This is a genomic window from Burkholderia guangdongensis, assembly GCF_013403875.1.
Lineage (GTDB): Bacteria > Pseudomonadota > Gammaproteobacteria > Burkholderiales > Burkholderiaceae > Burkholderia > Burkholderia guangdongensis.
Genome location: NZ_JACBNX010000012.1, coordinates 109,160 through 165,198, shown reverse-complemented (window position 1 = coordinate 165,198; position 56,039 = coordinate 109,160). Strand labels below are relative to the sequence as shown.

Sequence of the window (56,039 nt, the reverse complement as noted above, 5' to 3'; positions counted from 1 at the left end):
GCGTTCGCCGTAGCGCGAAAGAGGCGTGATTCTAAGCAGGCATCCGAAGATGCGCAAGCATTATTTGCATCGACTCAACGATGCTTGAATACCGGCTTCCGCTTTTCGACGAACGCCGCCATCCCCTCCTTCTGATCTTCGGTCGCAAACAGCGAGTGGAACAACCTGCGCTCGAATTGAACGCCCTCGGCCAGCGTCGTTTCGTATGCACGATTGACCGCCTCCTTCGCCATCATGACCGCCGGCAACGAGAACTCGGCAATCGTCGTCGCGGCGGCAAGCGCTTCGTCGAGTAGCTTGTCGGCCGGCAGCACGCGCGAAACCAGCCCGGCGCGTTCCGCTTCCTCCGCACCCATGAAGCGCGCGGTCAGACACATGTCCATGGCCTTCGCCTTCGATACCGCGCGCGCCAGGCGCTGCGTTCCGCCCGCCCCCGGTATCACGCCCAGCTTGATCTCCGGTTGGCCGAACTTCGCCGTGTCCGCCGCGAAAATGATGTCGCACATCATCGCCAGCTCACAGCCGCCGCCGAGCGCAAAACCCGCGACCGCCGCGATGACCGGCTTGCGGATCCGGCGGATCACCTCCCAGTTGCGCGTGATGTAGTCACCCATGAACGCATCCATGTACGAGTAGCCCGCCATCATCGCGATGTCGGCCCCCGCCGCGAACGCCTTTTCGCTGCCCGTCAGCACGATCGCGCCGATACCTTCGTCCGCATCGAATGCTTTCAGCGCAGCGCCCAGCTCATCCATCAGCGCGTCGTTCAGCGCGTTGAGCGCCTTCGGCCGGTTCAGCGTCACGAGGCCGACGCGGCCGCGGGTCTCCACCAGGATGTTCTCGTAAGTCATCTGCTCCTCCTCGATCAAAGAAATACGAAACGCTTCGCACATGCGAATTGTTTGATGCTACCATTCTCCGACCAACCGGTCGGTTAATTAATCCGATCTTCTTCAACGCTCATCAGGCCGCCGTCATGCCCCATCCTCTGTTCACGAAGCACGAAGCCACGCTGCAGCACGCCCTCGCCGCCATCGAGAGCCGCGACTACTGGAGCCCGTTCGCCGAAATGCCGAGCCCCAAAGTGTACGGGGAAAGCGCCAGCGCCGACGGCGAAGCCGCATTCAAATCGCACCTCGATAAGACGTTCGCGCTCGACCAGCCTGCGTCCGGCGAGACGGTCGGCGCCGAGCGGTCTCCGTACGGCCTCGGGCTCGGTGTTCGCTACCCGAAATCGACGCCCGACGCGCTGATCGCCGCGGCCGCAGCCGCCCAGCGCAGCTGGCGCGAGGCCGGGCCGTCGGCATGGGTCGGCGTGAGCCTCGAAATCCTGGCCCGCCTGAACCGCGCGAGCTTCGAAATCGCCCACAGCGTGATGCACACCACCGGGCAGGCCTTCATGATGGCGTTCCAGGCCGGTGGGCCGCATGCGCAGGATCGCGCGCTCGAAGCCGTCACCTATGCGTGGGACGCGCTGCGCCGCATCCCGAGCGACGCGCACTGGGAAAAGCCGCAAGGCAAGAATCCGCCGCTCGCGATGCACAAGCGCTACACGATCGTCCCGCGCGGCACCGGGCTCGTGCTCGGCTGCTGCACGTTCCCGACCTGGAACGGCTACCCGGGCCTCTTCGCCGATCTCGCCACGGGCAACACCGTGATCGTCAAGCCCCATCCGGGCGCGATCCTGCCGCTAGCGATCACCGTGCGAATCGCACGCGACGTGCTGCGCGACGCAGGCTTCGACCCGAACGTCGTGACGCTGCTCGCCACCGAACCGAACGACGGCGCCCTCGTGCAGGCGCTCGCGCTTCGCCCCGAAATCAAGCTGATCGACTTCACCGGCAGCACGCCCAACGGCACCTGGCTCGAGCGCAACGCCCATCAGGCGCAGGTCTATACCGAGAAGGCCGGCGTCAACCAGATCGTGATCGACTCGACCGACGACCTGAAGGCGGCGGCGAAGAACATCGCGTTCTCGTTGTCCCTGTATTCGGGCCAGATGTGCACGGCTCCGCAAAACATCTATGTGCCGCGCACCGGCATCCGGACCGCCGACGGGCATGCGAGCTTCGACGACGTCGCGCACGTGATCGCGGACGCGGTTCGGAAACTCACCGGCGACCCGGCACGCTCGGTCGAGCTGATCGGCGCGATCCAGAACGACGGCGTCGCCGCGCGGATCGACGATGCGCGCAAGCTCGGCCGCGTGCTGGCCGACAGTCAGACGCTGCAGCATCCGACGTTCCCCGACGCCCGCGTCCGGACGCCGCTCGTGCTTCAACTCGACGTGGCCGACCGCGCGAAATTCACGCAGGAGTGGTTCGGCCCGATCTCGTTCGTGATCGCCACCGATTCGACCGCCCAGTCGCTCGATCTCGCCGGCGGCATCGCCGCCGAGCACGGCGCGCTCACGCTCTCGGTCTACAGCACGGACGACGCGGTGCTCGACGCCGCCCACGAAGCGGCCGTACGCGGCGGCGTCGCGCTGTCGATCAATCTGACGGGCGGCGTGTTCGTCAATCAGTCCGCCGCGTTCTCGGATTTCCACGGCACCGGCGCGAACCCCGCGGCCAACGCGGCGCTCGCAGACGCCGCATTCGTCGCCAACCGGTTCCGCGTGGTGCAGAGTCGGGTTCATGTTGCGCCGAAGCCGGCGCTCGCGGAAGTCGGCCAGACGGCATAACCCATTCAGCCGAAGTGCAATTCTTCGGCAGCCCTCTAACATGAACGAATCCGCCGCAGTGCGTCGCGTCCGAAGGCAAGCGCGCCGGACCGACCGCACCGCGGACCCGAAAACGGAGTCATCGAGGAGTCAAGAATGTCCTATCAAGCCATCCAGCTCGACATTGATCAAACCGCCCGCGTGGCGACGCTCACCCTCAGCCGCCCGGACAAGCTGAACAGCTTCACGCGGGCGATGCATCGCGAGCTTCAATCGGCGCTCGACGCGGTCGAAGCCGCCGGTGTGCGTGCGCTGATTCTGACGGGCGCCGGGCGCGGCTTCTGTGCCGGCCAGGATCTCGCCGATCTGGATTTCACGCCCGGTGCGTCCACCGATCTCGGCACGCTGATCGACGAGCACTTCAACCCGCTGATCCGGCGCCTGCAGCAGTTGCCGATGCCGGTGATCGCGGCCGTCAACGGCACCGCCGCGGGCGCGGGCGCGAATCTCGCGTTCGCCTGCGACCTCGTGCTGGCCGCCCGCTCGAGCAGTTTCATCCAGGCGTTCGTGAAGATCGGCCTCGTGCCCGATTCGGGCGGCACGTGGTTCCTGCCGCAGCGCGTCGGCATGGCCCGCGCGCTCGGCCTCGCGCTGACCGGCGACAAGCTCGGCGCCGAGCAGGCCGAGCAATGGGGCCTGATCTGGCGCGCGATCGACGACGATGCGCTGATGTCGACGGCCCGGCAACTCGCCGCCCAGCTCGCCCAGCAGCCGACGCTCGCGATCGCCGCGATCAAGCACGCGATGCGCGAAGGCTTCACGCAGACGCTCGATCAGCAACTCGACCTCGAGCGCGACCTGCAGCGCAAGATGGGGCAATCGCACGACTACGCGGAAGGCGTCCGGGCCTTCATCGAGAAGCGCGCGCCGCGCTTCGAAGGACGTTGACATGTCCCACGCCAACGCCCCCCTGAATCCCGACGCGCTCGCGCGAGCTACCGCGCACGCAATGTACGAAGCCGACGCGTGCAGCCGCTCGCTCGGCATGGAACTCCTCGAGGTCCGCCCTGGCTATGCGCGCCTGCGCATGCCGGTGCGCCCCGACTTCCTGAACGGACACCAGATCTGCCACGGTGGACTCATCTTCACGCTCGCCGACTCGACCTTCGCGTTCGCGTGCAACTCGTACAACGCGAGCACGGTCGCCGCGGGCTGCTCGATCGAATACCTTCGCCCGGTTCAGGGCGACGACGTGCTCACCGCCGAAGCCGTCGAGCAGACGCTCGTCGGCCGGCAAGGCATCTACGACATCCGCGTCACGAATCAGGCAGGCGAGACGGTCGCGATGTTTCGCGGCAAATCCGCCCGGATCAAGGGCACGGTGATTCCGGAATAAACGGCAGACACCGGCAGAAACCGGCCGCCCCCGACTTGGACACAAAACAGGAGACACGCATGACTACCCCGTTACCGCTCGAACCGATCGAGACAGCCAGCCGCGACGAACTGGCCGCGCTGCAACTCGAGCGTCTCAAATGGTCGCTCGCGCACGCGTACGAGCATTCGCCGGTCTATCGCCGCAAGTTCGACGAGGCGGGCGTGCATCCCGGCGACCTGAAAACGCTCGCGGACCTGTCGCGCTTCCCGTTCACGACGAAGAGCGACCTGCGCGACAACTATCCGTTCGGCATGTTCGCGGTGCCGCAGGAGCGAATTTCACGTATTCATGCGTCGTCGGGCACGACCGGCAAGCCGACCGTCGTCGGCTATACCGCGCGCGACATCGACACCTGGGCCAACCTCGTCGCGCGCTCGGTCCGGGCGGCCGGCGCGCGCGCCGGCGACAAGGTGCACATCAGCTACGGCTACGGGCTCTTCACCGGCGGGCTCGGCGCGCACTACGGCGCGGAACGCGCCGGGCTGACCGTGATCCCGTTCGGCGGCGGCCAGACCGAGAAGCAGGTCCAGCTGATTCAGGACTTCCGCCCGGACATCATCATGGTGACGCCAAGCTACATGCTGTCGATCGCCGACGAATTCGAGCGGCAAGGCCTCGATCCCGCCGGCTGCTCGCTGCGCATCGGCATCTTCGGCGCGGAGCCCTGGACCAACGACATGCGAGCCGCGATCGAACAGCGGATGGGCATCGACGCGGTCGACATCTACGGGCTGTCCGAAGTGATGGGCCCGGGCGTCGCGTCCGAATGCGTCGAGACGAAGGACGGCCCGACGATCTGGGAAGACCATTTCTATCCCGAAATCATCGACCCCGACACCGGCGAAGTGCTTCCCGACGGCGAACTCGGCGAGCTCGTATTCACGTCGCTGACGAAGGAGGCGCTGCCGATCGTCCGCTACCGGACACGCGACCTGACGCGGCTCCTGCCCGGCACCGCGCGCACGATGCGGCGGATGGAGAAGATCACCGGCCGCTCGGACGACATGCTGATCGTGCGAGGCGTGAACGTGTTCCCGACGCAGATCGAAGAGCAACTGCTCAAGCAGCACGCGCTCGCGCCGCACTATCAGATCGTGCTGACGAAGGAAGGGCCGCTCGACGTCCTCACGCTCAACGTCGAGCCGTGCCCCGACGCCGAATTCGACACCGCGGCGCTCGAGGCCGCGCAGAAAGCGCTCGCGTACGACATCAAGGCGCTGATCGGCGTGACGGCGGCCGTCTGCGTGCTGCCCGTCAACGGCATCGAGCGCTCGGTCGGCAAGGCGCGCCGCGTGATCGACAAGCGCAAGGGCTGACCCCAAAACCAAGAAGCCCGGCCGGTATCATCACCGGCCGGGCTTCTCTCTGTCAGCCATGCATCACGAATTCGGAAACAGCAGCCACATCCGGCCGACCTGCTTCATCCGGCCCGCCTGGTCGCCGGCGTCGTCCCCGAGCCCCCAGAAATAGTCGGCCCGCACACCGCCCTTGATCGCCGTGCCCGTGTCCTGCGCAAACACGAGGCGATTCATCGGCGTGTTCGTGAGCGGGCGCGTCGTCTGCAGGAAAACCGGCGTGCCGAGCGGAATCGACGACGGATCCACCGCGATCGACCGCTCGGGCGTCAGCGGCACGCCAAGCGCGCCGATCGGGCCGTCCGCGCCGCCGCCCGGCATCCCCTCCTCCTTCGCGGGCATGTCCCGGAAGAACACGAAACGCGGATTCGTGTCGAGCAGCGCGTCGACGCGTGTCGGGTTCGCGCGCGCCCACGCCTTGATCCCCTGCATCGTCGCCTGCGCCGGCGTCAATTCGCCGCGATCGAGCAGCCATTTGCCGATCGACCGGTACGGCTGATTGTTCGTGCCGCCGAACCCGACGCGCATCACCGAGCCGTCGTCGAGCACGACCCGCCCCGAGCCCTGCACCTGCAGGAAGAACGCCTCGATCGGATCGTCGACCCACACGAGCTCGTTGCCGTTCAGGATCCCCGCGCGCTCGAGCTGCGCGCGCGGCGGCAGCGGCGCGCCGGCGCGATAGCCGGACGGCCAGCGGTATAGCGCATATTGATAAGGCCCGCGCCGCACCCTCGAGCCATGCAGCAGCGGCTCGTAGTAACCGGTGACGAGCCCGTCGAGCGTGCCGTCGCTGTTCGCGAACTGGAACGGCGTGAAATACGTCTCGAAGAACCGGCGCGCGCCGCCGACGTCGAGATCGTCGAGTTGCGCCGCGGCCGCGCACGCGCGCTGCCATGCCGGCTGGCGGCCGAGCCGCGCGCAATTCTCGCGCAGCGCGATCGTCGCGCCGATCAGCGCGTCGTCCTGCCAGCCCGGCACCTGCTGCCACGCGACCGGCGAGAGCCGCGCCGCGGCGATCTGCCCCGGCACGATCGCAGCACCCGTCGGCGGATTCAGCGACGTGCGCACCGGCGCGCCGCCGCACGCGGCCAACAGCGCCGCCGCCGCGAGCGATGCCGCCCAGCCGGCCAGACGCGACCCAAACCACATACAATGTTCGTTCTTGATGGAAACCGCCATGTCAGATCTTCTCGACCAATATCCGATGCTCGCGTTCGGGCTCGAAGCATTCCTCGCGCTCGCACTGCTCGCCTTCATCGTCATCTGGACCAACTCCGGCAAAAAGAAGCGCCCCCGCGACGACCGGCCACCGCGCTGAACACGAACCCGCGACGCTCAATGCAGCGTGCGCGGCATGTGCAGCGCGAACTCGTCGATCGGCGCGTCGAAACGCTCGCCGTCCTCGGCCACGCAGAAGTACGCCCCGCGCATCGTGCCGACCGGCGTTTCGATCACCGCCCAGCTCGTGTATTCGAACTGCTCGCCCGGCTGCAGCAGCGGTTGATGGCCGACGACGCCGAGCCCCTTCACTTCCTGCACGTGGCTCTCGCTGTCCGTGATGATCCAGTGCCGTGCGATCAATTGCGCGGCGACCTGCCCGGCATTGCGGATCGTAATCGTGTACGCGAATGCATATTGACGGCGTTCGGGGTCCGATTGTTCCGGCAAATAACTGGTCTTTACCGAAACGCTGAATTGATACTGACTCATGGTGATTCCGCTCGTGAGTAGCCGGCCCGGGCCGACGGCGCCGGGCCGCGGACGCGCCGCACTGGTTCGGCATTCTGCTTGATGCGGCACCGGCCCGCAACCGCGCGCGCGGTCGCCGGGCGGTAGAATGGCGGTTTTGCGCCGCAGCGTCCCCCGCTCCTCATCATGACTCAGTTCCGCATCGCCCCCAGCATCCTGTCGGCCGACTTCGCGCGGCTCGGCGAAGAAGTCCGCAACGTCGTCGCCGCCGGCGCCGACTGGATCCACTTCGACGTGATGGACAACCATTATGTGCCGAACCTGACGATCGGCCCGCTCGTCTGCGAGGCGATCCGCCCGCACGTGCAGGTGCCGATCGACGTGCATCTGATGGTGCGCCCCGTCGACCGGATCGTGCCCGATTTCGCGAAGGCGGGCGCGAACCTGATCAGCTTCCATCCGGAAGGCTCGGATCACGTCGACCGCACGCTGTCGCTGATCCGCGATCACGGCTGCAAGGCCGGCCTCGTGTTCAACCCGGCAACGTCGCTCAACTATCTCGATCATGTGATGGATCGCGTCGATCTCATTCTGATCATGTCGGTGAACCCGGGCTTCGGCGGCCAGTCGTTCATCCCCGAGGCGCTGAACAAGCTGCGCGACGCGCGCGCGCGGATCGACGCGTACACCGCGCGCACCGGCCGCGAGATCGTGCTCGAGGTCGACGGCGGCGTGAAGGCCGACAACATCGCCGAGATCGCGGCGGCCGGCGCGGACACGTTCGTCGCCGGCTCGGCGATCTTCGGCAAGCCGGACTACCGGAAGGTGATCGACGACATGCGCGGCGCGCTCGCGACCGTCGCAACCCCCGCGACCGTCCAGCAGGGGTGATGCCGTGACCTCGCCCATGTCGACGACCGTGCCCGAGCCAGCCGCCCCCACGCCGGCTGCCGCGCTCCGCTTCTCGTCGCCGCGCATCGACGCGGCGCTGATCGATCTCGACGGCACGATGGTCGACACCGCCGACGACTTCACGGCCGGACTGAACGCGATGCTCGCACGGCTCGGCGCACGCGAAACGTCGCGCGACGAGGTGATCGGCTACGTCGGCAAGGGCTCCGAACATCTGATCGAGAGCGTGCTGAAGCCGCGCTTCGCGGCCGGTGAAGCGCAGTCGCGCTTCGGCGACGCGCTCGCGATCTACCAGACCGAATACGCGAAGATCAACGGCCGCCACACGCAGCTCTATCCGGACGTCGCGGCCGGCCTCGACGCGATGCGCGCGGCGGGCCTGAAGCTCGCGTGCGTGACGAACAAGCCGCATCGCTTCGCGATCGAGCTGCTGCGCCAGTACGGGCTCGCCGATCATTTCGGCGCCGTGCTCGGCGGCGACAGTGTGCCGCGCAAGAAGCCCGACCCGCTGCCGATGCTCGCCGCGTGCGACGCGCTCGGCGTCGCGCCAGGCGCGGCAGTCGCGATCGGCGATTCGGAGAACGATGCGCTCGCGGGCCGCGCGGCCGGGATGGCGACACTGACGGTGCCGTACGGCTACAACCACGGCAAGGCTATACAAACGATAAATTCGGATGGTATAGTCGGCTCGCTGTTGGCTGCGGCCCGCGCAATCATCGCGCACAACGCCGCCCAATGAACCCGCTGATTTTTCTTCCATCCGCATGTTTCTGAATAAAAAACGGAGTCTGAGCAGCATCGACCGGGGAGCCTGGCCCTGGCGTCGCTGGTCGCGCTGACCTCAATGATGAGGTACGCTGAAGCCCGTCTTCAGCGCCGTTTTTTATCTCGCTGCGCACCCGCGCGCCAATCGCCGCTTCTATTCGATGCTTCATCCGATGCTTGGATCGGCCGCCCCGTTGTCCGGGCGCGGCTGCAAGCGGCGACGCACGCCCGGGGCCACGCCCATCGGCAGGCATACCGACGATCGACCGCCCTTCGCCGACGGCAGCACGCGCAGCGCCACGTGATCCCCGGCGCATTCCGCCGCTCGTCCCGAACAGGACCGGAACATGACTGAACTCGAATTCCAATCGCTCGCGAACGAAGGCTACAACCGCATCCCGCTGATCGCCGAGGCCCTCGCCGATCTCGAAACGCCGCTGTCCCTCTACCTGAAGCTCGCGCAGCCCGAACGCGCGGGCGCCAATTCCTTCCTGCTCGAATCGGTCGTCGGCGGCGAACGCTTCGGCCGCTACTCGTTCATCGGCCTGCCCGCGCGCACGCTGCTGCGGACCTCCAACGGCGTGTCCGAAGTCGTGCGCGACGGCAAGGTCGTCGAGACGCACGAAGGCGATCCGTTCGACTTCATCGACACGTTCCAGGCCCGCTTCAAGGTCGCGCAGCGCCCCGGCCTGCCGCGCTTCTGCGGCGGCCTCGCCGGCTACTTCGGCTACGACGCGGTGCGCTACATCGAGAAGAAGCTCGCGCACACCGCGCCGCCCGACGATCTCGGCCTGCCGGACATCCAGCTTCTGCTGACCGAGGAGCTCGCGGTGATCGACAACCTCGCGGGCAAGCTCTACCTGATCATCTACGCGGACCCGAGCCAGCCCGAAGCGTACGCGAAGGCGAAGCAGCGGCTGCGCGAGCTGAAGCACCGGCTGCGCGCGACCGTGCAGCCGCCCGTCACGTCGGCGAGCGTGCGCACCGAAACCTATCGCGAATTCAAGAAGGACGACTATCTGGCCGCGGTGCGTCAGGCGAAGGAGTACGTCGCCGCGGGCGAACTGATGCAGATCCAGGTCGGCCAGCGCCTGACGAAGCCGTATCGCGACAATCCGCTGTCGCTGTATCGCGCGCTGCGTTCGCTGAATCCGTCGCCGTACATGTATTACTACAACTTCGGCGAATTCCACGTGGTCGGCGCGTCGCCGGAAATTCTCGTGCGTCAGGAAAAGCGCGGCGACGACCAGATCGTCACGATCCGCCCGCTCGCCGGCACGCGGCCGCGCGGCAACACGCCGGAGCGCGACGCCGAGCTCGCGACCGAGCTGCTCAACGATCCGAAGGAGATCGCCGAGCACGTGATGCTGATCGACCTCGCGCGCAACGACGTCGGCCGCATCGCCGAGATCGGCTCGGTGCAGGTCACCGACAAGATGGTGATCGAAAAGTACTCGCACGTGCAGCATATCGTCAGCTCGGTCGAAGGCAAGCTGAAGCCGGGCGTGACGAACTTCGACGTGCTGCGCGCGACGTTCCCCGCGGGCACGCTGTCCGGCGCGCCGAAGGTGCGCGCGATGGAGCTGATCGACGAGCTCGAGCCGATCAAGCGCGGGCTCTATGGCGGCGCGGTCGGCTACCTGTCGTTCTCGGGCGAGATGGACCTCGCGATCGCGATCCGCACCGGCCTGATCCACAACGGCAACCTGTACGTGCAGGCGGCGGCCGGGATCGTCGCCGATTCCGTGCCCGAATCCGAATGGCAGGAAACCGAGAACAAGGCGCGCGCGGTGCTGCGCGCGGCCGAACAGGTCCAGGACGGCCTCGACAGCGATTTCTGACCGGAAAAACGTTCGGCTAGCCGGAACGGCGCGCCGCTGGCGGCGCGCCGGCCATGGACAGCGCGAACTCGAACACCGCGCCCTGCCCGGCGCGGTCGAGCAGACGAATGCGACTGCCATGCAGCAGCAGCATCCGATGCACGATCAGCAACCCGAGCCCGCCGCTCGAGTACGATCCGCCGCCGGTCAGCGGCCGCTGCGGCCGCTCGAACAACCCATCGCGCCGCTCGGGCGGAATGCCGCTCCCGGTATCGGCAACAGTCACCGCAACCTGCCCGTCCCGCTGCTCGAGCGTGATCTCGACCGTGCCGTGCGCCGGCGTGTGCCGCAGCGCATTGTCGAGCAGATTCGTCAGCACCCGCTCGATCATGCCAAGATCCGCCGACACGTTCGGCACGCGCGCCGGAATGTGCGCGCACAGCGCGATGTCGCGCGCCTTCGCGGCCAGCTCGAATTTCTGCAGCACGTCCTGCACGAGATCGACCAGCGAAAAATCCTCCGGCGCCGGCTGCACGCCGCCCGATTCGAGCCGCGCGAGTTCGAACAGCGCCTGCGCGAGCCGGCCGACCTTCGCGCTCTGCGCGAGCGCGATCGACAGATAGCGACGGCGTTCGGTGTCGTCGAGCGACGCCGCCTTCAGCGACAGCGTCTCCAGATAGCCGTGCAGCGACGTCAGCGGCGTGCGCAGATCGTGCGAGATGTTCGCGATCAGCTCGCGCCGCTGCTGATCCTGATGCGCGAGCGCGCGCCATTGATCGCCGATCCGGTCGGCCATCTGCTCGAATGCGGTTTCGAGCACGATCATGTCGTCACCGCGCCGGCCGGGCGGCGCATGCGGCAGCGGCGGTTGCGTATCGGGCTCGCCGTTTGCGTCGAAGCGGCGCATCGCGTCGGTCAACCGGCGCAGCGGGCGCGTGATCACGCTGAACGCGAACAGCCCGGCCACGAGCCCGAGCAGCGCGACGAGCGCCATCGACCACAGCGTCGTGCGCAGCACCGTGCCCACGTCGACGCGCGCGGCGAGGCGGTCGTGGGCCTCGCCCAACAGCACGACGTAGATGTAGCCGACCGGCGGCTGCCCGGGAAGGCGCAGCGGCGCGACGCTGAACACCTTGCGCGCGTCCACGCTGCGCGGATCGTCGCCGAGGATCGGCAGCGGATCGCCGGCGAGAAAGCGCCGCACCGGCGTCAGGTCGACATGGTCGCGCTTCACGTGCCCGGGCGGCGCATCGTCGCCCTCGATGCGGCCCTCGTTGTCGAGCAGATACACCTCGACGCTCGGATTCACGCCCATCAACTGGCCGAACAGCCGCCGCACCGCGTCCGGACGCAGGCCGTTCGCGTCGGTCAGCGACGTGGTGTTCGCGATATGCGCGGCAAGATCGCGCGACAGCACCTGCACGACTTCCTTCTCGCGCATGTCGTTCGCGCGGATCTGCAGCCACGCCGACGCGCCGGAGCAGGTGAGCAACAGCACCGAGAACACGAGCGATAGCCGTTGGGTGAGGGTCAGTTTCATGTCACTCCGGCGCGGCGAGCTTGTAGCCGCGCCCCCACACGGTGAGGATGCGCACCGGCTCCGCCGGATCGGCCTCGATCTTCGCGCGCAGCCGGTTGATGTGCGTGTTGACCGTGTGCTCGTAACCCTCGTGCTGATAGCCCCACACCGCATTCAGCAGATCGTTGCGCGAAAACACTTTCCCCGGGTGTCGCGCGAAAAAATACAGCAGGTCGAATTCGCGCGGCGTCAGATCGATCCGCGCGCCGTCGACGCTCGCTTCGCGCGCGATCGGATCGATCGACAGCCCGGCGACGTCGAGGCTGCCCGCGTCGATCCGCGAATCGCGCGCGAGCGCGTCGACGCGGCGCAGCAACGCCTTCACCCGCGCGACGAGCTCGAGCATCGAGAACGGCTTCGCGAGATAGTCGTCCGCGCCGAGTTCGAGACCGAGGATCCGGTGCACCTCGCTCGACCGCGCGCTCGTGATGATGATCGGCGTGTAGCGGGCCATCCCGCGCGCGCGCCGGCAGATCTCGAGACCGTCGACGCCGGGCAGCATCAGATCGAGCACCAGCGCGTCCCAGCCGCCCTGCTCCAGCAGCCGCAAGCCGTCGGCGCCGTCCGCGCAATGCACGACCTCGTAGCGTTCGTCGCGCAGGTGCAGGCTCAGCACGTCGGCGATGTCGGCATCGTCCTCGACGATCAGGATGCGTTTCGGATGGTCCATCGCGAATCGTACGCGTCAGGCACGCGTCAGGTTGAGCGGGCGGCGAGATGCCGCCCCTTTCGCCATTGTGCAAAATTTCGCGGGATCGAGTGTTCACAATTCATTTAACTTTCCGTGAGGACTTCGACACCGCGCTGTGCCTACTCTGTGTGCATGTTCGTCGGATCCCCAAACACGGAGCCCATCATGACCACCCGCAGACGCCTTCTTTTCGCCGGCGCGACCGGCCTCGCGATACTGGCCGCACTGCGCTCGACCGGCCGCGGCGCGCTGTTGCGCCGCGCGGCCGCTGCAACGCCTGGCTCCGCCGCAGCACCAGGCGCCGCCGCGACGGGCGCGACCACGTTCGCGGTCACGCACACCGACGCGGAATGGCACCGCGTGCTGACGCCCGCGCAATACGCGATTCTGCGCGAAGCCGGCACCGAGCGCCCGTTCAGCAGCCCGCTCAACGACGAACACCGGCACGGCCGCTTTGCGTGCGCCGGATGCGCACTCGCGCTCTTCTCGTCGGACACGAAGTTCGACAGCCATACCGGCTGGCCGAGCTTCTGGGCGCCGCTCGACCACGCGGTCGCGACCGAAACCGACGTGTCGTTCGGGATGGTCCGCACCGAAGTGCACTGCAGCCGCTGCGGCGGGCATCTCGGGCACGTGTTCGACGACGGGCCGAAGCCGACCGGCCTGCGGTACTGCATGAACGGCCTCGCGCTCGTGTTCCACCCGGCCGCCGCCTGAATTCGACCGAATTCAACCCGAATTCAACCGATTTCGACTGGAGATGTCGCCATGCTACTCGTCGTCCTCGCGTATCTCGGCGGCGTGCTCACGATCCTGAGCCCGTGCATCCTGCCGGTGCTACCGTTCGTGTTCGCGCGCGCCGACCAGCCGTTCGCGCGCACCGGCCTGCCGCTGCTCGTCGGGATGGCGCTGACGTTCGCGATCGTCGCGACGCTCGCGGCCGTCGGCGGCGGCTGGGTCGCGCAGGCGAACGAGGCCGGCCGCTGGGCCGCGATCGCGCTGCTCGCGGTGTTCGCGCTCACGCTGCTGATGCCGCGCGTCGCCGAGCATCTGACCCGGCCGCTCGTCGCGGCCGGCAACCGGCTGACCGGCCTCGCGCAACGCGACGGGCGCCCCGCCGGCCCCGGTTCGTCGTTCGTGCTCGGCATCGCGACCGGCCTGCTGTGGGCGCCGTGCGCCGGGCCGATCCTCGGCCTCGTGCTGACGGGCGCCGCGCTGCACGGCGCGAGCGTCGGCACGGCGCTGCTGCTCGTCGCCTACGCGGCGGGCGCCGCGACGTCGCTCGCGGTCGCGCTGCTGATCGGCGGCAAGGTGTTCGCGGCGATGAAGCGTTCGCTCGGCGCGGGCGAATGGATCCGGCGCGGGATCGGCGTCGCGCTGCTGGCCGGCGTCGCCGCGATCGCGCTCGGACTCGACACCGGCCTGCTCGCCAAGGCGTCGTCGATCGCGACCGGCGGGCTCGAGACGGCGCTCGTCGATCGGCTCGCGCCGTCCGCGCATGCGACGCCGACGCCGACACGGACGGCAGCGGTCGCGAGCGCGACCGGCATCGCGACGCTCGCGCATGCAACACCGACGGCCGCGGCCGTGGGCGCGACCGGCGTCGCGACGCCCGCTTCGCTGCCGGTCGAAGGCGCGCTGCCGCCGCTCGACGGCGCGGTGCAATGGCTGAACTCGCCGCCGCTGACGGCGGCCGGGCTGCGCGGCAAGGTCGTGCTCGTCGATTTCTGGACCTATTCGTGCATCAACTGCCTGCGCACGCTGCCGTACGTCAGCGCGTGGGCGCACAAGTACCGCGACCTCGGACTCGTCGTGATCGGCGTGCACGCGCCCGAATTTCCGTTCGAGCGCGATATCGGAAACGTGCGCAAGGCGGTGCGCGATCTCGGCATCGACTATCCGGTCGCGATCGACAACCACTACGCGATCTGGCGCGCGTTCGACAACGAGTACTGGCCCGCGCACTACTTCATCGACGCGCAGGGCCGGATTCGCTACCACCACTTCGGCGAGGGCGACGACGCGCAGTCGGAGCGCGTGATCCAGTCGCTGCTCGCCGAGAACGGGCATCCGGAAGCGGCGAACGTGCCGATCGGGCTCGAAGGCGCGCCCGCACGCGGCGCGCTCGCGGCGGCCGACGCGGCGGACATCCGCTCGCCGGAAACGTACGTCGGCTATGCACGTGCGGAGAATTTCGCCTCGCCCGGCGGCGAAGCGCGCGACGCGGCCCGGCGCTACGCCGCGCCCGCGCGCCCCGCGCTCAACGACTGGGGGCTCGCCGGCACGTGGAACGTCGGCTCGGATGACGCGACGCTCGCGTCGCCGACCGGACGGATCGTCTACCGCTTCCATGCGCGCGACCTGCACCTGGTGCTCGGGCCGGGCGCAAACGGCAAGCCGGTGCGCTTTCGCATCACGCTCGACGGCGCGGCACCGGGCGACGCGCACGGCGCGGACGTCGACGCGCAAGGCTACGGGACGGTCACCGGGCAGCGCCTGTATCAGCTCGTGCGCCAGCGCGACGCGATCACGGATCGGACGTTCGCGATCGAGTTCCTCGATCCCGACGTGCGCGCGTATTCGTTCACGTTCGGCTGAGCGCGGCAGGCCGCGCGATCGATTTCTCATGACGGATCATCTGCGAAGGAGTTCACCGTGAATACGACATCATCCCGGAATCAACCCGTGCGGCGGTCGTGCGCGGCCGCCTTGCGTCTCGTCGCGATCGCCGCGGTGGCGGCCGCCGCGTTCGGCTATCAGCACGCGGCCGACTCGGCCGAGCCCATGACGGCCGTGCCCGCGCCGACGCTCGACGAAACGCCCGCCGCATTGCACAGCGAAATCGCGGTGTTCGCGGGCGGATGCTTCTGGGGCATGCAGGGCGTGTTCGAGCACGTCGCGGGCGTGAAACAGGTGACGGCGGGCTACGCGGGCGGCGTGGCGGCGACCGCGCATTACGAAATGGTCGGCACGGGGCTCACCGGACACGCGGAATCCGTGCGGATCGTCTACGATCCCGCGCAGGTCACGTACGGACGGCTGCTGCAGATTTTCTTTTCGGTCGCGCACAATCCGACCGAGCTCAATTTCCAGGGGCCGGACGAAGGCACGCAGTACCGGTCGGCGATCTTTCCGACGAGCCAGCAGCAGCAGGCGATCGCCAGCGCGTACATTGCGCAGATCGGCCGCGCGCACGTGTTTGCCGCGCCGGTCGTCACGCGCGTCGAAACGTTCCACGGGTTCTATCCGGCCGAGAACTATCACCAGAACTATCTCGAACTGCATCCGGACGCGCCGTATATCGTCGTCAACGACCTGCCGAAAATCGTGGGGCTGAAGCGGATGTTTCCGGCGCTCTATCGGACCGACGCGCTGCTGTGGCGGGCGTCGTAGAGTTGTTGGTACAATCTCCGGCATCATGAAAGCCGCCACCCATCTTCGCTGGTTCGTCCCCGTCCTCCGCTGGTGGCGGTAGCCCCGCCTCGTCTATTCTTTTCCCCATAGCGCCCTTCCCCGTGGGCAGCGATTCGAAATGGGGACATCCAAAGGGGGCATCCGCAGGATTTCCGCAGACTATTCTCCGTTTGAAATCAAACGGTTAGGGGTAACCATGCTGCTCATGATCGACAACTACGATTCGTTCACCTACAACCTGGTCCAGTACTTCGGCGAGCTGGGCGAGGACGTGCGCACGCACCGCAACGACGAGATCACGCTGGCCGACATCGCGCGCCTCGACCCGGCGGCGATCTGCCTGTCGCCCGGCCCGAGCAACCCGCAGCACGCGGGGATCACGCTCGACGTGCTGCGCGAGTTCTCGGGCAAGAAGCCGATCCTCGGCGTCTGCCTCGGCCATCAGGCGATCGGCGAGGCGTTCGGCGGCCGCGTCGTGCGCGCGAAGACCATCATGCACGGCAAGGTGAGCCGCATCGAAACCGACGGCCGCGGCGTGTTCGCCGATCTGCCGAAGCACTTCGACGTCACCCGCTATCACTCGCTCGCGATCGAGCGCGAATCGCTGCCCGACTGCCTCGAGATCTCCGCGTGGACCGACGACGGCGAAATCATGGGCGTGCGCCACAAGACGCTGCCGGTCGAAGGCGTGCAGTTCCATCCGGAATCGATCCTGTCCGAGCATGGCCACGCGCTGCTCGAGAATTTCCTGAAACAAGCGCGCGCGGCCGCGCATGCCGCGTGACCGGAGCGACACGATGACGATCACCCCGCAGGAAGCGCTGCAGCGCACGATCGAGCACCGCGAAATCTTCCACGACGAGATGCTGCATCTGATGCGGCTCATCATGCGCGGCGACATGTCGCCGGTGATGGCCGCCGCGATCCTCACCGGCCTGCGCGTGAAGAAGGAGACGATCGGCGAGATCGCCGCCGCCGCGACCGTGATGCGCGAGTTCGCGAACCACGTGCACGTCGCCGACAACTCGAACTTCGTCGACATCGTCGGCACCGGCGGCGATGGCTCGCACACGTTCAACATCTCGACCGCGACGATGTTCGTGTCGGCCGCGGCCGGCGCGAAGGTCGCGAAGCACGGCAACCGCGGCGTGTCGAGCAAGTCCGGCAGCGCCGACGTGCTCGAGGCGCTCGGCGTCAACATCGACCTGCAGCCCGATCAGGTCGCCGCATCGATCGAGGCGACCGGCATGGGCTTCATGTTCGCGCCGAACCACCATCCGGCGATGAAGAACATCGCGGCGGTGCGCCGCGAGCTCGGCGTGCGCACGATCTTCAACATCCTCGGCCCGCTGACGAACCCGGCCGGCGCGCCGAACCAGCTGATGGGCGTGTTCCATCCGGATCTCGTCGGCATCCAGGTGCGCGTGATGCAGCGGCTCGGCGCGCAGCACGTGCTCGTCGTGTACGGCAAGGACGGGATGGACGAGGTGTCGCTCGGCGCCGCGACGCTCGTTGGCGAGCTGCGCGACGGCCAGGTGCACGAATACGAGATCCATCCGGAAGACTTCGGCCTGCAGATGGTGTCGAACCGCACGCTGAAGGTCGAGAACGCCGAAGAATCGCGCGCGATGCTGCTCGGCGCGCTCGACAACCAGCCCGGCGTCGCGCGCGAGATCGTCACGCTGAACGCGGGCACCGCGCTCTATGCGGCGAACATCGCCGCGTCGATCGCCGACGGCATCCAGCTCGCGCGCGACGCGATCGCGAGCGGCCACGCGCGCGCGAAGGTCGACGAGCTCGTGCGCTTCACGCAACAATTCAAGCGCTGAGCGCGTCTACCCGCCGAGCGCATTCCGAATCCGATCGATCCACGAGATTTTCATGAGCGACATCCTCGAACGAATCATCGCGGTCAAGCGCGAAGAAGTGGCCGCTGCGATGCAAAGCACGCCGCTCGAAGCGCTGAAGCTGGAGGCGTCGACGCGCGACCTGCGCGACTTCGCCGGCGCGCTGCGCGCGAAGCATGCGGCAGGCCAGGCGGCCGTGATCGCCGAAATCAAGAAGGCGAGCCCGTCGAAAGGCGTGCTGCGCGAGCATTTCGTGCCGGCCGACATCGCGCGCTCGTACGCGTCGCATGGCGCCGCGTGCCTGTCGGTGCTGACCGACGAGCAGTTCTTCCAGGGCGGCGTCCGCTATCTCGAAGAAGCGCGCGCGGCCTGCGCGCTGCCGGTGCTGCGCAAGGACTTCATCATCGATCCGTACCAGATCCTCGAAGCGCGCGCGATGGGCGCCGACGCGATCCTGCTGATCGCCGCCGCGCTCGACACGCCGCAGATGCAGGATCTCGAAGCGTATGCGCACTCGCTCGGGCTCGCGGTGCTCGTCGAGGTGCACGACCGCGACGAGCTGACCGAAGCGCTGACGCTGAAAACGCCGCTGCTCGGCATCAACAACCGCAATCTGCGCACGTTCGAGACGACGATCCAGACGACGCTCGGCATGCTCGACATGATTCCGGCCGACCGGATCGTCGTGACCGAATCGGGGATCCTGTCGCGCGCGGACGTCGACACGATGCGCGCGGCCGACGTGCACACGTTCCTCGTCGGCGAAGCGTTCATGCGCGCCGAGCACCCGGGCGCGGAGCTCGCGCGGATGTTCTTCTGATGGCGATCGAACGCGAAATCAAGCTCGCGCTACCGGCCGCGAACGCGGACGCGGCACGCCGATTCTTCGCGACGCTGACCGGCGAATCCGGCCGCGAGATCGCGCTCGCGAACGTCTATTACGACACGCCCGATCTCGCGCTCGCCCGCGCGAAGAGCGCGGTGCGGGTGCGCCGCGCGCCGCAGGGCTGGCTGCAGACGTTCAAGACGGCCGGCAGCGCGGAAGGCGGCCTGCATCGGCGGCACGAATGGGAGCTGCCCGTCGCCGGCGATGCGCTCGACATCGATGCGCTCGTCGCCGTGTGCGACGTGCCGGAAGCGGGCGCGGCGCTGCGCGATGCGGCGCCCACGCTGCACGCGCTGTTCCGCACCGATTTCTCGCGCACGCTGTGGCGCATCGCGATCGGCGGCGCGACGATCGAAGCCGCCGTGGATCTCGGCGAGATCACCGTTCAGGCCGACGACGAAACGCGCCGCGAACCGATCAGCGAAATCGAGCTCGAGCTGATCGACGGGCCGGAAACGGCGCTCGCGACGCTCGCCGCCGAGTTGCAGCAGGCACTGCCCGGCCTCACCCCCGACAACATCAGCAAGGCGCAGCGCGGCTACCGGCTGCGCGCGCAATGATCGCGCATGGCCACCCGTAAGACTTCCCGCGCGCCGCAACAGGCGTCGCTGTTCGACGAGCCGGTTCACGAGGCGCCGCTCACGTCCGCGCCGGCTGCCGCCGGCGAACCGCCCATGTCCGATCCGGCCGCCGCCGGCAAGCCGCCCATGTCTGCTCCGGCCGCCGCCGGCGAGCCGCCCGCGTCCGCGGCCGACGGCATCCTCCATCTCGCCGCGCAGTTCGACGCGCTGCCGCCCGACTGGCATGCGCTGCTCGCGCCGTTCATCGCGAGCGACACGTACGCGCCGCTGTGCCGTTTCGTCGACGGCGAGCGCGCGGCCGGCAAGACCGTCTATCCGGCCGACGTGTTCCGCGCGCTGCGGCTCACGCATCCGGACGACGTGAAGATCGTGATCCTCGGCCAGGATCCGTACCACGGCGACGACCGCGGCACGCCGCAGGCGCACGGCCTCGCGTTCTCGGTGCCGCCGTCGGTGAAGCCGCCGCCGTCGCTGCGCAATATCTTCAAGGAGATCGCCGCGAACTTCGGCCACGACGCGCCGCATCACGGCTGCCTCGACACCTGGGCGCGCCAGGGCGTGCTGCTGCTGAACACCGTGCTGACCGTCGAGCGCGGCGCGGCCGCGAGCCACGCGAAACGCGGCTGGGAGCAATGCACGGACACGCTGATCCGCGAGCTCGCCCGCCGCCATCGCGGGCTCGTGTTCATGCTGTGGGGCGCACACGCGCAGGCGAAGCGCGCACTGTTCGATCCGGCCGAGCACTGCGTGCTCGAGGCGCCGCATCCATCGCCGCTGTCCGCGCATCGCGGTTTTCTCGGCTGCCGGCACTTCGCGCTCGCGAACGACTATCTGGCCGGGCAAGGCCGCGCGCCGATCGACTGGCGGCTGCCGGACGAAGCAGCGACGCTGGCGTAAACACCGCCCGCTTCTCCATACGCGACAACGCCGCGCACCTTTCGGTGCGCGGCGTTGTCGTTTCGTCCGACGATCGACCGATCGACCGATCGACGTTAAGCGGCGGCGATCGCTTCGCGCGCGCCGGCGAGCGCTGCGTTGGCGGCATCCGGGCCCATGTTCAGGCCTTCCGCGTAGATGAAGTTCACGTCGCCCATCCCGAGGAAGCCGAGGAAGTTGCGCAGGTACGGCGTGTGGGTGTCGTTCGGCGTGCCGGCGTACTTGCCGCCGCGCGCCGCCACCACGTGCACCTTCTTGCCCTTGACCAGGCCTTCCGGACCGTTTTCCGTGTAGCGGAACGTGACGCCCGCGCGGGCGATCCAGTCGAAGTACGTCTTGAGCTGCGACGACACGCCGAAGTTGTACATCGGAGCGCCCAGCACGATGATGTCGGCGGCTTGCAGTTCGGCGATCAGCGCGTCGCTCTTCGCGACGAGCGCATTCTGCTCCGGCGAGCGGTGCTCGGCCGGCGTGAAGAACGCGCCGAGCACGGCGTCGTCGAGGTGCGGCAGCGGATCGGCTTGCAGGTCGCGGACCGTCACGGCCGCACCCGGATTCGATTGTTGCAGCTTCGCCGTCAGTTCGTTGGCCAGCAGCGTGGATTGCGCGCCTTGCGAACGCGCCGCGGAATTGATTTGCAGGATGGTCGTCATGTCAGGCTCCAAGTGGTCTGCGCGTTAGCAGCGCGAGTGACGCCATTGTGCGCGGCCACTTTGTGCCGAAAAAGACGGCCAGCGGCGACGCATTGTTGCAACAGCGGGACAATCGGCATCGCCGCCGCCCGCCGCCGCCCGCCGCCGCCCGCCCCGTCAGCCGCGCAGTCAGCCATTCAGCCATTCAGCCAGGCGTCGCGCGCCGCGACTTGCGCGGCCGGCTTCGGATTCGCGCTCAGGACATAGCGGACGACGTCCGGCCCGTCGAGCTTCAGCCGCACGGTGCGCAGCTCGTCGCGGCGGAACGCGTGGATCTCCACCTTGTCGCCGGGCCGGTAGCGCGCGAGCAGCGCGTCGAGGTTCGCGCCGCTCGCGCGCAATCCGTCGAGCGCGATCAGCGTGTCGCCGGCCGACAGCCCTGCCCGATGCGCGGCGCCGCCTTCGTAGACCGCCGCGAGCGTGCAGTCCGCGCCGCCGCGCAGGCGCGCGCCGATCGACGGTTTCGGCTGGGCGCCCTTCGCGCCGAGATCCGGCGCGAGCGTCACCCCGAACGGCTCGAGCAACTCGGCGAGCGGCAGGTCGCGCGTGCCGCGCACCGCGTCGTCGAACAGCCGGCCGAGCGCGACGCCCGTCGCCTCCTCGATCAGTTGCTCGACCTCGCCCTCGCCGACGCCGATCGCGTTGCCCCGGTAGAAATCGCGGCCGAAGCGCTGCCACAGGAGCCGCATCACGTCGTCGAGCGACTTGCGATTGCGCGTCTGGCCGCGAATCGCGAGATCGAACGCGAGCGCGACGAGCGAGCCCTTCGTGTAGTAGCTGACGATCGCGTTCGCCGCGTTCTCGTCCTGCCGGTAGTACTTGATCCACGCGTCGAACGAGCTCTCGGCGACGCTCTGCTTCAGGCGCCCGCTGCCGCGCAGCACGCCGCCGACGGTGCGGCCGAGCGCCGCGAAGTATTCGTCCTGCGACATCAGCCCGCTGCGCACGAGCATCAGGTCGTCGTAATACGACGTGAAGCCCTCGAACAGCCACAGCAGCGACGTGTAGTTCTCTTTCGTCAGATCGTACGGCGCGAACGCGGCCGGCTTGATCCGCTTCACGTTCCACGTGTGGAAGTACTCGTGGCTGCAGAGGCCGAGATACGTGCGATAGCCTTCCGACGTGTCGGGCCGCCCCTTCACCGGCAGATCGGTGCGGTTGCAGATCAGCGCGGTCGACGCGCGATGCTCGAGGCCGCCGTAGCCGTCGCTGACCGCCTGCGTCATGAACACGTAGCGCGCCATCGGCGCCTGCTTCGACTTCGGCTCGAACAGCGCGATCTGCGCTTCGCACACGCGCTTCAGGTCCGCGCAGAGCCGCTCCATGTCGAGACGCGCGACGCGGCCCGCGATCGCGACGTCGTGCTGCACGCCGTGCGCGTCGAACGTCGCGAGCTCGAACTCGCCGAACGTGACCGGATGATCGACGAGCTCGTCGTAGTTCGACGCGCGATACGCGCCGAACGCGTAGCGCTTCGTGCCGCGCGCCTCCGGCAGCGCAGTCGCGACGCGCCAGCGGCGAAACGCGTCGCCGGCGGGCTTCGCGATGTCGACGTCGCACCGCGCGTCCTCGCGGCCCGCGACGCTCAGGAACACCGCGGTGCCGTTGAAGAAGCCGCCGCCGTCGTCGAGATACGCGGAGCGCACCGACAGATCCCAGCCGTACACGTCGTAGCGCAGCGTCAGCTCGCCCTTCGTCGGCGCGGCCTGCCACGTGTGCTTGTCGGTCTTCTCGATCCGCACCTTGCGCCCGGCTTCGTTGAACGCGGCGAGCGTCACGATGTTGCGCGCGAATTCGCGCACCAGATAGCTGCCCGGAATCCACACCGGCAACGAAAACCGCTGGCCGGCGGGATCGGGATCGGCGACCGTCACGGTCACTTCGAACAGGTGCGCGGCGGGGTCCTTCGGAACAATCGAATAGCGGATCGGCTTGGTCATCATGGGAATCGGTCGGGAATACGGCGGCAAAAACGACGAGAGGCGCCGCACGTCGGATGCGGGCGCCTCTCCCGACGGCCGGGCCTCGCGGCCCCGCGCGTCACTTGGTCGACGCGAGCGCCTGGTTCAGCTGGTCGGCGGACACCGCGCCGGGCAGGCGCCGGCCGTCCGCGAAGAAGATCGTCGGCGTGCCCGTCACGTTCATGCCGCGACCGAGCTCGAGGTTCTTGTCGAGCGCGGTCGTGTCGCAGTTCGCGGCGTTCGTCGGCGCGTGGTGGTCGATCATCCAGCTCTCCCACGACTTCGCGCGGTCGGCCGCGCACCAGATCGCCTTCGACTTCACCGTCGAATCGGGCGTCAGCACCGGATACAGAAACGTGTAGACGGTGACGTTGTCGACCGACTGCAGCGTCGTTTCGAGCCGCTTGCAGTACGGGCAGTTCGGATCGGAGAACACCGCGATCTTGCGCGCGCCGTTGCCCTTCACGACCTTGATCGCGTTCGCGAACGGCAGGCTCGCGAAATCGATCCGGTTCAGGTCCGCCAGGCGCGCTTCGGTCATGTTCTTGTGCGTCTTCGTATCGACGAGATCGCCGAGCAGCACGTAGTCGCCGGATGCGTCGCTGTAGATGATCTGCGTGCCGAGATTGACCTCGTAGAGCCCCGCGACCGGCGCTTTCGTCACGCTCTTGATCGGCGCGTCGCTGCCGAGCCGCGCCTGCAGCGTCGCCTTCAGCTTGTCGGTGACCTGGTCGGCCTGCGCGGTGCAGCCGAGCGCCGCCGCCGCGACGGCGAGCGCGAGCGACGCGATGCGTATGGTTTTTTTCATCGAATGCTTCCTTCTCTCAATCGGAATGTATCCCGCACAGTGTACGCCGGACGGGCGCGTGTCCGGCCGGCGGCGTGCGCGAAGGTTCGTCAGCCGAGCGCGGCCGACACGAGCCAGCGTTTCACGAGCGGCTGCGCGCCGACGAACGCCATCCCCGCGTTGCGCACCGCGCGCGCGAACGGGCCCGGCACCGCGAACAGCCGTTGCAGGCCGTCGGTCGCGACCATCAGCGCGCGGATGTCCTCGCGCCGCGAGCGCTCGTAGCGACGCAGCAGCACGGTGTCGCCGAGATCGCGGAAGCTCTCCTTGTGCGCGATCGCGTCGGCGAGCGACGCGACGTCGCGCAGGCCCAGGTTCATCCCCTGGCCGGCGAGCGGGTGGATCAGGTGCGCGGCGTCGCCGACGAGTGCGACGCGCGGCGCGATCAGCCGGTCGACCGTCTGCAGCGCGAGCGGAAAGCCTTGCGCGGGCGTCACGCAGTCGAGCGTGCCGAGTTGCCACTGCGACACGCGCTCGACCTCGGCCGCGAGCTGCGCGGGATCGAGCGCGAGCAATTCGTCCGCGTGCGCGGTGTGCGCGGACCAGACGAGCGACACGTGGCCGTCCGGCAGCGGCAGCAGCGCGACGATCTCGCCGTCGTGGAACCACTGGTACGCGGTCTCGCGGTGCGGCAGCGACGCCTTGAAGTTCGCGACGACGCCCGTCTGCCGGTAATCGCGCCGCTCGACCTTCGCCCCCATTTGCGAGCGCACCCATGAATGCGCGCCGTCCGCGCCGACCACGAGGTCCGCCTCGAGCACCTGGCCCGACGACAGCGTGAGCACGGCCGCGTCGCCGCGCAGGTCGAGGCCCTGCGCGCGCGTGTCGAACCACGTGAGGTTCGGCTGGAAGCGCAGCGCGGCATCAAGCGACGCCTCGATCAGCGACGATTCGGCGATCCACGCGAGCTGCGGCACCGACGCCTGATACGCGGAGAAATGCAGCTCGGCGTGCGCGTCGCCGTACACGCGCATGTCGTAGACGGGCGCGAGCCGGCCGTGATCGAGCGCCTGCCACACGCGCAGCCGTTCGAGCAGCGCCTGCGAGCTCGCCGACAGCGCGTAGATCCGTGAGTCGTACGCGAGATCGGCGGGACGCGGCGTCGCCGGTTGGGCGAGCAGCGCGGTCTTGTAGCCGGACTGGGTCAGCGCGAGTGCGGCCGTCTTGCCGACGAGGCCGCCGCCGACCACGGCGACGTCGAAATTCGGGTGGGCAGTCATGGCGGGCATTATAGCGGCGCGCCCCCGCGCAAACGATGCGCGGCGTCAGCCAGGCAAGGGGCCGGAACCGCTGGTAACATCCGGGGCGCATGCGCCGTCCGGCACGACTCCTCCGGACTCGATGCGCGGCGCCGCGAGCGCCGATGCAAGACCGCGGAAGTCCCAGGCATCCCGCCCGACCATTCCGCACACACCGATCACGAGGTCACCCTGCGCATGAAGCTTTTCCTGACGCCTGGCGTTTGTTCGCTGTCCCCCCATATCGTGCTCGAAGAAGCCGGCCTGAAATACGAAACTGAAACCGTCAACCTGGGAACCAAGCTCACCGAGACCGGCAAGGACTTCAAGACGATCAACCCGAAGGGCTACGTGCCGGCGCTGCAGCTCGACAGCGGCGAAGTGCTGACCGAAGGGCCGGCAATCGTCCAGTACCTTGCTGACCAGGCCGCCGACAAGCATCTCGCCCCCGCGCACGGCACGATCGAGCGCTACCGGCTGCAAAGCTGGCTGACGTTCATCGGCACCGAACTGCACAAGTCCTGCTCGCCGTTCTTCAATCCGGCCGCCAGCGACGACTGGAAGGCCAGCGCGACCGCGAATCTCGAACGCCGCCTCGGCTACGCGAACGACGCGCTCGCCGGCCAGTCGTTCCTGCTCGGCGACGGCTTCACCGTCGCGGATGCCTATCTGTTCACCGTGCTGAACTGGCTCAAGTTCGCGAAGCTCGACCTCGCGACGTGGCCGAATCTGGTCGCGTTCCACGCGCGCGTCGGCGCCCGTCCGGCAGTTCAGGCGGCGATGAAGGCGGAAGGCCTCGCCTGAACCCGGTCGCGCGTTCGCCGCGAACGCCGTCGCCGCACACCGATAACATCCATGCATCGATGGGCGGCGGCCCGCACGGGCCGATGCGGCCCGATGCGGCCCAATACGGCCCGATAAGGCCCGATAAGGGCCGGAATCTTTCGCTCGATATCCCGGATCAATACGCCAGGTCCGCGACGGCCATCTCGGATGCCTCGCAGACAGCCGCAGGCACGGGTGCCGGACTGCCGAGATCGATACGTCCGTCACCACTATCGTCCTGGACGACGAATTCCAGCAGCGATGCGAACCGGCTCACAGTGGCGACGAAGTTCTCCGCAATCAGGCCGTGACCGTAAGGCATCACATAAGCGACGCTCAGATCCTGGCCTCGGTCCGACGCGAATACGCGGGGAAACGCGTTCTCGTTCAGCCGTTTCATCAGTTCGCGCTTTCGGGTGGCGGATATCTCCGGGTTCAGCGGCAGCAACGCGCTGAATCGTATGAATTTTCCGGCCGTGATGAGCGCGATGTGAATATCAAAGCCGTTGCCGGCTCGCAGCGCAATGCCGTCAGGCTGCACTTCGCAGGAATGTCGACCGCTATCGCGAAGATAAGCGACGAGAGTTTCAATGCCGACGTCCGACTCAGCGTGGCGCTTCATTTTCCATCCCCCGGGAACTGTGAAGAAACGTTAACCAGCGTTAAATCAGACTTACGCCGGTATTTTTTTTGTTTCAAACGGCTTTTCTTGAAATCCAAATATAGCCAAATATCCGGGCACTGCGAAGCTTGATGCGCGTCAGCCGAAACAGTCTTTCTGACTGAAATATTTTTCCTGAAAACCTGACTGGTCGATCCTTCAATGACCGCATCCGTCGCTGCGATTGCGCCCGCCGCGAGATCCGCTCCGGCCACGATTCCCGGCGTCGACCGCATCGGCGACGGCGAGCTCGGCACCACGGGCGCCCCCGGTGGCTACCGTTCGAGACCTGCCGATCCGTACGTCCGAAAGCGTTACAATCACGTTTTTTCGAGTATGGAAGCGTGCGAAATCGCGCCCCGATCGCCCGGATTCGCGCCGTTCGTCTCGTCCCCGAATTCACGCCGCGGCTGTCGCGCTCCGGTCGCCGCCGGAGGGAAAGCGACATGACTGCCGGCCGCAAACCATTGATAGAAAAAGGTTTTCCATGAGCCTCAAATGCGGGATCGTCGGCCTGCCCAACGTCGGCAAGTCCACCCTGTTCAACGCGCTGACCAAGGCGGGCATCGCCGCCGAGAACTATCCGTTCTGCACGATCGAGCCGAACGTCGGCGTGGTCGAGGTGCCGGACGCGCGCCTCAAGGCGCTCTCCGAGATCGTGAAGCCCGAGCGCGTGATGCCGGCCGTCGTCGAGTTCGTCGACATCGCGGGCCTCGTCGCGGGCGCGAGCAAGGGCGAAGGCCTCGGCAACCAGTTCCTCGCGAACATCCGCGAAACCGACGCGATCACGCACGTCGTGCGCTGCTTCGAGGACGACAACGTCATCCACGTCGCCGGCAAGGTGAGCCCGCTCGACGACATCGAAGTGATCAACACCGAGCTCGCGCTCGCGGACCTCGGCACCGTCGAGAAGGCGCTCGCGCGCTATTCGAAGGCCGCGAAGTCGGGCAACGACAAGGAAGCGGGGAAACTCGTCGCGGTGCTCGACAAGGTGCGCGCGCAACTGGACCAGGGCAAGGCGGTGCGCGGGCTCGCGCTGTCGGACGACGAGCAGGCGCTGATCAAGCCGTTCTGCCTGATCACCGCGAAACCGGCGATGTACGTCGCGAACGTGAAGGACGACGGCTTCGAGAACAATCCGCACCTCGACGCGGTGCGCAAATACGCGGAAGGCGAGCACTCGCCGGTCGTCGCGGTGTGCGCGGCGATCGAGGCCGAGATCGCCGATCTCGACGACGCGGACAAGGAAGCGTTCCTCGCCGACATGGGGATGGACGAGCCGGGCCTCGACCGCGTGATTCGCGCGGGCTTCAAGCTGCTCGGGCTGCAGACGTACTTCACCGCGGGCGTAAAGGAAGTGCGCGCGTGGACGATCCACGTCGGCGACACCGCGCCGCAGGCCGCCGGCGTGATTCATACCGACTTCGAGCGCGGCTTCATCCGCGCGCAGACGATCGCGTTCGACGACTACATCGCGTACAAGGGCGAGCAAGGCGCGAAGGAAGCCGGGAAGATGCGCGCGGAAGGGAAGGAATATGTCGTGCACGACGGCGACGTGATGAACTTTTTGTTCAACGTCTGACGGCCGAAGCCAATCGCAGGGCCCGCTTGCGCGCGGCTTTGGTGGTGATCGGCCTGACCGAAACAGCCCGATCGGCTTACGCCGACGCACGCCGATCGGGCTATTTCATTTCCGGACCGGACTCACGACGCGTTGCGGGTGGATGTCGCCGATAACCGTTTCGTCATCTTCTTCGTCGCGGCGGTCGCGCAGACCGCTTGCGCCGCCGGTCGCATCGACCCGTTACCCCACTCTTTTCGCGCCGCCCGCTGACACGACGCGTCACGCGCCTTCCTCCATTTCGCCATCTTCGCGTCGAGCGCGGCCTTCCGCTCCGGGTGCTCGCTCGACTGCCGGTCGACGACCTGCTGCAGCTCGCGCTCGGCGACGAGTTGGTCGCGCCACGCGCAGAAGTTCATGCTCGTCTGGTTTGCATCGCAGTCGGAGAGAAGCGCATCGACCTCGCTCGCCGGTAGCCCGCTGCGCGCCGAGATTTCCTGGGCCGGCGTCTGGCCGGCGAATGCACTGGCTGATGCCAGCAGCAGTCCGAAAAAGAGCAACTTCATTGGCCCCCCTGCTGCCGGCGGAACGGCGCGGTTTCGAGCCTGCGTCGATTCACGAGACCGTTTGAGCGCACTGGCGCCAACCGACGCCCATTCGCGTCCCGTGGGTGAAGCGTGCACGGCCCGTAGTGAGCGAGCGTGCCAACGCCATAGGTGCAATTGTTCGCCTGATCGTTGTAGTACGCCATGATCGCGTGTTCCCGGATACGCAACGCAGTCCAGCCGGCCTCACTCAATCGCATGCCTTCGTTTGCCATTTTTCGCCCTCTCGAAGCGTGGTTCTTGGTCCACGACGGCCGCGTGGACTACGCACCTTATCATCAGACAAGAAGACGGCGAACCGAGTGGTATCTCACAAGCTATTTCGGCAGTTGGCCTGCGCCGCAGTGTTCCCCGCAGTGTTCCGAATGGCGGCGTTACGATCCGGAATAATGATCCCGCTTGATCCGTGACGGCCCACCATACCCCTCACGGCCCCGCCAACCCCGGATTCTGCCCGCTCGCACACGCCCTCAGCGACGCCGCCACCTTCGGCTTCGGCTCCGCGAACAGATCGGCCATGTCCGTCTGCGCGACCGGATCACCTTCGAGCGCCGCACGCCAGCGCAGCGACACGATCATCGCGCTCGTATCCGCACCCGGCGATTCGCCGTCGTAGCTCGACATCGCATAAAACATGTCCGCGAGCTTGTTGTAGCCGGCCGGCACATGATGCTTCAGCAGCCATGCGACGATCGGCTGCGCCGATTCCCAGTCCTCGTCGTCGAGCGCGCTGTTCACGAGCCGCGCGGCCGCGCGCCAGTAGCCGAGCGACGCCGCCTTCGCGTACGCCTTGTCCGCGTCGCGGCCCATCGACGACGGCGCCGATTCGAACGCCGCGAGCGCAGCGGGTGTCGGCGGCGGCAGCGCGAGCTTCACGCACCGGAACGCTTCGACGTCCGGGCTGTTCTGCGGCAGATTCGCCCAGCGGACCTGATCCTTCATCGCATTGTCGAGCGTGCGCACGATGTCTGGCTGCTTCATCGTCACGTAGACCCAGTCGACCCGCACGTGCCGCGCGGCGTCCCAGTCGTCGGTGGTATCGGCGGTCTGCGCAGCGACCGCGATCGGCGACGCGACGAGCCCGCACGTCAAGCCGATCATCCAGGAACGGAATCGCATGATGACCTCTCTTTGTTCTGATTGATGGAGTCGAGGAAACACTGCGCGCGCCGCGATCGAATCGAACGAAGAACGAACGACGGCGTATGGCGATTGTAGCGCCGCGCTACCGACGCCCGGCACAGGCGAATCGCCGCGCTCGCCGGCGCCGCGTGCAGCCAGACGTCCGTCGCACCCCATCACGCGTTCGCGTACGGCCCGCCGCCGCGCCAGCACCCGCTCCCGCCGAAGTACAATACCGGCTCCGCGCCGCCGACCACGCGGCGAACCCGCCGCCCGACGCGCGGCACGCCGGTCCGATTCACCCGATGCCGCCACGCGAACCCGCCGCGCGGCGTCCTCCCTTTCCGCTACTTCTGACTTTCACACCCACATGGCCCAATACGTTTTCACGATGAACCGGGTCGGCAAGATCGTGCCGCCCAAGCGCCAGATCCTGAAGGACATCTCGCTGTCGTTCTTCCCCGGCGCGAAGATTGGCGTGCTCGGCCTGAACGGCTCGGGCAAGTCGACGCTGATCCGCATCATGGCGGGCGCCGACCGCGACATCGAAGGCGAAGCGACGCCGATGCCGAACCTGAACATCGGCTACCTGCCGCAGGAGCCGCAGCTCGATCCGGAGAAGACCGTGCGCGAGGCGGTCGAGGATGGGCTTGGCGACGTGTTCCAGGCGCACAAGAAGCTCGACGAGATCTACGCGGCGTACGCGGAGCCGGACGCCGACTTCGACGCGCTAGCGGCCGAGCAGGCGAAGTACGAGGCGATTCTCGCGGCGAGCGACGGCGGCAGCCCCGAGCAGCAGCTCGAAGTGGCCGCCGACGCGCTGCGCCTGCCGCCGTGGGATGCGAAGATCGCGCACCTGTCGGGCGGCGAGAAGCGCCGCGTCGCACTGTGCAAGCTGCTGCTCGAGAAGCCCGACATGCTGCTGCTCGACGAACCGACCAACCACCTCGACGCGGAATCGGTCGAATGGCTCGAGCAGTTCCTGACGCGCTTCCCGGGCACGGTCGTCGCGGTCACCCACGATCGCTACTTCCTGGACAACGCGGCCGAGTGGATTCTCGAACTCGACCGCGGCCACGGCATTCCGTGGAAGGGCAACTACAGCAGCTGGCTCGACCAGAAGGAGAACCGGCTGAAGCAGGAAGAAGCGTCGGAATCGGCGCGCCAGAAGGCGCTCAAGAAGGAGCTGGAGTGGGTGCGCCAGAACCCGAAGGGCCGCCAGGCGAAATCGAAGGCGCGTATCGCGCGCTTCGAGGAGCTGAACAGCCAGGAATACCAGAAGCGCAACGAGACGCAGGAAATCTTCATCCCGGTCGGCGACCGCCTCGGCAACGAAGTGATCGAGTTCAAGAACGTCAGCAAGGCGTACGACGACCGGCTGCTGATCGACAACCTGAACTTCAAGATTCCGGCCGGCGCGATCGTCGGGATCATCGGCCCGAACGGCGCCGGCAAGTCGACGCTGTTCCGCATGCTCACGGGCAAGGAGCAGCCGGATTCGGGCGAGATCGTGCAGGGCCCGACCGTGAAGCTCGCGTACGTCGACCAGAGCCGCGACGCGCTCGACGGCTCGAAGACCGTGTTCGAGGAGATCTCGGGCGGCGCGGACATCCTGACGGTCGGCAAGTACGAAACGCCGTCGCGCGCGTACATCGGCCGCTTCAACTTCAAGGGCTCGGACCAGCAGAAGAACGTCGGCAACCTGTCGGGCGGCGAGCGCGGGCGGCTGCATCTCGCGAAGACGCTGATCGCGGGCGGCAACGTGCTGCTGCTCGACGAGCCGTCGAACGACCTCGACGTCGAAACGCTGCGCGCGCTCGAGGACGCGCTGCTCGAATTCGCGGGCTCGGTGATGGTGATCTCGCACGACCGCTGGTTCCTCGACCGGATCGCGACGCACATCCTCTCGTTCGAAGGCGATTCGCAGGTCGTGTTCTTCGACGGCAACTACCAGGAATACGAAGCGGACAAGCGCGCGCGCCTCGGCGAGGAAGCGGCGAAGCCGAAGCGGATCCGCTACAAGCCGATCAGCAGGTAAGCCGATCGGCACGAACACGGGCAGCGCGGGCAACGCGGGCAGCCGGACGAAGCGGGCGCGATGCTTTCCAATCACCGGACCTTTTACACGTGACGTCGGCGGCAAGCATTCGCCGCCGACGTTTGCCGGCCGAGCAGGTGGTACGACTGGTCCGGGGTCGCGTGACGGAACGTAGCGGGCCCCATAGGGAAGCGTATTCCTGATTCCGGCCGCCCGGCGCGGCTTGCGTCCCCGACGCGTGTCAACCCGGCGGGCAAGCGGCTGGGGCGACGACCCACCTCGCAGCGCGCCTCCATCACACCCGAGCGTCAAGGCGAGTCACACGTCGGCGCTAGCGGCGAATTCAGTGCGTCGGGACGGGAAGCAACTGCAGCAGCGAAAAGCAATCGACCTTTCCGCTGTCGAACTGCAGCACCACTTTGTATTCGCCGGCGTACCGCCGCCGAATCACGGCGATCGTCGTTTCGCGTTGGCTGGCCGATCGCCTGGACCAACACTCCACCGTGCACCGTCGTCGACGAACTCGGCATGTGGGTTCGGTCTGCCGCCTTCGCGAGCGACCTGCGGGCGACCGCCGGCATTGCGACGCTTACCTCCGCCCTGACGTGGCCGGTTGATCCGCATTGGGTCCGAGAAGCGACGCCAAAGCGCGCTGCGTAGGCGGTGTGGTGGAGATCAGGCGAGCTGTCTCCTGCATCATCGGGACAAACCGCGACACCGCTCGTTTGAGCGTCCACTTGGATACGGGTACAGACAACTGCAGGCTGGCGACGACACGCTGCCCTAGATCGAACACCGGCACCGCGAGCGCAAGGTCTCCCAGGTAATACTCTTCGTTGCAGTACGCGTATCCGTCCCGACGCGCCATTTGAAGACGCACGATCAGTTCCTCCAAATCGACTATCGTGTTCGGCGTGAAGCGCGTCCGCTCCGTGCTTTGCAGAATTTCGCGGGCATGCTCCTCCGGTAAACACGACAGGTACGCGCGCCCGGTTGAAGAGCAGTACATCGGCAGCCGACGACCAATGGGCATGTGCACCATCAGTCGCAATGGACTGGCGAAACGACCAATGTAGATCATGTCGGTACCGGTCGGTTCCGCGAGGTTTACCGTTTCGCCAGAGTTGCGATTGAGCTCAAGCAGATAGGGATTTGCACGATCAAGCAGCGGGTGCGATTGCAGATAGTGGCAGCCCGCGTCCAGCGTTCGCGACGACAACGAATAGCGCTTGGTGGCCGGGTCCTTGACCAGCAGGCCAATTGCCTCGAGCGTGAAGGCGAACCGCTGTGCCGCGCTGCGGCTGATGCCAGCGACTGCGGCAATCTCCGGCAAACTCATCGCCGCATGCTGCACATCAAATGCATCAAGCACGGCAATGCCGGTGGCAAGGGACTGCACATAGAGGGTCGAGTCTTCCGGGTTCATGGTGGTCCGCACGTTGGCGACGAGGTCGCCCGATTGATAAATTTATCTATCGCATCTCGATATACCACTACCGTATGACGCTACGAAGCGTAGGTCAAGCACCTCGCCTTTTCCACCACATCTTCGTCGAAAAAAAGACCCAATTGCCTGATCCATTCGACCCGGGTTTGGGTCTACCTATCGTTTTTCGCCACGCAACTGGGATTTCAGACTATTGACGGCTCTCAAGTCCTGACGCAGGATTCTATCATTACTCAATATGTATCTATCGCTATGCGATACGACAAAGACATACCGAGAGCCAGGCTCCAACCGACGTTTCCCGGCCCGGTCCACGTGCCATCAGTGATGGTTTTACAAGGAGAGTCCACATGTTTCAGAAAGCCATGAAGTCCTTGGTCGCCGTGGTGGCGGCCACCACCGTGTTCTCGGCGGCATACGCCGACCAGCCGGTCCTGGAAGTCGGTGCTACGCCAAGCGCGGTGCCGTTCAACTATCTCGACCCGCAGACCAATACGCTCAAGGGCGTGATGATCGACATCGCGAATGAAGTCGGCAAGGAAGTGGGCTTCAAGCCGGATATCGTGCCGATTCCGTTCACGTCACTCGTGCCTGCCTTGCAAACCGGCAAGATCCAGATCATCGCCTCCGCATTCGCACGAACACCGGCACGCGCCGAGGCTGTCGATTTCACGGATGTCGTCGTCAGCTATGGCGAAGGCTTGATGGTGCCGGCCAACGACACGACCCCCTACCGCAGCTTTGCAGACCTGAGAAACAAGACCGTCGGCGTCCAGATCGGTACGGCCTATGTTGATCCGATCAAGGCGGCCGGTGGCTTCAAGGAAGTGAAGATGTACGACACGATGGCCGACATGGCTCGAGACATCGCGCTCGGCCGCCTGGACGCCGCATTTGGCGACGGTCCCGTCGTCGCCTATCAGGTACGCCAGATCGGAACGAAGGTGCGCCTTGTCAGCACCTACAAGCCGGTGATTGCAACCAACATCGCGCTGGCTGTGAAGAAAGGCGATACAGCAATGGTGGCGAAGCTCAATGCGGCAATCGCCAAGCTTCGCCAGGACGGCAAATTGAACGCGATCCTAGCGAAATGGGGCGTCGCTTCCTGATCGTTTTCCAGAACCACGCACGCGGCCCTGCGGTTTGGCTTCAAGGGGATCCGTGCATAAGCCCCGGAGTTGCTGATGTTCGATTCCTTCCTGACTGACGCAGTGGCATATATTCCGTTGCTGCTGCAAGGCGCACTGACCACCATTTGCATCACCGCGACGGCGTTGGTGATTGCAACGGTACTCGGCTTGTGCTGGGCGCTGCTGCGCGTAAGTGGTATTGCCCCCCTTGCGCACGCCAGCCGCGTGCTGACCAACGTCATTCGCGGCATTCCGATCATCGTGGTGCTGTTTTACATGTATTTCGTCATCCCGGAGATCGGCATCAGCCTGAGCGCCTTTCAAGCCGGCGCCCTGGGCCTCGGCATCGCCTATTCCTCCTATATGGCAGAGGTGTTTCGCGCCGGCATCAACGCCGTGGATGTCGGGCAGTTCGAGGCCGCACAGTCGTTGGGCATGTCGCGGGCAAAATTGATGCGAAGAGTGATCTTGCCGCAGGCGCTGCGCATGGCGCTGCCTCCGTACGGCAACAACGTCGTAATGATGCTCAAGGACTCGTCCCAAACCGCAGTCATCACCGTGGTTGAGTTGTCGATGCAAAGCAAGCTGATCGCGTCGGCAACGTTCAAGAGTTCGACTGTATTTACGCTCGTCGCGCTGATGTACCTCGCAATGAGCCTGCCGATGATGTATTCGATCGGTCGCCTCGAAAAACGCATGGGGAAAAGCAAATGATCAAGATTGAGAACTTGAGCAAGTCATTCGGTACACACCGTGTCCTGAACGGAATCAATGCCGAAATCAATCCTGGTGAAGTCGTTTGCCTGATCGGACCATCCGGTTCGGGGAAATCGACGTTGCTGCGTTGTATCAACGGACTGGAGCGATACGACCAGGGTTGTATTTCCGTAGAGGGCACGCGCGTCGACGCCAAACAATCGGAAATTCGCCTGGTTCGGCAACGGGTCGCGATGGTGTTCCAGCGTTTCAATCTCTTCCCCCATCGCACAGCTCTCGGGAACGTGACGGAAGGTCCCGTTCATGTGAAAGGCGAAGATGCGGCCGAGGCGGACCGGCGAGGACGCGAACTGCTCGCGAGCGTGGGTCTGGCGGACAAGGTCAATCACTACCCGCACCAGTTGTCCGGCGGCCAGCAACAACGAGTTGCGATCGCACGCGCGTTGGCGATGCGGCCCGAAGCCATCCTGTTCGACGAGCCCACTTCCGCTCTTGATCCGGAATTGGTCGGCGAGGTCCTGGCCGTCATGCGCGGGTTGGCAGAGAAAGGGATGACCATGATTATCGTCACGCACGAGATGGACTTCGCACGAAACGTATCCGATCGCGTGTTGTTTCTTGATGGCGGGCGAATCGTCGAGCAGGGACCGTCGAAGGAAGTCCTGACCGCGCCAAGCAACGAGCGCTTGCGGGATTTCCTGCGGCGCGTCACGCACGCTGATTGACGCGGCGAGAGACGTTTATCGCATCCGTATCGGCATAACGTATAGGTTTTACATGACACAAAGTCCGTTTTCTCCAGCATCCACATTGTGGGCGGCCACTACGCCCGCACGCGCTGCGACGCCATCGATTGCCGGGCCACTCTCGGCCGACGTAGCGGTGATCGGCGGCGGCTTCACGGGATTGTCGGCTGCGCTCCATCTTGCCCAGTCTGGTGTCAACGTCGCTCTCTTCGAGTCACACGAGATCGCGCACCGCGCATCCGGCCGCAACGGTGGCCAGGTGGTACCGGGCTTCAAACCGACTCCATCCGCACTGGTAAAACGCTTCGGGGCTGAAACCGCCGTGCGCATGATGCGCTTTGCGTACCGCAACGCGGATGAGCTCTTCGAGCTCGTCGAGCGTTATCGGATCGATTGCGCCCCGACGAGGGACGGCTGGATCCAGGGCGCGTTCTCCGATGCTTCGGCCCGGTATCTGCAAGCCCGGGCCGAAGAGATCAACAACTTCGGCGGTGATGTCGCATACCTTGATCGCGACGCCATGGCAGCGGCGAGCGGCTCAAGGTTCTGGCCGGCAGGTCTGCTTGAGCGTCGTGCCGGTGCCGTGCATCCGCTCGCCTATGCACGCGGGCTCGCCAACGCCGCCGTCTCGTGTGGCGCGACCATTCATGAGCATTCACACGTCAGCGCGATCAACCCGGCCGGAACGGGCGTCACGCTGACCGTGAATGGATACATCGTTCGTGCGCGCCAGGTGATTCTGGCCACCGACGCCTATACCGACCGGCTTTGGCCTGCGGTCGCGCAGTCGTATGTCACGGTATCGAGTGCGCAGATCGCGACGGATCCACTCCCGCCTTCGTTGCTACACAGCATCATGCCGCATCACGCGGGCGTCTCCGAGACGCGAAAAATCACGTACTACTGCCGCATCGATCCAGAGGGGCGATTCGTCATCGGGGGCCGCGGGCGCTCTGCCAATACGCTCGACCCCGCGACGCGCGAACAACTTCGAAATGCGGCCATCAAGCGCTACCCGGAACTTGCTGGCGTGGATTGGCCTCACGGCTGGGTTTGCCGGGTTGGCATGACCATCGACGACTTACCACGTCTGCACCGGTTGGCGGACGGCCTCTGGACAGCCTATGGATACTGCGGTCGCGGTGTAGCGATGGGGACCGCGCTTGGACGCGTACTCGCGCAGGCCGTCCGTGGGAGCGATGGCTCGCACCTCGACTTCCCCGTCACCCCCGTCGCGCGGCTTCCGCTGTACCCCGCCCGCCAGCTCGGCGCTGCGCTGGCAATCAACTGGTACCGATTGCGAGACACGCTGGGATATCCCGGTTAGCCTTACCGTAACCAAGCGCACCCAAAGAAAAATGCCGCTTAGTCGCTTAACTGAACGGCATTTGGGCGCGATGCCCGCTTTTTTCATTCGAGCACGCCAAGCTCGCGCAGCCGCGCCGCGCACCGACCGTCCATCAGATCGGCTGCGTGCGCGCGACGAGCCACGCCTTCGCGTCGCCGTCGGCGAGATGCCGGCCGACGCGCTCGCGCACCATCGCGTGATAGGTGTTCAGCCACGCGCGCTCGTCGTCGTGCAGCAGCTCGATCAGCACGCAGCGCGTGTCGATCGGGCACAGCGTCAGCGTCTCGAACGCGAGGAAGTCGCCGAACTCGGTCTGCCCGGCCGCGCGGTTCAGCACGAGGTTCTCGATGCGGATCCCCCACTGGCCCGGCCGGTACACGCCCGGCTCGATCGACGTGATCATCCCCTCTTCCATCGCGGTGTGCGGCTCGGCCGGCGCGTAGTGCGAGATCACCTGCGGGCCTTCGTGCACGTTCAGGAAGTAGCCGACGCCGTGGCCGGTGCCGTGCCCGTAGTCGAGCCCCGCGGCCCACATCGGCGCGCGCGCGATCGCGTCGAGCATCGGCGAGCGGACCCCGCGCGGAAAGCGCGCGCGCGACAGCGCCATCATCGCCTTCAGCACGATCGTGAAGTCGCGCCGCTGCGCGTCGCTCGGCTTGCCGACCGGCACGACGCGCGTGATGTCGGTCGTGCCGCCGAGGTACTGGCCGCCCGAATCGATCAGCAGCAGCCCGTCGCCGGCGATCGGCGCGTGCGATTCCGGCGTCGCGTGGTAGTGCGGCATCGCGCCGTTCGCGTTGAAACCGGCGATCGTCGCGAAACTCGGCGACACGTAGCCGGGGCGGCGCGCGCGCGCGGCCGTCAGCTTGTCGTCGATCGTCAGCTCGGTGATCGCGTCGCGGTTCACCGCCTGCTCGAACCACGCGAAGAATTCGGCGAGCGCGACGCCGTCGTGCTCCATCGTCACGCGCACGTGCTCGATCTCGGCGGGCGTCTTGCGCGACTTCGCGAACGTCGACGGGTTGACCGCTTCGACGAGCGCCACGCCGGCCGGCACCGCCTCGAGCGTGCCGAACGTCATGCGGCGCGGATCGATCAACAGCGTCGCGCCATCCGGCAGCGCGGCGAGCGCCGCGCGCGCCGCGTCATAGGGCCGCACGTCGACGCCGTCCTGCGCGAGCGACGCGGCGAGCGCGGGCGGCACCTTGCCGTCGGCGACGAACAGCGTCGCGCGCTCGGCGCCGATCAGCGCGTGCGCGACGAACACCGGGTTGTAGCTGACGTCGGCGCCGCGCAGGTTGAAGATCCACGCGAGATCGTCGAGCGTCGACACGAAGTGCCACTGCGCGCCGCGCGCCTGCATCGCGCGGCGGATCTCGTCGAGCTTCGCGCGGCGCGTCGCGTCGGCCTGCGGCGCGACGTGCTCGAACACGGCCGCGTCGGGCAGCGCGGGCCGCTCGGGCCAGATCGCGTCGAGCAGATCGAGATCGGTGCGCAACGCGACCCCGCACGCGGTCAGCGCGTCGCGCAGCACGCGCGCGGCCGCGACGCCGAGCACCGCGCCGTCGACGCCGACCGTTTCGCCGGCGCTCACGTTCTGCGCGAGCCAGTCGACGTGCGGCGCGCTCTGCTGGCCGCCCGTCATCTTCATCAGCTGCACGCCGCTGCCGGCGAGCTCGGCCTCGGCCTGCACCCAATAGCGGCTGTCGACCCACAGCCCCGCGAAATCGGCGGTGATGACGAGCGTGCCGACCGAGCCGGTGAAGCCGGACAGCCAGCGGCGCGCCTGCCAGCGCTCGGGCAGATATTCGGACAGATGCGGATCGGCGGACGGCACGAGATAGGCGGCCAGACCCTCGCGGGCCATCGCGCCGCGCAACAGCGCGACGCGGGCGGGCGCCGACGGGTCTTCGGGAAGACGGGCATTCATGATTTCACCTGAAACGATCAGCGACGGGCCGCCAGCGCGACCGTCGCGGCCACGGCGGCCAACGCGATGCCGGTGCACACCGGCCATTCGAGCGTCCCGCCGTCGTAAAAGAGTCCCGAGAGGTTGCCAGCCATTCTGGCCACGGCGGCGCCCGCGATGCCGGCGAGCACCGCGACCCACCACGCGGGCCGGCCCGCGCGGCGCATCGGATGCAGCCATCCGCCGAGCCATCCGACGGTCGCTCCCAGGACGACGATTCCAAACCAGTTCATTCGACGCCCTCTTTCGCAATTTCAGACTCGTCCCATAGGCGTGAACGATTCGCGCGGCTAGCATGGTCCTTCCGTTCAACCCAGCAGGACCGGCCGGGTGCTGACCGCGTAACGTTCGAGTGTAGGGGCCGACCCGACGTTATGGCAAGCGGGGCGCCGGCCGCCGGACAGAAACAGAACCATGCGAATCGCTCTGATCGACAAGGATGCGCGCCACACCGCGCTGATGGACCGACTTCTGTTCGCCGGGGGGCATCTGTGCCACCCGTTCCCGGCGAGCGCACCGTTCCTCGAGTGGCTCTCGGTCCATACCTGCGACCTGCTGATCGTCGACAGCTGGGCCGGCGACCTGCCGGCCGAATCGGTGATTCCGAAGGCGCGCGAGATCCTGCCGGGCCTGCCCGCGATCGTGACGATGACGCTGCCGCGCGAAAGCGAGATCGTGTCGTGCCTGCACGCAGGCGCCGACGACTGCGTGCTGAAGCCGGTGCGCGGCCCGGAACTGCTCGCGCGCGTGAACGCGCTGATCCGGCGCGCGGGCGTCCAGCGGCCACCGCACCGGTCGCGCCACCTGTTCGGCGAGTATGCGTTCGATTCGACGCATTACGTGGTCCGCTTCGACGCCGAGATCGTGTCGCTGACGCCGAAGGAGTTCCGCTTCGCTGTGCTGCTGTTCGCGAATCTGTCGCGGCCCGTGTCGCGCACGCACATCTTCGAGACGGTCTGGGTCAATTCGCGCGACGGCAAGCGCTCGCGCACGGTCGACACGCACGCGTCGCGCCTGCGCAGCAAGCTGCGGCTGATGCCCGAGCGCGGCTACCGGCTCGTGCCCCTTTACGGCTACGGCTACCAGCTCGACCGCGTGCCGGTCGAGCCCCCGCTGGAGCTCGCCGCGCCGCCGGCGGCCGGCACGCCAGCGGTGACGCAGCCGCCGAAACGCTATAATACGAGGCTCAACGATAGCCCTTGATATGCAACTCCTCACGATCGGAATCAACCACCACACTGCGCCAGTCGCTCTGCGCGAACGCGTGGCGTTTCCGCTCGAACAGATCAAGCCCGCTCTCGTCACGCTGCAGAACGTCTTTCTCGGCCCGCAGGCGCCGAACACGCCCGAAGCGGCGATCCTGTCGACGTGCAATCGCACCGAGCTCTACTGCGCGACCGACGACCGCGCCGCGCGCGACGCCGCGCTGCGCTGGCTGTCCGATTATCACCGGATCCCCGTCGACGAGCTCGCACCGCACGTGTATGCGCTGCCGCAGTCCGAAGCGGTCCGGCACGCATTCCGCGTCGCGTCGGGCCTCGATTCGATGGTGCTCGGCGAAACGCAGATCCTCGGCCAGTTGAAGGACGCGGTGCGCACCGCGTCCGAGGCCGGCGCGCTCGGCACCTACCTGAACCAGCTGTTCCAGCGCACGTTCGCGGTCGCGAAGGAAGTGCGGGGCACGACCGAGATCGGCGCGCAGTCGGTGTCGATGGCCGCCGCCTCGGTCCGGCTCGCGCAGCGGATCTTCGAAAAGGTGTCCGATCAGCGCGTGCTGTTCATCGGCGCCGGCGAGATGATCGAACTGTGCGCGACGCACTTCGCCGCGCAACGCCCGCGCGAGCTCGTCGTCGCGAACCGCACGGCAGAGCGCGGCCAGAAGCTCGCGGAGCGCTTCAACGGCCGCGCGATGCCGCTCGCCGATCTGACGACGCGCATGCACGAGTTCGACATCATCGTGTCGTGCACCGCGTCGACGCTGCCGATCATCGGCCTCGGCGCGGTCGAGCGCGCGATCAAGGCGCGCCGCCACCGGCCGGTGTTCATGGTCGATCTCGCGGTGCCGCGCGACATCGAGCCCGAGGTCGGCAAGCTGAAGGACGTGTTCCTGTACACGGTCGACGATCTCGGCGCGATCGTCCGCGAGGGCCACGCGTCACGCCAGGCGGCCGTCGCGCAGGCGGAGGCGATCATCGAAACGCGCGTGCAGGGTTTCATGCAGTGGCTCGACACGCGCAGCGTCGTGCCGGTGATCCGCCACATGCACACGCAGGCCGACGCGCTGCGCCGCGTGGAAGTCGACCGGGCGCAGAAGATGCTCGCGCGCGGCGACGATCCGGCTGCGGTGCTCGAGGCGCTGTCGCAGGCGCTGACGAACAAGCTGATTCACGGCCCGACGAGCGCGCTGAACCGCGCGAACGGCGCCGATCGCGATTCGCTGATCGACCTGATGCGCGGCTTCTACCAGCACGCGCCACGCTCGAACGATCAGTCCGGCCACTAGCGCCGCCCTCCCCGCCCTGCCGGCGCGCGCCGCCGGCTGTCCCTTTCCGAATCCTTGCCCGGGAGCTACGCTCCACATCATGAAGACGAGCATGCAACGCAAGCTCGACCAGCTCGCAAGCCGACTGGCCGAACTGAACGATCTGCTGAGCCGCGAGAACGTCACGGCCGACCTCGACCAGTACCGCAAGCTCACGCGCGAGCATGCTGAGCTGGAACCGCTCGTCGGGCATTACGCGCTGTGGCGCCAGGCCCTCGACGACGAGGCGGCCGCGCAGGAACTGCTCGGCGACGCATCGATGCGCGACTTCGCCGAGGACGAGATCGGGGCCGCGCGCGAGCGGATGACGCGCCTCGAGACCGAGCTGCAGAAGATGCTGCTGCCGAAGGATCCGAACGACGACCGCAACATCTTTCTCGAAATCCGCGCGGGCGCCGGCGGCGACGAGTCGGCGCTGTTCGCGGGCGATCTGCTGCGGATGTATCTGCGCTACGCGGAGCGGCAGCGCTGGCAGGTCGAGATGATGTCGGAGAGCGCGTCGGATCTCGGCGGCTTCAAGGAGGTGATCGTGCGGATCGCGGGCCAGGGCGCCTATTCGCGGCTCAAGTTCGAGTCGGGCGGCCATCGCGTGCAGCGCGTGCCGGCGACCGAGACGCAGGGCCGGATCCACACGTCCGCGTGCACGGTCGCAGTGATGCCGGAAGCCGACGAGATCGCCGAGGTCGCGATCAATCCGGCCGACCTGCGGATCGACACGTTCCGCGCGTCGGGCGCGGGCGGCCAACACATCAACAAGACCGATTCGGCGGTGCGCGTTACGCACATTCCCACGGGAATCGTCGTCGAGTGCCAGGACGACCGCTCGCAGCACAAGAACAAGGACCGCGCGCTGAAGGTGCTCGCCGCGCGGATCAAGGACAAGCAGTATCACGAGCAGCACGCGAAGGAAGCGGCGACGCGCAAGAGCCTGATCGGCTCCGGCGACCGTTCCGAGCGGATCCGCACGTACAACTTCCCGCAGGGCCGGATGACCGATCACCGGATCAACCTGACGCTGTACAAGCTCGAGGCGATCATGGACGGCGACATCCACGAGCTGATCGCCGCGCTCGTCAGCGAGCATCAGGCCGAGTTGCTCGCGTCGCTCGGCGACACTGAATGAGGCTCGTGATGGCCGCCACGACCGCGATCGAACTGTTGCGTGCGTCGCCGCTGGATCCGGTCGACGCGCGGATCCTGCTCGCGCACGCGCTCGGCTGGACCCGCACGCAGCTGATCACGCGCGGCGACGAGCCGCTCGACACGGCCGCCGTCGACCGCTTCCTCGCGCTGGAAGCGCGGCGCGGCGCCGGCGAGCCGGTCGCGCAGCTGGTCGGCGCGCGCGAGTTCTTCGGCCGATCGTTCGACGTGACGCCGGACGTGCTGATCCCCCGCCCGGAGACCGAGCTGCTCGTCGAGGCGGCGCTCGATGCGATCGACGGGATCCCGCACCCGGCGGTGCTCGATCTCGGCACCGGCAGCGGCGCGATTGCGGTGTCGATCGCCGCGGAGCGGCCCGATGCGCGCGTGTGGGCGCTCGACCGCTCGGCCGCCGCGCTCGCGCTCGCGCGGCGCAACGCGGCGAAGCTGCTCGACGCGCATCGCCCGGGCGGCCCGCTGCAATGGCTGCAGAGCGACTGGTACACGACGCTCGATACGGCGCTCGCGTTCGACGCGATCGTCAGCAACCCGCCGTATATCGCGCACGACGATCCGCACCTGTCGCAGGGCGATCTGCGCTTCGAGCCGCGCGGCGCGCTGACCGACGACGACGACGGACTGACCGCGATCCGCGTGATCGTCGCGGGCGCGAGCCTGTACCTGAAACCGGGCGGCACGCTGTGGATCGAGCACGGCTACGACCAGGCCGACGCCGTGCGCGCGCTCCTCGCCGCGCGCGGCTTCACCGAGGTCGAGTCGCTGACCGACCTCGCGTCGATCGAGCGCACGACGGGCGGCCGCCTGCCCGCCTGAGCCGCCGCTCTCGCCCGGCCCGCGCCCGGCCTGCGCGGTCGAAATCCGCTATCATTTCGGTCTACCCGCTCGCCATTTACATGCAAGGTCAGTCATGGACACCCAACAACGAATCAAGCAAATCGTCGACGAAAACCAGGTCGTGCTCTTCATGAAGGGCACCGCGCAATTCCCGATGTGCGGCTTCTCCGGCCGCGCGGTGCAGGTGCTGAAGGCCTGCGGCGTCGATCAGTTCAAGACGGTCAACGTGCTCGAGGACGAAGAGATCCGCCAGGGCATCAAGGAATTCTCGAACTGGCCGACGATCCCGCAGCTCTACGTGAAGGGCGAATTCGTCGGCGGCTCGGACATCATGATGGAGATGTACCAGTCGGGCGAGCTGCAACAGCTGTTCGCCGCCGCTTAAGCGACTTTCACGCCTTTCGCTCCGATGACTTCCCGCAGCGCGCCGCCGCGCCGGCTGATCGTCGCGATCACCGGCGCAACGGGCGCGATCTACGGCGTGCGGCTGCTCGACATGCTGCGCGCCGCCGGCGGCGTCGAGACGCATCTGCTGATCTCGAGCGCCGGCTGGCTCAACGTCCAGCACGAACTGCAACTGTCGAAGGCCGACGTCGAAGGCCGTGCGGACGTCGTGCATTCGGTGCGCGACGTCGGCGCGACGATCGCGTCCGGCTCGTTCGCGACCGACGGGATGGTCGTCGCGCCGTGCTCGATGAAGACGCTCGCGAGCATCGCGCACGGGTTGTCCGACAACCTGATCACGCGCGCGGCCGACGTCACGCTGAAGGAGCGCCGCCGCCTCGTGCTGCTCGTGCGCGAAACACCGCTCAACCTCGCGCATCTGCGCAACATGACCGCCGTGACCGAAATGGGCGGCATCATCTTCCCGCCGCTGCCGGCGTTCTATGCGATGCCGCAGACGATCGGCGAACTGGTCGACCAGACCGTCACGCGCGTGCTCGACCTGTTCGCGCTCAGCGCGCCGCTGACGACGCCCTGGGAAGGCTTGCGGCACGCGTAATCGGCTTCGCCCTCGCCCGATTACCAACAGACAGGATCGAATTAAATTCCATGAAGCCGGTTTATCAACGGTGAGTACGCGCCTATAGTCGTCGTCACGAACCTCTCGAGCCGAATTTTCGCGATGAACCGCCTGCCCTCTCTCTATCTGTCCCACGGCGCGCCGACGCTGCCGATCGATCCGACGCTGCCGTCCGGTGCGTTCACGCACCTCGGCGCCGAGCTGCCGCGCCCGCGCGCGGTGCTGATGCTGTCCGCGCACTGGGGCACGCTGCAGCCGGTCGCGAGCGTCGCCCGGCATCCGGAGACGATCCACGATTTTTACGGCTTCCCGCGCGCGCTGTACGAAATCCAGTACCCGGCGCCGGGCGCGCCGGACGTCGCCGAACGCGCGGCCGAGTTGCTGAACGCGGCCGGCATCACGACCGCGACGCACGAGCACGGCCTCGACCACGGCGCGTGGGTGCCGATGCTGCTGATGTTCCCGGGCGCCGACGTGCCGGTCGCGCAGTTGTCGATCCAGCCGCGCGCGGACGCCGCGCACCACTTTCAGCTCGGCCGCGCGCTACGGCCGCTCCGCGACGACGGCGTGATGGTGATCGGCTCGGGCCAGATCACGCACAACCTGCGCGCGGCCGATTTCGACGCGGCGCCGGAAGACGCCGATCCGCGCGTGACCGAATTCACCGACTGGTTTGAAGAGAAGCTCGCCGCGCGCGACGTCGACGCGCTGCTCGACTACCGCCGACAGGCGCCGCACGCGGTGCTGATGCACCCGACCGACGAGCATCTGCTGCCGGTCTTCGCGGCGCTCGGCGCGGCCGACGACGATTACCGGCTCGGCATCCAGTCGCTCGGCACCTACCAGCGCATGCTCGCGATGACGAACTACGTGTTCGACCGCGCGGCCTGAGCGAGCGCGGCGCGCCCCGCGCGTCCCGAGCGCCCCGAAAAACAGAAAGCCCGCCGAGCCGAAGCTCGAGCGGGCTTTCTGTTTTGCCACTTCCTTGCCGCCTCGCCTGCCGCCGCCGATCGGCGACGGGCGAAGCGCGCGGCGTCAGGCGCCGATCCCTTCGAGGATCTCGTCGTGCGTTTCACGCTCGTCGAGATACTGCGTCCGGTAGCCGCTGTTAGCGCCCCAGAAGTAGAACCCGAGTGCGATCACCGCGACGATAACCATGTCCCAGCCGTACGGCAGCACGCCCGCGCCGCCGAACTGCTTGCTGCCGATCAGCGACAGCACCGCCATCACCGGCAGATACGCGACGAGCCACCACGCGGCCTTCAGGTCCTCGCCCCAGCCGCCCCAGCCTGCCTTGCCCTGGAAGTAGAAGTAGACCGGCAGCGCGACGATCATCAGCAGGATGATCTCGCCCGTCAGCGGCCACTTCGCCCAATACAGGATCAGCGACGCGCAGACGAACGCGAACGGCGCGATCAGCTTCATTCCGGGAATCGACAGCGGACGATCGAGGTCGGTCGCCGTGCGGCGCAGCGCCATCAGGCTGATCGGGCCCGTCAGGTACGAGATCACGGTCGCGACCGAGATCACCGCCGCGAGCGAGCTCCAGCCACGGAAGAAGAACAGGAAGATGAACGACACGAGCAGGTTGAACCACATCGCCTGGCGCGGCACGCCGTAGATCGGGTGCACGTTGCCGAAGAACTTCGGCATCGTGTTGTTGCGCTCCATCGCGTAGATCATCCGGGTCGTCGTCGCCATGTACGTGGTGCCGGTGCCGCTCGGGCTGATGAACGCGTCGACGTACAGCAGGAACGCGAGCCAGTTCAGGTTCAGCGCGATCGCGAGCTCGGCGAACGGCGACTTGAAGTCGAACATCTTCCAGCCGCGCGCGACGTCGGCCGGATTCACCGCGCCGATGTACGCCGTCTGCAGCAGCACGTAGATCACCAGCGCGATCAGGATCGACGTGATCACCGCGAACGGCACGCTCTTCGTCGGATTGCGCGCCTCGCCCGCGAGGTTCACCGGGCTCTGGAAGCCGTTGAACGCGAACACGATGCCGCTCGTCGCGACCGCGGTCAGCACCGCCGACCAGCCGTACGGCGCGAAGGTCTCGCTCGTCGCGGTGCCGAGGTTCCCGGGGTGGAAGCTCGTCAGCATCAGGCCGAGGATCGTCAGGCCCGGGATCAGGAACTTGAAGACCGTGATCGTCGTGTTGGCGCGCGCGAACAGCGCGACGCCCCAGTAGTTCAGCATGAAGTAGATGACGACGAGCACGGCGGACAGCAGCAGCCCGGGTGTCGTCAGCGATCCGTTCACGAACAGCGCGTGCGCCCACGGGTAGGGCCAGGTGCTCATGTACTGGATCGACGCTTCCGCTTCGATCGGGATCACCGACACGATCGCGATCCAGTTCGCCCACGCGCTGATGAAGCCGACGAGCGAGCCGTGCGAGTAGCGCGCATAGCGGACCATGCCGCCGGACTCGGGGAACATCGCGCCGAGCTCGGCATAGGTGAGCGCGATCGCGAGAATCACGACGGCCCCGATGATCCACGCGCAGATCGCGGCCGGACCGGCGATCTTGGCGGCCTTCCAGGCTCCGAACAACCAGCCCGAACCGATAATCGAACCGAGCCCGGTCAGCATCAGGGCCATCGGACCGATGTTCCGTTGAATAGAACTGTTCACATCTTCTCCTGTGTCTCAAAAAGCAGGGTCGGCCCGCCATTCGGGATCGGCTCGAATGGCACCACGCATGCGTTCTTGGGGGGACTGACCACCCGATCGGGGCAGCCAGTCCGCGCGGCGCGTAGTTTAACGTTTGACCTTCGGGATTGGCGGCGAAATTGTTCTCCCCCTACAAAAAATTGGCGCTCGCTGCAAGGCTTGTAAGTGAAAGGCTCGGCAATAACCCTGAATTGAAAGAAATCCGGTTGACCGGCCCAGGCTTTCGCCGTATAAAGACTGGCGCAGGATTTCAAGCGGCGAGTGAAGTGGTCTTTCGTAGTTCGCCCATCAACGGTACTCCGGTTGGTCCCTATTACCCCTTCCTTGATTTTCATGCACCCTTGGGCTTTGGCCCGTTTTATTTTTTTTAGGAACAAGTAACATGGCAACCGGTACCGTCAAGTGGTTCAATGACGCAAAGGGCTTCGGCTTCATCACCCCGGAAGGCGGCGGCGACGATCTGTTCGCGCACTTCTCTGAAATCCGTGTCGAAGGTTTCAAGACGCTGCAGGAAAACCAGAAGGTCGAGTTCGACGTCAAGACGGGCCCGAAGGGTCTGCAAGCCGCGAACATCCGCCCGCTGTAATTCCAGCGCACGGTTTCGTCTGATGGAAAAACCCCGCCTCGGCGGGGTTTTTCTTTTTTCGGGCTCGATATCCGGATACCCGGATACCCAATTGCCCGATTATTCCGATTAATGACCTGCGCGCGCTCAGCCGAACAGTCGCTGCGCGTGAATCCCGAGCCCGGTCGCGACGCTCGCGAGCCGATCGCCGAATACCGGCTGCGCATCCGGAAACGCATCCGCGAGCGCGCCCGACAGGAACGCGAGCCCGGTCGAGCCGCCGGTGAAATACAGCGCGCCGACCTCGCGCGGCGCGATGCCCGCGAGCCGCACCGTCTCGCGCGCCGCGTCGACGATCCGCGCGGTGTCGTCGACACTCGCCTCGATCAGCTGGGCCGCGTCGAACGCGAGCTGCAGATCCTCCTCGACGTCGTTCAGGTCGATCAGCGTCTGCCCGCCCGCCGCGACGCCGATCTTCGCCTCCTCCGCGCGCGCCATCAGCGCATGCCCGAAACGCTGCTCGACGACACTCAACAGCCGCTCGAATTGCCGCGCGTCGACGTACAGATGCCGCATCAGCTTCAGCTCGCCGAGCCGCTTCGGCGTGTAGACGGTGTTGATCAGGTGCCAGGTCGCGAGATCGAAGTAGATCCGGTTCGGCAACTCGCGGCCTTCCGGATCGAGCGCGCGATAGCCGAATGCGGGCATGATCGACGACAGCTCGACGCGCCGGTCGTAATCCGTGCCGGCGACGTGCACGCCGTGATGCGCGAGCACGTCGCCCTTGCGCGACAGCTCGCGCATCCGCTGCGGGCCGACGCGCACGAGCGAGAAATCGGACGTGCCGCCGCCGATGTCCGCGACGAGCACGAGCCGCTCGTCGGTCTGGCGCGACTCGTAGTCGAACGCGGCCGCGATCGGCTCGTACTGGAAATGCACGTCGGTGAAGCCGACCGACCGCGCGGCGGCCTCGAGCTGCGTTTCGGCGAGCTGGTCGGCGCGCGGATCGTCGTCGACGAAAAACACCGGGCGGCCGAGCACCGCCCGGCCGATCGGCGCGCCCGCGCACGTCTCGGCCTTCTGCTTCAGGTGCCGCAGGAACTGCGCGATCACGTCGGTGTACGCGATTCCGGTGCCGTCGCCGAGATCGGTCGTCGTCTCCGCGAGCGGCGAGCCGAGAATGCTCTTCATCGAGCGCATCAGCCGGCCGTCGAAGCCGTCGATGTACGACGCGAGCGCCGCGCGGCCGTATTCGCGCGTGTTCTCGTCGTTGTTGAAGAAAATCGCGGTGGGCAGCGTCAGGTGATCGCCCTCGACGGGCGCGAGCCGCATGCGCTCGCCGTGCGGCAGCGCCACCGCGGAATTGGACGTGCCGAAATCGATCGCGCAGAAAGTCATCGCAGGAACCGCCTGGCCGGCGCGAAAACGGAAGGGACCGGCTTTGTATCACGAAGCCCGCGCGATCACAACCGGCGCAAGCGGTCGCGGATGGGCGGGCTCGATGGGGTCATATCACAGTCCAATGCGCAGCCGAATGCGCAGGCAAATGTTCAGCCAAATGCGCGTCCGGCCGCGCGGCATGCGCGCGCCGGCCGCCGGCTGTCAGGCGGCCGCCGAGTAGCCGTTCTTCCACGCGCCCGCGTACACGACCTCGCCGAGCGGATGACGCGTGCGCGGCGCCTTCTCGCGATCGCGCAGCACCGGATCGAGCTTGTCCGCGTCGCCGTAGTGGCCGAGCGAAATCAGTGCCGGAATCTCGACGTCGGCCGGAATCCTGAACGCGTCGCGGAACGCCTTCGGGTCGAAACCGCTCATCTGGTGCGCGGCGAGGCCGAGCGCGTGCGCCTGCAGCACGAGCGACATCGCGGCGGCGCCCGCGTCGTACAGCGCGGTCGGCGCGGGCTCGCCCTTCGCGTTCAGCGTGTGCGCGGTCACCGCGATCAGCACCGGCGCCGGCGCGTTCCAGCCCTGATTGAACGGCACGAGCGTCGCGAACGCGCGCTTGAATGCCTCTTCGTCCCGCGTGCGGTCGAACACGATGAAGCGCCACGGCTGCGCGTTGTACGCGGACGGCGCCCAGCGCGCCGCCTCGAGCACCGCGTGCAGATGCGCGGCGTCGATCGGCGCGTTCGAATACGCGCGCGGGCTCCAGCGGCCCGCGATCAGTTCATGGATCGAAACAGTGGTGGGAGCAGGTTTGACGGACATGCGAATCCTCGCTGACATCGATGAAGGGGCGCGAACGCCCGACGAACCGCAAGGATACCTGCTCGACGGCGCGCTTGCCGGATTGCGCCGCGCGCGAAGCCGGAGCACGCCACCCCGGCCCCGGCCGCCGTCAGCGCATCGTCAAAGCGCCTGCGGCGGCGCGACGCGCGCGGGCCCGCGATTGATCCGCAGCACGATCAGCGAACCGGCGATGCACAGCCCGCCGGAGATCATCGACGCGACCGTGTACGTGCCGAGGCTCGCGCGCAGCATGCCGGCGCCGAGCGCCGCGAACGCCGCGCCAAGCTGATGGCCCGCGACGATCCAGCCGAACACGACCGGCGCGGCCGCCTTGCCGAACACGTCGGTCGCGAGCCGCACGGTCGGCGGCACGGTCGCGATCCAGTCGAGGCCGTAGAACATCGCGAACAGCGGCAGCCCGAAGAAGTCGATGCCGAACGCGTGCGGCAGGTAGATCAGCGACAGTCCGCGCAGCCCGTAGTACCAGAACAGCAGCACGCGGCTGTCGTAGCGGTCCGACAGCCAGCCGGACATCGTCGTGCCGAACAGATCGAACACGCCCATCGCGGCGAGCAGCGACGCGCCCTGCACTTCGGTCATCCCGTAATCGCTGCACATCGCGATCAGGTGCGTGCCGATGTAGCCGTTCGTGCTCGCGCCGCAGATGAAGAAGCTGAAGAACAGCAGCCAGAAATCGCGCACGCGGCTCGCGCGCACCAGCGTGCGCAGCGCGACCTTCAGCGGGTTCTCCTGCGTCGTGTCGGCGGCGGGCGACGCGCCGGCCGGCTCGCCGTACGGGCGTAGTTGCACGTCCGCCGGACGCTCGGGCAGCAGCAGCGCGACGAGCGGAATCACGATCGCCGCCGCGAGCGCGACGACGAGCACGACCGGCTTCCAGCCGTGCCGCTGCGCGATCGCCGCAAGCATCGGCAGGAACACGAGCTGGCCGGTTGCGCTGCTCGCGGTCAGGATGCCCATCACGAGGCCGCGCCGCGCGTGGAACCAGCGCGTGACGAACGTCGCGGACAGCGTCAGCGCGACGACGCCCGTCGAGCTGCCGACCAGCACGCCCCAGATCAGCACCATCTGCCAGCTCGCGGTCATCATCGACGACAACGCGACGCCCGCGCACATCGTCGCGAGCGCGGTCAGGATCGTCGGCCTCAGCCCGAAACGCTGCATCGCGGCGGCCGCGAACGGTCCGGTCAGCCCATACAGCGCGATGTTCACCGAGATCGCGAGCGAGATCGCCGCGCGGCTCCAGCCGAGCTCGTGCTCGAGCGGCACCATCAGCACGCTCGGCGTCGCCCGCGTGCCGGCCGCGGCCAGCAGGATCAGAAAAACCACCGCCGCGGCGAGCCATCCGTAGTGGAAGCGCCCGCCGATTCGTTGCACTGCCCAGTTCATGTCGTGTTCTCCAGGGAGGCCGCCCGCGCCGCACACCGCATCGGCCGGCCCGGGCTGACGCTTGGCATTCGTCGATCTTCGAATCGGCCGCATTGTTACCGACCGGTCACAATTGTGTTGCGATCGTAGTGACCAATCGGTAACATGTCAAGCAATCCATTTCGTCGTCGAGGGCAATATGTCCGGCATCGAGGCCGTCAAACCCGCGCCGCGCCGCGCGCGACGACCGATCGCGGGCGCGACCGCGCAAGAGCATCTGCTGCGCGCCGCCGAGGAGCTGTTTTATCGGGAAGGCGTGCGCGCGGTCGGCGTCGAGGCCGTCGTCGAGCTCGCGGGCGTCAACAAGATGAGCCTGTATCGGCAGTTCTCGTCGAAGGACGACCTGATCCTCGCGTATCTGGATCGGATGGATGCGTGCTTCTTCGAGCGCTTCGACGCGAGCGTCGCGAAGCATCCGGGCGATCCGAAGGCGCAGCTGACCCAGTATTTCGTCGATCTCGCCGAGCGCGCGACGCAGAAGGACTATCGCGGCTGCCCGTTCGTGAACGTCGCGACGGAGTTTCCGGACGCGTCGCACCCGGCGCGCGAGCGCGTCGCGCAGAACAAGGCGCGGCTGATGGCACGGCTCGTCGAGCTCGCCCATGGCGCCCACGCGCGAGATCCACAGATGCTCGCCGATTCGCTCGCGCTCGTGATCGAAGGCATCTACGCGGCGAGCCAGACTTACCGGCACGGCGCGACGCCGATCGGCACCGCGCCGGCGCTCGTCCGGCAGCTCGTCGACGCGGCCTGCGCGTGAAGCGGCGGCCGCGCGCTCGCCGCCTTTCGTCTTTCCTCCCCCAATTTTTCCGCATTCGCTCCGCCATGTCCGACACGCCCCCCGCCTCGCACGACGACATCCTCGCCACCACCCGGCACTGGCTCGCGCGCGCGGTGATCGGGCTCAATCTGTGCCCGTTCGCGAAGAGCGTCTACGTGAAGGATCAGGTGCGCTACGCGATCAGCGACGCGACAACGCTCGAAGATGCGCTCGCCGCTCTCGAAGCCGAGCTACGGCTGCTCAACGCCGCCGATCCGCAGCGGATCGACACGACGCTGCTGATTCTGCCGAACGCGCTCGCGGATTTTCTCGATTACAACGACGCGCTGTTCTTTGCGGACGGGCTCGTGCGGCAGCTCGGGCTCGAAGGCGTGCTGCAGATCGCGAGCTTCCATCCGCGGTACCAGTTCGACGGCACGGCGCCCGACGACATCGAGAACTATACGAACCGGGCGCCGTATCCGATCCTGCATCTGCTGCGCGAGGACAGCATCGCGCGCGCGGTCGATGCGTTCCCGGACGCGTCCGACATCTATGAGCGGAATCAGGACACGCTGCGCCGCCTCGGGCACGACGGCTTTCGTGAGTGGATGAATCGTCCGGGTGACGAAGTATAGGTGCGGCCGGCTAGGTGCAGCCGGCTAGATACGGCCGGCTAGATACGGCCGGCCAGGCATAGCCGATCAGGCCGGCCGGCGCGCGCCCCGAGCCGTCAATCGGCGACCGGCGCAGCCGGCGCATCGGCCGCCTGCGCACCGCCCGGCACGAAGAACCGCTCGTGCAGTTCCGCGAGCCCGAACATCGCGAGGATTTCGTTCAGCCGCTCGCTCGGCCGTGCGCGCGGCAGATTCTTGTACTGCGCGACGATCAGCTCGTTCTTCATCGAATGCTCCCAGCCGACGAGCTCGGTCACGCTGACCTGATAGCCGTGCGCCTCGAGCTGCAGGCAGCGCAGCACGTTCGTGATCTGGCTGCCGAACTCGCGCGTGTGCAGCGGATGCCGCCACACCTCGGTCAGCGCGCTCGCGAGCGATTTGCCCTTGTTCCGGCGCAGCACGCCCGCGACCTCCGCCTGGCAGCACGGCACGAGCACGATATGGCGCGCGCGCTTCGCGAGCGCGAAGCGGATCGCATCGTCGGTCGCGGTGTCGCACGCATGAAGCGCGGTGACGACGTCGACCGTCTCCGGCAGCGTCGGCGACGTGATCGAATCGGCGACCGACAGGTTCAGGAATGACATCCCGGCGAAGCCGAGACGCGCGGCGAGCCCGGCCGAGCGCGCGACGAGTTCCTCGCGCGTCTCGATCCCGTAGATATGCGAAGTAGCCGACGGCTGCTGCTTGAAGAACAGGTCATACAGGATGAAGCCGAGATACGACTTGCCCGCGCCGTGATCGACGAGCGTCACGCCGCCCTGCTCCGCGTGCACGCTCGCGAGCAGCGGCTCGATGAACTGATACAGGTGGTAGACCTGCTTCAGCTTGCGGCGGCTGTCCTGGTTCATCTTGCCGTCGCGCGTGAGGATGTGCAGCTCCTTCAGCAGCTCGAGCGACTGTTCGGGGCGGATTTCGTAGGTCTTGGTCGACATCGTGAGGCGCCGCCGGGCCGCGCGCGGTCGATGCGCGCGGCCCCGCGACGAAAAAACGTGGGAATGGCGCCAGTTTACCGAAACGCGCGGTCAGCCGCGCGCCCCGAGCCGCCACAGCGACGTCACTTCGGCGCGCCGCGCCTGGTGCAGCGGATCGGTCGCGTCGGACGCCTTCGGATGCGCGGGCCGGATGTCGTCGCGGCCGAGCACGACGAGGCCCGCATCGTCGATCAGCTTCAGCAGCGCGTCGCGCGTGCGCAGCCCGAGATGCTCGGCGAAATCGGACAGGATCAGCCAGCCCTCGCCGCCCGGCGCCAGATGCGCGGCGAGCCCCGCGAGGAAGCCGCGCAGCATCCGGCTGTCGGGATCGTAGACCGCGTACTCGATCGGCGAACTCGGCCGCGCCGGCACCCACGGTGGATTGCAGACGACGAGCGGCGCGCGGCCGTCCGGAAACAGATCGGCGTCGACGACGTCGACCTGCGCCGCGTAACCGAGCCGCTCGAGGTTCTCTCGCGCACACGCGAGCGCGCGCGGATCCTGGTCGGTCGCGACGACGCGCTTCACGCCGCGCGACGCGAGCACCGCCGCGAGCACGCCGGTGCCGGTGCCGACGTCGAACGCGAGCGAGTCGACCGTGCCGAGCGTTCCGGCAGGCAATGGCGCGCGCGCGACGAGCTCGATGTATTCGCCGCGCACCGGCGAGAACACGCCGTAATGCGGATGGATCGACGCGCCGCCGAGTGCCGGGATCGGCACACCCTTCTTGCGCCATTCGTGCGCGCCGACGAGCCCGAGCAGCTCGCGCAGCGACACGACCGACGCTTCGCCGCCCGGGCCGTACGCCTCTTCGCACGCGGCGCGCACGTCGGGCGCGCGGCGCAGCGCAATCGCGTAATCGGCGTCGAGCGGAATCAGCAGCATGCCGAGCGTGCGCGCGCGCTGCGACTGCGCGAGGCGGTGCAGGTTGAACGCGTCGACGCCGGATGCGTCCTTCGATTTCTTCGGCCGGCGGTCGACGCGGCGCGCGAGCGCCTGCACGAGCTGGCGCGCGTTCTGGAAATCGCCCTGCCAGACGAGCGCGGTGCCCTCGCTCGCGAGGCGATACGCGGTGTCGGCGCTGATCCGGTCGTCGGCGGGCACCGCGCGCTTCGGCGGCGCGACGCCGGCTTCGGAGCGCCAGCGCACCGCATGATCGGCGCCGGCGGCGTCGGTCCAGTGGAAAACGGGGAAGTCGGTCACGCGAGCCCTGAACGGTTGACGGAGAACGCGGCACACGCGCCGCGCGGACGACACCTTACCGCGCTTTGAGCGGCGCGGCAAAGCGGGGCGTCGGCGCATGGCGCGGGCCGAACGGCGCCGCGCACGATCTTCAACCGGGGAGACGAGGAAATAAGGAGAAGGCGGGAGACGGGGCGCCGCGCCGCCCGAAGGCGGCCCGGCGCAACGGCGTCACTGCTGTTGCGGCGAGTGCTGCTGCGTGGCCGGGCACGCGGGGTCCGTGCCCCAGTGGCCGTCGCACACGCGCCAGCGGCACAGCTGATCCTCGAAGAAACCGCGCGTCCCGCAATCCTTCACGCGCGCAGCGAGGGTCGTGCCGGCGGCCTTCGCCGATACCGGCACCGCGCGGCTCTTCGCATCGGCCGGCCGGGTGCGCGCGACGAGCGCTTCGAGCAGGTCCGCATCCGGATCGTCCTTCGCGCCCGGCTGCCGC

56 protein-coding genes and 1 pseudogene (1 of these 57 cut by a window edge) are annotated in these 56,039 nt (G+C 67.2%); 33 read left to right on the top strand and 24 right to left on the bottom strand.

All coding sequences use genetic code 11. From position 1 onward, the window contains the following. Positions 1–74: 74 nt before the first annotated feature. Positions 75–851 (bottom strand): enoyl-CoA hydratase, encoded by a 777-nt coding sequence (locus tag HZI36_RS13670; protein ID WP_179403176.1) that lies wholly within the window; start codon positions 849–851, stop codon positions 75–77. A 125-nt stretch (positions 852–976) separates the two neighbouring features. Between HZI36_RS13670 and paaN the strand changes: the two genes are divergently transcribed. From paaN to paaK, 4 genes are all read left to right on the top strand, one after another. Further along, positions 977–2,683: a phenylacetic acid degradation protein PaaN gene (gene paaN, locus HZI36_RS13665; RefSeq protein ID WP_179403175.1), complete on the top strand. Its 1,707-nt coding sequence runs from the start codon at positions 977–979 to the stop codon at positions 2,681–2,683. A gap of 135 nt (positions 2,684–2,818) precedes the next feature. Further along, positions 2,819–3,610, top strand: a complete 792-nt coding sequence (gene paaG / locus HZI36_RS13660; RefSeq protein ID WP_179403174.1) for a 2-(1,2-epoxy-1,2-dihydrophenyl)acetyl-CoA isomerase PaaG — start codon at positions 2,819–2,821, stop codon at positions 3,608–3,610. Position 3,611: 1 nt separating this feature from the next. Next, positions 3,612–4,058, top strand: a complete 447-nt coding sequence (gene paaI, locus HZI36_RS13655) for a hydroxyphenylacetyl-CoA thioesterase PaaI (RefSeq protein WP_179403173.1) — start codon at positions 3,612–3,614, stop codon at positions 4,056–4,058. A 59-nt stretch (positions 4,059–4,117) separates the two neighbouring features. Beyond that, positions 4,118–5,416 (top strand): phenylacetate--CoA ligase PaaK, encoded by a 1,299-nt coding sequence (gene paaK / locus HZI36_RS13650; protein ID WP_179403172.1) that lies wholly within the window; start codon positions 4,118–4,120, stop codon positions 5,414–5,416. A gap of 63 nt (positions 5,417–5,479) precedes the next feature. Here the strand turns inward: paaK and mltA are convergent, their stop codons facing one another. Then, positions 5,480–6,712 (bottom strand): murein transglycosylase A, encoded by a 1,233-nt coding sequence (mltA, locus tag HZI36_RS13645; protein ID WP_179403182.1) that lies wholly within the window; start codon positions 6,710–6,712, stop codon positions 5,480–5,482. Positions 6,713–6,790: 78 nt separating this feature from the next. After that, the gene (gene apaG, locus HZI36_RS13640; protein ID WP_179403171.1) at positions 6,791–7,165 is read right to left on the bottom strand and encodes a Co2+/Mg2+ efflux protein ApaG; all 375 of its coding nucleotides are present in this window, start codon (positions 7,163–7,165) and stop codon (positions 6,791–6,793) included. A gap of 165 nt (positions 7,166–7,330) precedes the next feature. On the opposite strand from apaG, the gene rpe reads away from it, so the two are divergent. From rpe to trpE, 3 genes are all read left to right on the top strand, one after another. Next, positions 7,331–8,035 (top strand): ribulose-phosphate 3-epimerase, encoded by a 705-nt coding sequence (gene rpe / locus HZI36_RS13635; protein ID WP_179403170.1) that lies wholly within the window; start codon positions 7,331–7,333, stop codon positions 8,033–8,035. 16 nt (positions 8,036–8,051) lie between these two features. Continuing rightward, positions 8,052–8,795: a phosphoglycolate phosphatase gene (locus tag HZI36_RS13630; RefSeq protein WP_179403169.1), complete on the top strand. Its 744-nt coding sequence runs from the start codon at positions 8,052–8,054 to the stop codon at positions 8,793–8,795. Between the two features lie 373 nt (positions 8,796–9,168). Next, positions 9,169–10,662, top strand: a complete 1,494-nt coding sequence (trpE, locus tag HZI36_RS13625) for an anthranilate synthase component I (RefSeq protein ID WP_179403168.1) — start codon at positions 9,169–9,171, stop codon at positions 10,660–10,662. A gap of 16 nt (positions 10,663–10,678) precedes the next feature. Here trpE and HZI36_RS13620 read toward each other — a convergent pair whose 3' ends face one another. Both HZI36_RS13620 and HZI36_RS13615 read right to left on the bottom strand, forming a co-directional pair. Beyond that, positions 10,679–12,181: a sensor histidine kinase gene (locus tag HZI36_RS13620; RefSeq protein ID WP_179403167.1), complete on the bottom strand. Its 1,503-nt coding sequence runs from the start codon at positions 12,179–12,181 to the stop codon at positions 10,679–10,681. 1 nt (position 12,182) lies between these two features. Continuing rightward, positions 12,183–12,890 (bottom strand): response regulator transcription factor, encoded by a 708-nt coding sequence (locus HZI36_RS13615; RefSeq protein ID WP_179403166.1) that lies wholly within the window; start codon positions 12,888–12,890, stop codon positions 12,183–12,185. Between the two features lie 186 nt (positions 12,891–13,076). Here HZI36_RS13615 and msrB point away from each other — a divergent pair, with 186 nt between their 5' ends. From msrB to HZI36_RS13575, 8 genes are all read left to right on the top strand, one after another. Continuing rightward, positions 13,077–13,628, top strand: coding sequence for a peptide-methionine (R)-S-oxide reductase MsrB (gene msrB, locus HZI36_RS13610; protein WP_179403165.1), 552 nt, complete (start codon positions 13,077–13,079; stop codon positions 13,626–13,628). A 51-nt stretch (positions 13,629–13,679) separates the two neighbouring features. Then, positions 13,680–15,509, top strand: a complete 1,830-nt coding sequence (locus tag HZI36_RS13605) for a cytochrome c biogenesis protein DipZ (RefSeq protein WP_179403164.1) — start codon at positions 13,680–13,682, stop codon at positions 15,507–15,509. 57 nt (positions 15,510–15,566) lie between these two features. Further along, positions 15,567–16,304 (top strand): peptide-methionine (S)-S-oxide reductase MsrA, encoded by a 738-nt coding sequence (gene msrA, locus HZI36_RS13600; protein ID WP_179403163.1) that lies wholly within the window; start codon positions 15,567–15,569, stop codon positions 16,302–16,304. A 217-nt stretch (positions 16,305–16,521) separates the two neighbouring features. Next, entirely contained in the window at positions 16,522–17,109 is a 588-nt protein-coding gene (locus tag HZI36_RS13595) for an anthranilate synthase component II (RefSeq protein ID WP_179403162.1), read from the top strand. A gap of 13 nt (positions 17,110–17,122) precedes the next feature. Next, positions 17,123–18,154, top strand: a complete 1,032-nt coding sequence (trpD, locus tag HZI36_RS13590) for an anthranilate phosphoribosyltransferase (RefSeq protein ID WP_179403161.1) — start codon at positions 17,123–17,125, stop codon at positions 18,152–18,154. 52 nt (positions 18,155–18,206) lie between these two features. Further along, positions 18,207–18,992 (top strand): indole-3-glycerol phosphate synthase TrpC, encoded by a 786-nt coding sequence (trpC, locus tag HZI36_RS13585; RefSeq protein WP_179403160.1) that lies wholly within the window; start codon positions 18,207–18,209, stop codon positions 18,990–18,992. Next, a complete protein-coding gene (locus tag HZI36_RS13580) occupies positions 18,992–19,618 on the top strand; it encodes a CYTH domain-containing protein (RefSeq protein ID WP_179403159.1) in 627 nt (208 codons plus the stop codon). The genes trpC and HZI36_RS13580 overlap by 1 nt, the downstream gene beginning before the upstream one ends. 6 nt (positions 19,619–19,624) lie before the next feature. After that, complete coding sequence (locus tag HZI36_RS13575) at positions 19,625–20,536, top strand: uracil-DNA glycosylase (protein ID WP_179403158.1); 912 nt, start codon at positions 19,625–19,627, stop codon at positions 20,534–20,536. Between the two features lie 95 nt (positions 20,537–20,631). Here the strand turns inward: HZI36_RS13575 and HZI36_RS13570 are convergent, their stop codons facing one another. The 4 genes from HZI36_RS13570 to HZI36_RS13555 all read right to left on the bottom strand — a co-directional run bounded on the left by HZI36_RS13570 (position 20,632) and on the right by HZI36_RS13555 (position 25,304). Beyond that, positions 20,632–21,228 carry an FMN-dependent NADH-azoreductase gene (locus HZI36_RS13570; protein ID WP_179403157.1) on the bottom strand — a complete coding sequence of 199 codons (597 nt, stop codon included), beginning with the start codon at positions 21,226–21,228 and terminating at the stop codon, positions 20,632–20,634. A 176-nt stretch (positions 21,229–21,404) separates the two neighbouring features. Further along, positions 21,405–23,207 (bottom strand): M61 family metallopeptidase, encoded by a 1,803-nt coding sequence (locus HZI36_RS13565; protein ID WP_179403156.1) that lies wholly within the window; start codon positions 23,205–23,207, stop codon positions 21,405–21,407. A gap of 100 nt (positions 23,208–23,307) precedes the next feature. Continuing rightward, complete coding sequence (locus HZI36_RS13560) at positions 23,308–24,036, bottom strand: DsbC family protein (protein ID WP_179403155.1); 729 nt, start codon at positions 24,034–24,036, stop codon at positions 23,308–23,310. Positions 24,037–24,125: 89 nt separating this feature from the next. Further along, positions 24,126–25,304 carry a UbiH/UbiF family hydroxylase gene (locus HZI36_RS13555; RefSeq protein WP_179403154.1) on the bottom strand — a complete coding sequence of 393 codons (1,179 nt, stop codon included), beginning with the start codon at positions 25,302–25,304 and terminating at the stop codon, positions 24,126–24,128. 207 nt (positions 25,305–25,511) lie between these two features. On the opposite strand from HZI36_RS13555, the gene gstA reads away from it, so the two are divergent. After that, a complete protein-coding gene (gene gstA, locus HZI36_RS13550) occupies positions 25,512–26,117 on the top strand; it encodes a glutathione transferase GstA (RefSeq protein WP_179403153.1) in 606 nt (201 codons plus the stop codon). Between the two features lie 157 nt (positions 26,118–26,274). Here gstA and HZI36_RS13545 read toward each other — a convergent pair whose 3' ends face one another. Then, the gene (locus HZI36_RS13545) at positions 26,275–26,760 is read right to left on the bottom strand and encodes a hypothetical protein (RefSeq protein WP_179403152.1); all 486 of its coding nucleotides are present in this window, start codon (positions 26,758–26,760) and stop codon (positions 26,275–26,277) included. Further along, complete coding sequence (locus HZI36_RS13540) at positions 26,757–27,059, bottom strand: hypothetical protein (RefSeq protein ID WP_179403151.1); 303 nt, start codon at positions 27,057–27,059, stop codon at positions 26,757–26,759. Before HZI36_RS13540 ends, HZI36_RS13545 begins: the two co-directional genes overlap by 4 nt. A gap of 227 nt (positions 27,060–27,286) precedes the next feature. On the opposite strand from HZI36_RS13540, the gene ychF reads away from it, so the two are divergent. Then, a complete protein-coding gene (gene ychF, locus HZI36_RS13535) occupies positions 27,287–28,381 on the top strand; it encodes a redox-regulated ATPase YchF (protein WP_179403150.1) in 1,095 nt (364 codons plus the stop codon). A 122-nt stretch (positions 28,382–28,503) separates the two neighbouring features. On the opposite strand, the gene HZI36_RS13530 is transcribed toward ychF, so the two are convergent. The 3 genes from HZI36_RS13530 to HZI36_RS13525 form a co-directional block, all read right to left on the bottom strand. After that, positions 28,504–28,926: a lysozyme inhibitor LprI family protein gene (locus tag HZI36_RS13530; RefSeq protein ID WP_179403149.1), complete on the bottom strand. Its 423-nt coding sequence runs from the start codon at positions 28,924–28,926 to the stop codon at positions 28,504–28,506. Next, a complete protein-coding gene (locus HZI36_RS27350; protein WP_343050171.1) occupies positions 28,923–29,180 on the bottom strand; it encodes a hypothetical protein in 258 nt (85 codons plus the stop codon). The genes HZI36_RS13530 and HZI36_RS27350 overlap by 4 nt, the downstream gene beginning before the upstream one ends. 211 nt (positions 29,181–29,391) lie before the next feature. Next, positions 29,392–30,084, bottom strand: coding sequence for a hypothetical protein (locus HZI36_RS13525; protein WP_179403148.1), 693 nt, complete (start codon positions 30,082–30,084; stop codon positions 29,392–29,394). Positions 30,085–30,457: 373 nt separating this feature from the next. On the opposite strand from HZI36_RS13525, the gene ettA reads away from it, so the two are divergent. Continuing rightward, positions 30,458–32,125 carry an energy-dependent translational throttle protein EttA gene (gene ettA, locus HZI36_RS13520; protein ID WP_179403147.1) on the top strand — a complete coding sequence of 556 codons (1,668 nt, stop codon included), beginning with the start codon at positions 30,458–30,460 and terminating at the stop codon, positions 32,123–32,125. A 589-nt stretch (positions 32,126–32,714) separates the two neighbouring features. On the opposite strand, the gene HZI36_RS13515 is transcribed toward ettA, so the two are convergent. Next, positions 32,715–33,551 (bottom strand): IclR family transcriptional regulator, encoded by an 837-nt coding sequence (locus HZI36_RS13515; protein ID WP_179403146.1) that lies wholly within the window; start codon positions 33,549–33,551, stop codon positions 32,715–32,717. Between the two features lie 371 nt (positions 33,552–33,922). On the opposite strand from HZI36_RS13515, the gene HZI36_RS13510 reads away from it, so the two are divergent. From HZI36_RS13510 to HZI36_RS13495, 4 genes are all read left to right on the top strand, one after another. Next, positions 33,923–34,681, top strand: a complete 759-nt coding sequence (locus HZI36_RS13510; RefSeq protein WP_179403145.1) for a substrate-binding periplasmic protein — start codon at positions 33,923–33,925, stop codon at positions 34,679–34,681. 75 nt (positions 34,682–34,756) lie between these two features. Next, the gene (locus HZI36_RS13505; protein WP_179403144.1) at positions 34,757–35,416 is read left to right on the top strand and encodes an amino acid ABC transporter permease; all 660 of its coding nucleotides are present in this window, start codon (positions 34,757–34,759) and stop codon (positions 35,414–35,416) included. Then, the gene (locus tag HZI36_RS13500; RefSeq protein ID WP_179403143.1) at positions 35,413–36,144 is read left to right on the top strand and encodes an amino acid ABC transporter ATP-binding protein; all 732 of its coding nucleotides are present in this window, start codon (positions 35,413–35,415) and stop codon (positions 36,142–36,144) included. Before HZI36_RS13505 ends, HZI36_RS13500 begins: the two co-directional genes overlap by 4 nt. Before the next feature lie 52 nt (positions 36,145–36,196). Next, on the top strand, positions 36,197–37,492 hold the full coding sequence (locus HZI36_RS13495; RefSeq protein ID WP_179403142.1) for an NAD(P)/FAD-dependent oxidoreductase: 1,296 nt from the start codon (positions 36,197–36,199) through the stop codon (positions 37,490–37,492). A 133-nt stretch (positions 37,493–37,625) separates the two neighbouring features. Here the strand turns inward: HZI36_RS13495 and HZI36_RS13490 are convergent, their stop codons facing one another. Both HZI36_RS13490 and HZI36_RS13485 read right to left on the bottom strand, forming a co-directional pair. Continuing rightward, positions 37,626–39,443, bottom strand: a complete 1,818-nt coding sequence (locus tag HZI36_RS13490; RefSeq protein ID WP_179403141.1) for an aminopeptidase P family protein — start codon at positions 39,441–39,443, stop codon at positions 37,626–37,628. A gap of 17 nt (positions 39,444–39,460) precedes the next feature. Then, positions 39,461–39,715, bottom strand: coding sequence for a hypothetical protein (locus HZI36_RS13485; RefSeq protein ID WP_179403140.1), 255 nt, complete (start codon positions 39,713–39,715; stop codon positions 39,461–39,463). A gap of 181 nt (positions 39,716–39,896) precedes the next feature. Between HZI36_RS13485 and HZI36_RS13480 the strand changes: the two are divergent. The 7 genes and pseudogenes from HZI36_RS13480 to HZI36_RS13450 all read left to right on the top strand — a co-directional run bounded on the left by HZI36_RS13480 (position 39,897) and on the right by HZI36_RS13450 (position 45,934). After that, a pseudogene (locus HZI36_RS13480) lies at positions 39,897–40,660 on the top strand (response regulator transcription factor). A gap of 26 nt (positions 40,661–40,686) precedes the next feature. Next, positions 40,687–41,985 (top strand): glutamyl-tRNA reductase, encoded by a 1,299-nt coding sequence (gene hemA / locus HZI36_RS13475; RefSeq protein ID WP_179403139.1) that lies wholly within the window; start codon positions 40,687–40,689, stop codon positions 41,983–41,985. A gap of 79 nt (positions 41,986–42,064) precedes the next feature. Next, on the top strand, positions 42,065–43,147 hold the full coding sequence (gene prfA, locus HZI36_RS13470; RefSeq protein ID WP_179403138.1) for a peptide chain release factor 1: 1,083 nt from the start codon (positions 42,065–42,067) through the stop codon (positions 43,145–43,147). Positions 43,148–43,155: 8 nt separating this feature from the next. After that, positions 43,156–43,998: a peptide chain release factor N(5)-glutamine methyltransferase gene (prmC, locus tag HZI36_RS13465; protein WP_179403137.1), complete on the top strand. Its 843-nt coding sequence runs from the start codon at positions 43,156–43,158 to the stop codon at positions 43,996–43,998. A gap of 94 nt (positions 43,999–44,092) precedes the next feature. Beyond that, positions 44,093–44,404, top strand: coding sequence for a Grx4 family monothiol glutaredoxin (grxD, locus tag HZI36_RS13460; RefSeq protein WP_010092833.1), 312 nt, complete (start codon positions 44,093–44,095; stop codon positions 44,402–44,404). Between the two features lie 24 nt (positions 44,405–44,428). Continuing rightward, on the top strand, positions 44,429–45,022 hold the full coding sequence (locus HZI36_RS13455; RefSeq protein WP_179403136.1) for a UbiX family flavin prenyltransferase: 594 nt from the start codon (positions 44,429–44,431) through the stop codon (positions 45,020–45,022). A gap of 123 nt (positions 45,023–45,145) precedes the next feature. After that, a complete protein-coding gene (locus HZI36_RS13450) occupies positions 45,146–45,934 on the top strand; it encodes a DODA-type extradiol aromatic ring-opening family dioxygenase (protein WP_179403135.1) in 789 nt (262 codons plus the stop codon). 144 nt (positions 45,935–46,078) lie between these two features. On the opposite strand, the gene HZI36_RS13445 is transcribed toward HZI36_RS13450, so the two are convergent. Further along, positions 46,079–47,677 carry an amino acid permease gene (locus HZI36_RS13445; RefSeq protein WP_179403134.1) on the bottom strand — a complete coding sequence of 533 codons (1,599 nt, stop codon included), beginning with the start codon at positions 47,675–47,677 and terminating at the stop codon, positions 46,079–46,081. Positions 47,678–47,835: 158 nt separating this feature from the next. Here HZI36_RS13445 and HZI36_RS13440 point away from each other — a divergent pair, with 158 nt between their 5' ends. Together HZI36_RS13440 and HZI36_RS13435 are read left to right on the top strand one after the other, a co-directional pair. Then, the gene (locus tag HZI36_RS13440) at positions 47,836–48,087 is read left to right on the top strand and encodes a hypothetical protein (RefSeq protein ID WP_179403133.1); all 252 of its coding nucleotides are present in this window, start codon (positions 47,836–47,838) and stop codon (positions 48,085–48,087) included. An 11-nt stretch (positions 48,088–48,098) separates the two neighbouring features. Then, positions 48,099–48,302, top strand: a complete 204-nt coding sequence (locus tag HZI36_RS13435) for a cold-shock protein (protein WP_179403132.1) — start codon at positions 48,099–48,101, stop codon at positions 48,300–48,302. Between the two features lie 126 nt (positions 48,303–48,428). Here the strand turns inward: HZI36_RS13435 and HZI36_RS13430 are convergent, their stop codons facing one another. The 3 genes from HZI36_RS13430 to HZI36_RS13420 all read right to left on the bottom strand — a co-directional run bounded on the left by HZI36_RS13430 (position 48,429) and on the right by HZI36_RS13420 (position 51,917). Next, positions 48,429–49,679 (bottom strand): Hsp70 family protein, encoded by a 1,251-nt coding sequence (locus HZI36_RS13430; protein WP_179403131.1) that lies wholly within the window; start codon positions 49,677–49,679, stop codon positions 48,429–48,431. A 204-nt stretch (positions 49,680–49,883) separates the two neighbouring features. Further along, positions 49,884–50,489 carry a nitroreductase family protein gene (locus HZI36_RS13425; RefSeq protein WP_179403130.1) on the bottom strand — a complete coding sequence of 202 codons (606 nt, stop codon included), beginning with the start codon at positions 50,487–50,489 and terminating at the stop codon, positions 49,884–49,886. Between the two features lie 141 nt (positions 50,490–50,630). Beyond that, positions 50,631–51,917, bottom strand: a complete 1,287-nt coding sequence (locus tag HZI36_RS13420) for an MFS transporter (RefSeq protein ID WP_179403129.1) — start codon at positions 51,915–51,917, stop codon at positions 50,631–50,633. A gap of 178 nt (positions 51,918–52,095) precedes the next feature. Here HZI36_RS13420 and HZI36_RS13415 point away from each other — a divergent pair, with 178 nt between their 5' ends. Next, positions 52,096–52,716: a TetR/AcrR family transcriptional regulator gene (locus tag HZI36_RS13415; RefSeq protein ID WP_179403128.1), complete on the top strand. Its 621-nt coding sequence runs from the start codon at positions 52,096–52,098 to the stop codon at positions 52,714–52,716. Between the two features lie 65 nt (positions 52,717–52,781). Then, the gene (locus HZI36_RS13410; protein ID WP_179403127.1) at positions 52,782–53,354 is read left to right on the top strand and encodes a DUF1415 domain-containing protein; all 573 of its coding nucleotides are present in this window, start codon (positions 52,782–52,784) and stop codon (positions 53,352–53,354) included. Between the two features lie 95 nt (positions 53,355–53,449). On the opposite strand, the gene HZI36_RS13405 is transcribed toward HZI36_RS13410, so the two are convergent. The 3 genes from HZI36_RS13405 to HZI36_RS13395 all read right to left on the bottom strand — a co-directional run. After that, positions 53,450–54,325 (bottom strand): class I SAM-dependent methyltransferase, encoded by an 876-nt coding sequence (locus HZI36_RS13405; protein ID WP_179403126.1) that lies wholly within the window; start codon positions 54,323–54,325, stop codon positions 53,450–53,452. 90 nt (positions 54,326–54,415) lie between these two features. Further along, the gene (locus HZI36_RS13400) at positions 54,416–55,567 is read right to left on the bottom strand and encodes a methyltransferase (protein ID WP_179403125.1); all 1,152 of its coding nucleotides are present in this window, start codon (positions 55,565–55,567) and stop codon (positions 54,416–54,418) included. Positions 55,568–55,777: 210 nt separating this feature from the next. Then, positions 55,778–56,039, bottom strand: partial view of a phage tail protein gene (locus HZI36_RS13395; RefSeq protein WP_179403124.1) — the 3' portion only. 680 nt of this gene lie beyond the right edge of the window; 262 of the gene's 942 nt are visible here — the last part of the coding sequence; the start codon falls outside the window, past its right edge; its stop codon occupies positions 55,778–55,780.

Coding starts and splice junctions, on each gene's coding strand:
- HZI36_RS13670 (WP_179403176.1), bottom strand. CDS start 851: ATGACTTACGAGAACATCCTGGTGGAGACCCGCGGCCGCGTCGGCCTC.
- paaN (WP_179403175.1), top strand. CDS start 977: ATGCCCCATCCTCTGTTCACGAAGCACGAAGCCACGCTGCAGCACGCC.
- paaG (WP_179403174.1), top strand. CDS start 2,819: ATGTCCTATCAAGCCATCCAGCTCGACATTGATCAAACCGCCCGCGTG.
- paaI (WP_179403173.1), top strand. CDS start 3,612: ATGTCCCACGCCAACGCCCCCCTGAATCCCGACGCGCTCGCGCGAGCT.
- paaK (WP_179403172.1), top strand. CDS start 4,118: ATGACTACCCCGTTACCGCTCGAACCGATCGAGACAGCCAGCCGCGAC.
- mltA (WP_179403182.1), bottom strand. CDS start 6,712: ATGAAGGCGAGCAGTGCGAGCGCGAGGAATGCTTCGAGCCCGAACGCG.
- apaG (WP_179403171.1), bottom strand. CDS start 7,165: ATGAGTCAGTATCAATTCAGCGTTTCGGTAAAGACCAGTTATTTGCCG.
- rpe (WP_179403170.1), top strand. CDS start 7,331: ATGACTCAGTTCCGCATCGCCCCCAGCATCCTGTCGGCCGACTTCGCG.
- HZI36_RS13630 (WP_179403169.1), top strand. CDS start 8,052: ATGTCGACGACCGTGCCCGAGCCAGCCGCCCCCACGCCGGCTGCCGCG.
- trpE (WP_179403168.1), top strand. CDS start 9,169: ATGACTGAACTCGAATTCCAATCGCTCGCGAACGAAGGCTACAACCGC.
- HZI36_RS13620 (WP_179403167.1), bottom strand. CDS start 12,181: ATGAAACTGACCCTCACCCAACGGCTATCGCTCGTGTTCTCGGTGCTG.
- HZI36_RS13615 (WP_179403166.1), bottom strand. CDS start 12,890: ATGGACCATCCGAAACGCATCCTGATCGTCGAGGACGATGCCGACATC.
- msrB (WP_179403165.1), top strand. CDS start 13,077: ATGACCACCCGCAGACGCCTTCTTTTCGCCGGCGCGACCGGCCTCGCG.
- HZI36_RS13605 (WP_179403164.1), top strand. CDS start 13,680: ATGCTACTCGTCGTCCTCGCGTATCTCGGCGGCGTGCTCACGATCCTG.
- HZI36_RS13595 (WP_179403162.1), top strand. CDS start 16,522: ATGCTGCTCATGATCGACAACTACGATTCGTTCACCTACAACCTGGTC.
- trpD (WP_179403161.1), top strand. CDS start 17,123: ATGACGATCACCCCGCAGGAAGCGCTGCAGCGCACGATCGAGCACCGC.
- trpC (WP_179403160.1), top strand. CDS start 18,207: ATGAGCGACATCCTCGAACGAATCATCGCGGTCAAGCGCGAAGAAGTG.
- HZI36_RS13580 (WP_179403159.1), top strand. CDS start 18,992: ATGGCGATCGAACGCGAAATCAAGCTCGCGCTACCGGCCGCGAACGCG.
- HZI36_RS13575 (WP_179403158.1), top strand. CDS start 19,625: ATGGCCACCCGTAAGACTTCCCGCGCGCCGCAACAGGCGTCGCTGTTC.
- HZI36_RS13570 (WP_179403157.1), bottom strand. CDS start 21,228: ATGACGACCATCCTGCAAATCAATTCCGCGGCGCGTTCGCAAGGCGCG.
- HZI36_RS13565 (WP_179403156.1), bottom strand. CDS start 23,207: ATGACCAAGCCGATCCGCTATTCGATTGTTCCGAAGGACCCCGCCGCG.
- HZI36_RS13560 (WP_179403155.1), bottom strand. CDS start 24,036: ATGAAAAAAACCATACGCATCGCGTCGCTCGCGCTCGCCGTCGCGGCG.
- HZI36_RS13555 (WP_179403154.1), bottom strand. CDS start 25,304: ATGCCCGCCATGACTGCCCACCCGAATTTCGACGTCGCCGTGGTCGGC.
- gstA (WP_179403153.1), top strand. CDS start 25,512: ATGAAGCTTTTCCTGACGCCTGGCGTTTGTTCGCTGTCCCCCCATATC.
- HZI36_RS13545 (WP_179403152.1), bottom strand. CDS start 26,760: ATGAAGCGCCACGCTGAGTCGGACGTCGGCATTGAAACTCTCGTCGCT.
- ychF (WP_179403150.1), top strand. CDS start 27,287: ATGAGCCTCAAATGCGGGATCGTCGGCCTGCCCAACGTCGGCAAGTCC.
- HZI36_RS13530 (WP_179403149.1), bottom strand. CDS start 28,926: ATGAAGTTGCTCTTTTTCGGACTGCTGCTGGCATCAGCCAGTGCATTC.
- HZI36_RS27350 (WP_343050171.1), bottom strand. CDS start 29,180: ATGGCAAACGAAGGCATGCGATTGAGTGAGGCCGGCTGGACTGCGTTG.
- HZI36_RS13525 (WP_179403148.1), bottom strand. CDS start 30,084: ATGCGATTCCGTTCCTGGATGATCGGCTTGACGTGCGGGCTCGTCGCG.
- ettA (WP_179403147.1), top strand. CDS start 30,458: ATGGCCCAATACGTTTTCACGATGAACCGGGTCGGCAAGATCGTGCCG.
- HZI36_RS13515 (WP_179403146.1), bottom strand. CDS start 33,551: ATGAACCCGGAAGACTCGACCCTCTATGTGCAGTCCCTTGCCACCGGC.
- HZI36_RS13510 (WP_179403145.1), top strand. CDS start 33,923: ATGTTTCAGAAAGCCATGAAGTCCTTGGTCGCCGTGGTGGCGGCCACC.
- HZI36_RS13505 (WP_179403144.1), top strand. CDS start 34,757: ATGTTCGATTCCTTCCTGACTGACGCAGTGGCATATATTCCGTTGCTG.
- HZI36_RS13500 (WP_179403143.1), top strand. CDS start 35,413: ATGATCAAGATTGAGAACTTGAGCAAGTCATTCGGTACACACCGTGTC.
- HZI36_RS13495 (WP_179403142.1), top strand. CDS start 36,197: ATGACACAAAGTCCGTTTTCTCCAGCATCCACATTGTGGGCGGCCACT.
- HZI36_RS13490 (WP_179403141.1), bottom strand. CDS start 39,443: ATGAATGCCCGTCTTCCCGAAGACCCGTCGGCGCCCGCCCGCGTCGCG.
- HZI36_RS13485 (WP_179403140.1), bottom strand. CDS start 39,715: ATGAACTGGTTTGGAATCGTCGTCCTGGGAGCGACCGTCGGATGGCTC.
- hemA (WP_179403139.1), top strand. CDS start 40,687: ATGCAACTCCTCACGATCGGAATCAACCACCACACTGCGCCAGTCGCT.
- prfA (WP_179403138.1), top strand. CDS start 42,065: ATGAAGACGAGCATGCAACGCAAGCTCGACCAGCTCGCAAGCCGACTG.
- prmC (WP_179403137.1), top strand. CDS start 43,156: ATGGCCGCCACGACCGCGATCGAACTGTTGCGTGCGTCGCCGCTGGAT.
- grxD (WP_010092833.1), top strand. CDS start 44,093: ATGGACACCCAACAACGAATCAAGCAAATCGTCGACGAAAACCAGGTC.
- HZI36_RS13455 (WP_179403136.1), top strand. CDS start 44,429: ATGACTTCCCGCAGCGCGCCGCCGCGCCGGCTGATCGTCGCGATCACC.
- HZI36_RS13450 (WP_179403135.1), top strand. CDS start 45,146: ATGAACCGCCTGCCCTCTCTCTATCTGTCCCACGGCGCGCCGACGCTG.
- HZI36_RS13435 (WP_179403132.1), top strand. CDS start 48,099: ATGGCAACCGGTACCGTCAAGTGGTTCAATGACGCAAAGGGCTTCGGC.
- HZI36_RS13430 (WP_179403131.1), bottom strand. CDS start 49,679: ATGACTTTCTGCGCGATCGATTTCGGCACGTCCAATTCCGCGGTGGCG.
- HZI36_RS13425 (WP_179403130.1), bottom strand. CDS start 50,489: ATGTCCGTCAAACCTGCTCCCACCACTGTTTCGATCCATGAACTGATC.
- HZI36_RS13420 (WP_179403129.1), bottom strand. CDS start 51,917: ATGAACTGGGCAGTGCAACGAATCGGCGGGCGCTTCCACTACGGATGG.
- HZI36_RS13415 (WP_179403128.1), top strand. CDS start 52,096: ATGTCCGGCATCGAGGCCGTCAAACCCGCGCCGCGCCGCGCGCGACGA.
- HZI36_RS13410 (WP_179403127.1), top strand. CDS start 52,782: ATGTCCGACACGCCCCCCGCCTCGCACGACGACATCCTCGCCACCACC.
- HZI36_RS13405 (WP_179403126.1), bottom strand. CDS start 54,325: ATGTCGACCAAGACCTACGAAATCCGCCCCGAACAGTCGCTCGAGCTG.